Below are 56312 nucleotides of genomic sequence, written 5' to 3'. Positions count from 1 at the left end.
CGGCTGGCCGGAGGCCGAGGGCATGTCGGGCGTCGACGGTTTCATCGACCCGATCGCGCAGTGGGCGCCATCGGACGCCAGTCCGAGCGGAATCGCGGTGGCGGGCGGCTCACTGATCCTCGCCAATCTCCGCGGCTCGTCCCTCCGCGCGGTGCCGATCGCGGACCCGGGCGCGGAGCGCGTCTACCTCGACGGCGCGCTGGGGCGGATCCGCACAGCCCTCCTCGCCCCGGACGGCACGCTCTGGATCCTCACCAACAACACCGACGGCCGCGGCTCGCCCGCCGAGGGCGACGACCGGCTGCTGTCGATCCCCCTGAGCCCGACGCCCTGACGGACCCGACCGGCTGCAATCGGCGCTCGGCCCAGGAGAATTCCTCACCCAGGAGCGGAGAAGCGCCTCACCCCCGCAGGAGCGCCTCCGCGTCCTTGCCCGGGGCGGCCGCCTCCGCCTGATCCAGCGCTCGTCGGAGGTCGTCGAGAAGGTCGTCGACCTCCTCGAGCCCGATCGACAGACGCAGGATGTCGGCGCCGGGCCGTGCTTCCGCGGCGACGGGACGGTGCGTGAGCGCGGCGGGATGCTGGATGAGGGAATCGACTCCGCCGAGCGAGACCGCGTGGGTGAAGAGCCGCACGGCGCTGGTCGCCGCCGAGGCCGCTGCGTACCCGCCACGGAGCCGGAAGGCGACCATGGCGCCGGGCCCGCGCATCTGGCGACCGATGAGCCCCCGCTCGTCGTGCGACCCCGGATAGAACACCTCGGTGACCGCGTCCTGGGCGCCCAGCCATTCCGCGACCCGTCTGGCGCTCTCCTGCTGCGCGCGCAGACGGACAGGCAGGGTCGCCAGCCCGCGGTGCAGCAGATAGGCGCCGAGCGGATGCAGCACGGCTCCGGTGATCGCGCGGACGCCGCGGAGGGCGACAGCCGTCTCCTCGGAGCAGGCGATGACCCCGGCGATGACGTCACCGTGGCCGCCGATGTACTTCGTCGCGCTGTGCAACGACATCGCGGCGCCGAGGTCCAACGGGTTCTGCAGGAGAGGGGTCGCGAAGGTGTTGTCCACCAGCACCGGGACTCCTCCGGCCTGCCGGACGACCCCGGCGATGTCCACGAGATCAAGCGTCGGGTTGGCCGGCGTCTCCAGCACGACGAGACCGGTGTCGGGACGGATGCTCCGGGCGACCTCGCCCTCGTGGCAGAAGGTCGTCTCGGTCCCGAGCAGCCCGGAGTCCAGCAGATGATCGGTGCCGCCGTAGAGCGGGCGCACCGCGACGACGTGCTTCTTCCCCGCGCCGTTCGCGTGCGAGAGGAGAGCGGCGGTCATCGCCGCCATGCCGGAGCCGAAGGCCACGGCGGTCTCGGCGTGTTCGAGCAGCGCCAGCGCCTCCTCGAAGCGGGCAACGGTCGGGTTCCAGAGCCGGGCGTAGACGTGCCCGCCCTCCGGGAGCGGACGACCGCCCGTCGCCATCGACTCGTAGGAGTCCCCGCCGTGCTCGATGTCGGGCAGCGGATTGGTCGAGGAGAGGTCGATGGGCGCGGCGTGCACGCCGAGCGCGGCGAAGTCCGTGCGTCCCGCATGCACCGCGAGCGTGTCGCCGTGCAGCCCGGCCAGCGGCGAGCCGCGATCGTCGAAGACGGGGATGTCGTAGTCGCTCATCCCGACACTCTCCCTCGTCACGCAAAGGACTTCCAGATCTTCTGCTGTCAACGCAGGAAACGGGCGATATTCTGTGATTTCGGCAGTAATGATCCGCAGGGAGATGGTCGCGTTGATTCCCGCACAAGAGCGCCCGCCCGCCGTCGCCGCGCTCGACGATCTCGATCTGCGCGTCCTCGGGGCATTCGCCGAGCGCCCCGAGGCCACGATCAAGGAGCTGGCGAGGGCCACGGGGACGGCGGAGTCCACCTTCGCCTACCGACTGCGCCTCCTCCGCGAGCGTGGCGTCATCGCAGGGCTCCGGGTCCAGCTGGATCCCGCAGCCCTCGGGCGCCCGGTGCAGGCGATGATCCGCGTCCGGCTCGCGAACCACAGCAGGGACGGCGTCGAGTCGCTCTTCGCGATGCTCCAGCGCACACCGGACGTGATCCAGGTCTTCCACATCGCCGGGGCCGACGACTTCCTCGTGCACGTCGCGGTCGCCGACGCCACGGCTCTGCGCGACATCGTCCTGGAGCACATCACCGTTCACGACGTGGTCAGGGCGACCGAGACGCAGCTCGTCTTCGAGCTGCGCGAAGGGGTGGGAATCCTCCCGAGGTCGCCGCGCCCATAGCCGTCACCCGGGCGCGCCCGATTCAGCCCCGGAGTCGGCGCCGGAGGACCCCCAGCCTGCGGCGCAGGCGCACCAGGAAGCTCTTCCCCCGCACGGCGATCATCCGCTTGGAGTCCAGTGCCGCGGAGAGCTCGCGCCCCCACGTCCTCGTCACCGCCTCGTCGGAGAAGTCCTGCGCCCGTTCCCGTGCCGCGACCCTCATCTCCTCAACGCGGGCCTCCGGCAGCCGTTGCAGGTCGACGATCCGCGCCGCCATCGCCGAGACGTCACCGTCCGGAACGAGGTAGCCGTCGACGCCGTCGCTGATGAGATCGGCCGGACCGTACCGGATGTCGTAGGCGATCGGCAGGCATCCTGCCGCCATCGCCTCGGCGAGGACCAGCGGCAGCCCCTCCGACGTCGAGGTGAGCAGGCTGAAGTCCGCGCCCTCGAACCGGCGCCGGGCGTCGGGGGCGAAGCCCCGCAGCACGATCCGCTCCTCGGCGCCCTTCTCACGGATGGTCTCGCGGACGCTCTGCTCCCGCTCACCCTCCCCGTAGACGTCGAGACGGATCCGCTCGTCGGCCACGAGCGCCTCGGCGGCGGCGAGCGCCGCGTGCTCGACCCGCTTGCGATCGGTCAGGGACGCCAGCATGACGCCTGCTCCCCGCTCGCGCGCGCCGCTCCTCCCGACGTCGAGCGCGACGCCGTTCGGGATCACCTTCACGTTCGCCCCGGTCGCGAGGCCGTCGGCGATGAACTCGTCCCGCTGCCGGTTCGTGAGCAGCACGACCGCGTCGAAGTCCGCCGCGCGCCGCAGCGCGAACTCGCGGGACGCGCGGAGCGTGCCCGTTCGGTCGCCGTTGCGATGACCGCCGTGCACGAGATGCACGGTCACCACGTTCTCTCGCCGGTATCCGGCGATGAAGCGCGCCGCGGTCTTGGAGTCCGCGATGAGGAAGCTCGCCGACCGTCCGGTGACACGGTCGAGCCACCAGCGGAACAGCTTCCAGCTCGACGCCCAGTCGCGCACTGGGGCTCCGTCCTCGTCGTATGCGACGATGCGCCGCTTGCCCTGCACGACACGATCGGTCGCCAGCAGCGACCCGTCGCGGCGGAAGCGGTCGGCCGCGATCAGCGCGCCGTCGGCGGACCGGCGCTCACGAAGGAGCACCGTCCCGCCGTCCCGCGCGAGTACGTCGCCCTCCTCCGGATCGAGCGGGGCGTCGGCCTGGACCGGACGGCCCGCCGCCGCAGGCGCCTGCTCGCGGAGGTCGTCCCAGACGTTGCGGATCGCCATGCCGTCGATGAGTTCGCCGGACTCCCGCATACGGGCCTCGAGCCCCGGATAGTCCGGACGGTCATCGACGGTCAGCACGTCGACCGTCACACCGCCCAGCCGCACGAACGCGCGGCTCCGGTGGAGCATCGCAGCCGTCATCCCGCCATAGTTCTCGGGGATGCCCCAGGTCAGCGCGAGATGCCGCCCTGGGGGCAGCGGGGAGGAGGCCTGTCGCATTGAACCGAGCGTACGGGATCGCCCTGAACCGGGGCGGACAGGTGTCAGGGGTTCCCCTCAGGCGGACGGGGGCTCAGGCGGTCGAGGGCTCAGTCGCGCAGGGGCTCAGTCGCCCGGGGCGCTTCACGAGGGCGCAGCACGCCGTCGTGGAGCTCGAGGATGCGATCGGCGCGGGCGAGCATCGCCGCGTCGTGGGTCGCGACGACCGCGGCCGTCCCCCGCTCGTGCACCAGGCGGGCCAGGAGGTCCATAATCTGCGCGCCCGTCTCGCTGTCCAGCTGGGCCGTGGGTTCGTCGGCGAGCAGCAGGCCGGGATCCATGACCACCGCCCGCGCGATCCCGACGCGCTGCTGCTGTCCTCCGGAAAGCTCGCCGGGTCGCTGCATCGCCTGCTCCTCCAGCCCTACCGCCGCCAACGCGTCCCGGACGCGGCGCATGCGCTCGCCGGGATCCACGCGCCGGATCCGCAGCGGGACCTCCACGTTCTCCGCGGCGGACAGGATCGGCAGGAGGCCGGCGGTCTGGAAGATCGACGCCACCCGCTCCCCGAGCATCGCCGTCACGTCGGTCGCGGGGTCGGCGAGGTCCGCGCCGTCGACCAGGACCCGCCCGGCGGTCGGCCGGTCGAGCCCGCCGAGCATGGTCAGCAGCGTCGTCTTCCCCGACCCGGAGCGGCCGGTGACCACGACCAGCTCCCCGGCGGACACCTCCAGACTCGCGTGACGCACGGCCACGACGTCACCGCCGGCCGCGGGATACGTCCGCGAGAGGTCCTCGGCCCGAAGGATCACCGTCATCGCCCGCCCTCCCCATCATCAGAATCGCCAGAATCACCAGGGCCACCAGAATCACCAGAATCACCGGAGTCACCAGGATCACCAGAACCACCGTGAACGGGCGTCGCAGCGCGTCCGTTGCCCGGCTCGACCCGGACGTGGTCCGGCTCCAGCGCGAGACGGACCCGGTCGCGCAGGTCCAGCGTCGCGACGAACTCCGCAGGGAGCTGCATGCGGCCGGCGCGGTCGAGCACGGCGTACTCCTCGGCGATCCGCACCGCCCGTCCCTCCCCGTCCGTGTGCGTGCTGCGCAGCGTCTCTGCGGAGGTCCGACCGTCCCGGATGCGGATCGTGCGGCCGACGTGCTCCGAGACGCTCACATCGTGCGTCACGATCAGCGTGGTCACCCCTCGCTCCCGGTTCACGGTCTCCATCGCACCGAGCACCTCGGCGCTGGTCTGCTCGTCGAGCTCCCCCGTCGGCTCGTCGGCGAGCAGCACGCGCGGCCTGTTCGCGAGGGCGACGGCGATCGCGACGCGCTGCTTCTGCCCGCCGGAGAGCTCGGCCGGGCGGAGGCGGGCGACGTCGGCGACGTCGAGGAGCTCCAGGAGCGCATCGCCGACCGGACCGCGTTCGGCCCGGGGCACGACGCCCGCGACCGAGTGCGCCATCGCGATGTTCTCGCGCGCCGACAGATACGGGAGCAGGTTGCGGCCCGACTGCTGCCAGACGAACCCGACGCTGCGCCGTCGATAGCCGACCCGCTCCGGGCCCTTCATCGCGGCCAGGTCGTGTCCCGCGACGCGCGCCGTGCCCGCGGTCGGCGCATCGAGGCCTGCGAGGATCCCCAGCAGCGTCGACTTCCCGGATCCCGAAGCGCCGACGAGCGCCACCATCTCCCCCGCCGTCATCCGGAGGTCCAGGCCTTGGAGCGCCTGGACCTCCACTCCCTGCGCTGTGAAGATCCGCACGACCCCCTCACAGAAGATGTCCGCGTCGGTCATGCCGTCATCCTTCCTCGTCCACGTCCCGAACCGCCCCCGACGCCCCGAACCGGGCAGCGAACACCGTCGCCACCACGATCGCGACGAGCACGACGAGGACGAACCCGACCACCACGGCAGGCTGCCACCAGCCGCCCCAGGCGACCGTCGGCTGAGACGTCCCTCCCGTGAAACCCCGCAGATCGATCCCGCCGATCACGAGGAGTGACATCGCCGCGCCGGCGAGCGCGCCGAAGGGGAGCGCGATGAGCAGCGCCGGCCCCACCTCCCACGCCACCATCGGCAGCTCGCCGCGCCGCGGGTATCCCGCCGTCCTCAGGAGCGCCAGCAGTCGCCCCCGCGCCGGAGCCCCCAGCACCAGCGTCGCACCGACCGCGAAGGCGAGGAGCAGCGCGACGATCGTGCTCGCCGCGATCAGCGCCGCCTGCACGAGCGCATAGGCGGGGTCATCGGCGAGAGCGGCCGATGCATCCCTCGGAACGCTCGTCGCGACCTCCGCACCGAGCAGGTCGTGCACCGCCGCCGCGACCGATGCCGAATCGGTCCCCGGTGTCAGCGCGAGGTAGAGCTGCGAGGTCGCGGTCAGCCGGACGCCCAACCGCTCGGCGTTCGCCCGGTCGAGGATCACCCATCGTTCCGCGCTGCCGAAGGGGTTCTGGGCCGGCGCCACTCCGACGGTCCGCACCGGCTCCCCGTCGACCTCGAAGGCCGCCGCGCCGCCGAGGGCGTCGTGCAGCGTGTCCGACACCAGGACCGGCACATCATCGCCGTCGTCGTCCAGGGCCTCGGACAGCGGCAGCGCCCCGTCCATCCCCTCTTGGACCTGCGCGAACGCGGATGCGTCGATCACATAGACCCGGATCCGCTCGGATCGCGCGCCGCCGACCTTCACCTCGGCGGTCGTGTCGGCGGCGAGCGCCGCGACGGCACGCACTCCGGGGATCTCCGCGATGCGCTCCTCCTGCTCCGTGGCGACGTACCCGACATCGACGCGCAGGTCGGCACCGGTCGAGGCGTTCGCGCTCCGCACGATCCCGGTGGCGACCGTGGCCGCGAACGCGACGGAGAAGACGGCCACGCCGATCCCCGCCACGACCGCCAGCACCGGCGCGGTGCGGACCACGGGATCGCGACGGGCGCGGGCGGGGCCGAGCAGGGGCAGCAGCCCGGGGCTCCGCGCGCCACGCTGCTCGACGAGCCGGAGGATCGGCGGGAGCACGCGGAGAGCGAGCACTCCGCAGCTCGCGGCCAGCAGGATCGGCAGTGCCATCAGGAGCGGGTCCGGACCGCCCGCTCCTCCGCCGCGGGCGAGCAGCGCCGCAACGAGAGCAGCGGTCACGACGAGCACCGCCCCCTCGACGGCGACTCTGCGCCAGCGCGCGCCCGCGCTCATGCCGCCGAGATCGCGCCGTTCCCTGCTCCGCGCATCGCTCAGGGCGCTCACCGGCAGCACCGTGGCGGGGACCAGCGCGAGGAGCGCGGGGACGAGGAGCGACAGGAGCCCGTCCCCGCCGGGCACGATCGCGGCGGCACCCGTTCCGAGCGCTGCCCCCAACGCCCCGAGGACGAGCCCCTCGCCGCCGAGGAGAGCCGTGAGCCGACGGGTCGACGCGCCCCTGGCCTGCATGAGCCGTGCCGTGCCGACGCGGCGCAGGGCGAGCATCCGTGCCGCGAGCGCGAGGGCGACCGCGGCGACGGCGATCGGCCCGACCGCGACGACCGTCACCACCGCCGTCATCGCAAGCCCTCGGGAGACCCCCTCGTCGATCGCGTCGGGGACGGCCGTCCCGTAGACCAGCTCCTGCTGGTGGTAGAGATGATCCGTATCGGTGCTCAGCGACACCGGCGTCGCGGCGAACAGGCGCAGCTGCTGCGCCACGGTGGCCGCCTCATCGGCGTCGAGTCCGGCATGGTCGAACGGCATCCACGCCTCGGTCCCCACCTGATCCGCGAACCCCGCGAACGCGGGCGCCTCGTCCCTCGCCGTGAAGGCCGCCCCGAGCAGGATGAGCTCGCCGTCCTTGGTGACCTCGGTCTGCGGCGCGAGGGATCCGCCGATGAACGCCCAATCGGCGGCCCCCTCACCGTTCATCGCGCCGTTCGCCGCGCCGTTCACCGCGCCGTTCGCCGTGAAGAGTCCCGTGACGCGCACCTCGACGTCGCCGAGGCGTCTCGCCTCTCCGACCCGCCACCGCAGCGCCTCAGCTACGGGCTCGGCGAGGAGAACCTCGACCCCGTCCTGGAGCGGGGTGGGGCGCGGCGGTCGCCCCTGCGTGACGGTCGAGCGGGCTTCGAACCCCGGATCGGCGATCAGCGCCACGCGGTTCTTCGGCGCCGCGGTCTCGGAGATACTCGGCACATACGCGGTGGTCGCGATCATCCGAGGCTCGGCGAGCCGGCCCCGCAACGGCTCGGGCAGCGCGCGGCGAGCGTCCTCGGCCTCCGCGAGCGCCGACGCCCAGACGCCGCTCCCGGCGTCGGACGGCTCATCGAAACGAGGAAGCGCATCGACGGAGGCCAGCGGCGAGCGCAGCTGCTCCGGGAGCCGATCGATCTCATGCCGCACGGTCGCGGTGCGTCCCTCGTGCAGGAGCGTCGGGGCCGCCGCGCCGAGGAAGGACAGCACCGCGGCGACGAGCACGAGCATGGCTGAGAGCCACGGCGCGGTGGAGACCGCGCGGAGCACGACCGTCGCGGTCCCCGGCGCACGGCCCGCGACGGGACTCGGATGCCCCTGCCGTCCCTGGTGTCCCAGCCGTCCCTGTCCGCTCATGTCGACGCTCCCAGGAGCGGAGGGAGGACGAGGGGCGCGACGGCGAGCCCAGCGACGGTCCCGATCACGACGGCGAGCACCGCGATGGTCACGATCTCCGCGACGCGGGCCGATCGCTGCCGCGCCCTGTCCATGCCCAGGGAACGCAGCGGGATCGCCTCGGAACGCCGCCGCGCCGATGCCTCGGTGACGGCCGCAGCGAAGCCGAGCACCGCGAGCAGGGCGGCGGCTCCTGCGCCGGCCCAGAGGAGGAGACCCGCCGTCCCGGTGATCGGGAGCGTGCTCACCGCGCCCGGGGTCAGCACGCGAGCGGGGGTCTTCAGGACCCCTCGCACCGCGTCCGCGGTCTGCGCCGGCGACGCCGTGCGGATCCAGAGCTCGTCGGCGGGGAGCTTCTTGCCCGCGAGAGCCGCGAGTGCCTCGTCCGAGACGGCGACACCGGGAGCGGTCCCGATCCCGGGGAGCGCAGGGACGATGTCGACGACCCGGATCGACAGGGTGAGCGACGAGGTGCGAAGGAGGGCGGTGGCGACCGTCCCCGCCCTCGCGCCCAGGCGGTCGGCGAGCGCGGAGGTCACCACCGCCGCGACCTCGCCGTCCTCGACCGGCGCCTCCAGCGCGCGCCGGCCGTGCTCGTCGAGGCCGAGGGCGTCCGGTGCCGCCGCGACGAGATCGACGTTCTCGGATCCGATGGCGAGCGGGCGATGCACCGCCTCCGACGCGCCGGACGCCCCGGCGAGCGCGGCGGCCCTCGCCGGATCGATGCGTTCCCCACTCGTCCCCGCGTACACCACCCTGACGTCCGCGCCGAGGGCGCCGCGGAGCTGTTCCCTTTCGACCGCGGCTGTGATCCCCGGCGCCGCGGCCGCGAGGCTCGCGACCCCCGCGGCGAGGGCGAGGCAGAGGACGGCGGTCGTCGCCGATCCGACCCGCCGGGCGATCTGTCGCAGCGGAAGGACCGGGATGATGCCCCGCCCGCGCCGGGCGAGGCGCTCGCCGCCCGCGGCCAGGGGCCCGACGAGGAGGGGCGCTAGCGCGCAGGCCGCGATCAGGGTCAGTGCGGGCGCCGAGGCCGCGAGCGGATCCGCGGTTCCGTCCGGACGGATGAAGGAACCCGTCGCCCGCAGCTGCCACACGCTGAACGCCGCAGCGATGACGAGGAGCAGGAAGGGCAGGAGGAGCGCTGCGGTGGCACGCCGCCCGGCATCGCCGCGCCGCCGCTCCCCCGTCGTCGACGCACGGCGGGTGGCGATCCCCGCGATCCCGGCCGCGATCACCACCGCGCCGGCGCCCGCGAGCAGGGCGGCCGAGCCGATCCCGGTCGAGAGGAGGAGCACCGTGAACGCGATCGCCGTGCCCGCGGCCGCGGCGACGGCGGACTCGACGGCGGCATGGCCCGCGAGACGGACGGGCGACGCGCCACGGGAGCTCAGCAGGAAGAGCTCCTCACGCCGTGCCGTGACGAGGGAGCCGAGCACGACGCCGAGGGCGATCACCCCGAGGGTGCCGATGAAGACGATCGGGACGACGAGCAGTCCTCGAGTCCCCTGCACCGCTCGTGCCGCACGATCGACGGTCTCGGCGAGACCTCCCGCGATCCGGGTGCTGCGCTGGTTTTGCGGATCCACGGCCTCCGGCAGCGCGGCGAGCGAGACGAGCGCATCGCGGAGGACGGGGAGATCGTCCGCGGCGACCGTGCGCGGGGTGACCGTCCAGGTCACCGTGGGCGTCGACCGGAGCTCCGCCATCCCCGCCGCCGAGACCACGACGGGCCCCGCCGCACCGTCCGTCTCGCCGGATGCCGCACCGGGGTCGCCGTTCCAGGCCGGGTCCGCGGGGTCGAGCGGAGCCCACACCCCCACCACCGTCGCCGGCGTCGCGCCCGTTCCGAGCGGGACGGATCCGTCGATCCGCCATCCCCGGATCGTCGCGGCCGCCTCCGGGACGGCCACCTCCCCCGGCCGCTCGGGCCACCGTCCCTCGGTGAGCCGGGCGAGCTCGGGGATCCGATCGTCGCTGAGGAGTCGCACCGCATCCGGGTTGCCGGCGGAGATCTCGTTGGTGACCTGCCTCGCGATGTCGACGTCCGCTCCTCCGAACGCCTCGTCGATCGCCGCGAGGACGCTCCGCTCCTGGTCCTCATCGTCGGGGGCACGCGCCGCGACCACGGAGACGGTGCGCGCAGACGGCTCCGCCTCGCGATACACCTCCCGGACGCCGTCATCGATGAGGCGTCCCGCCATCGCGTCGACGCCGCCGATCCCCATGACCGCGATCGCGCACAGCAGTGCGACGAGCACGAGACGACCGGCCTGCACGGCCCCGCGCCTCATCGCAAACGTCATCGTCCTCATCCGTCGATGCGCCACGGGAGCCGGCCGTTCCGACCCGGCCGCCGCGTCGCGCACTGCTGAACATCCTGAACCGTCGGCGCCGTTCCCGCAACGCGGCGACGCGTCAGGACCTGCGGCGACTCCGGCGGGTGTGCGTTCCCACGTTGACCACGCGACCGGATCCGTCTCGGTAGAAGAAGCGCGTCACACCCCAGTCCTCGTCACAGAGCGGATGGACGATCTCCACGCCTTCCGTGTCCTGCGCCCTGGCGTAGGCGGCGCGGACGTCGTCGACGAACACGGACACGTCGGGGTTCACCGGTCCGGTCGCATCCGAGGTCATCAGGCTCAGCTGATGCCCCTCCGTGTCGGCGAGCGTCACGATCCACCCGTGATCCATCACCACCCGCATCCCGAGGAGGCTGGAGTGGACGCTCACGGCTTCCTGCAGGTCGGCGACGGTGAGATTCGGGACCACGCGTTCGACTCGCATCCTCCCAGCCAAGCAAGCCTGACGTCCCACGTCCACCGACGCGCGGCAGACGGCGTCCGAAAGCCGCGCTACACCTCGTCCCGCACGATGCCCGATGCCCGCCGCGGCGCCCCGCCGACACTGAACCGGGTCTTCCGGAGGACGAGGGGCGCGGCGACACCGTGCAGCAGGATGCTCCCGACGACCGTCAGCACCATGACGGTGAGGACCTGATAGCTGAGCCCGTTCTCGTTGGGCAGCTTGTTGAACGCCATCAGCCCGAAGACGATCGTCGCCGTCCCCCTCGGCCCGATGAACCCGATGAGCATCCGGTCCGGCACCGACACGGAGGAGCCGAGCATCGCGAGGAGCACCGGCAGGACCCGGAACAGCGTGAGCGCGAGAGCAGCGATCAGCAGCAGCCTCAGATCGACTCCCCGCGCGATCACCGACGTCGCCGCCCCGCCGAGGATGAACCAGACGAAGTTCGCCGAGAGCGTCCCCGCCTCCTCGACGAGCATGAGCTCCTCATGGGCGATCGAGCGCTCCTCGCTCCCCCGTGTCCGGGCGAAGCGGAACACCACCCCGGCGACGAACGCGGCGACGAAACCGTTCGCGGTGAAGCCGGGGATCGTCATCGCGGGAAGCCCCGTCGCAAGACCGAAGGCGAGGAGCGGCGTGAGGAGCATGACGTAGCGGATGCCAGACGCCCTCGTGTACCCGCGTTCGGCCGCCCACCGCGTGAGCAGGCCCAGCACACCGCCGAGAGCCGCGCCGACGCCGATCGCCAGCACGGTCGCGGGGACCGCGCCGAGGAAGGCGATGAGGAAGTCGGCGATGTTCCTCATCAGCCCGTCCTCCTCGGCCTCGGTCGCGGTGGAGCCGTACTCGAGGACCTCCGCGAGAGCGGGGAGGGCGACGACGACCGCGAGCGACATGCCGAAGAGCGGCGAGATCAGACCGTCGTTGTACCCGCTCTCGACGTTGAGGATCTGCCGCACCCTGGGCGGGATCCGCGGGGAGCGCAGCAGCGCCACCGCTGGCGCGAAATCGGTCGGCATGATGACGCAGGCGACGACGAACAGGACGGCGGCGTTGAGCTCGGGGAGCAGCAGGAGCCCCGACAGCACGACGAGGATCAGCGAGAGCGGGAGCGCGATCAGCACGAGCCGGGAGAGCATGCGCCCCTCCCCGCCGAACACGCCGCCCTTCACCTCGCACGCGTCGACGAACAGCAGCACGGCGAGGACCAGCTCGACGACGTGGAGGGCGACGCTGCTGTCGATGGCCTCCTCGAACCCGGGCACGTCGACGAGGACGATCAGCGCGCCCACTGCGGCGAGCGCCGCGGGACCTGCCACCCCGCTGCGCTCGAAACGATGGGCGACCAGCGACCACAGGGTGATCGCCGCGAACCCCACGAGGATGATGATCGACATCCGTTGCCCCTTACGCCGAGGCCGCGCCCCACGACGCGCGACGGGTCAAGTCTGCACGGTCCGCCCCTCAGGTCCAATGCGGGCCCGCCCGCGCGCGACAGCACCGCGCGGGCACAGGCACGGCACAGCACGCCACGGGAACAGCCCTGCCCGGCGGAGACGAGGCTCCTCCGGGCAGGGCTGCGGGATCAGCGGGTCGACCTGATCGGCCAGACGGCGAAGGCCCCCAGGACCGACAGCGCGATCCCGACGGGGAAGAGCCCCTGAAAGCCGACGACCTGCACGATCACACCCGCGACTGCTGGGGCCAGGGTCTGCGGCAGGGTGGCCGCGATGTTCACCACGCCCAGATCCTTCGCGAACGACTTCGCCGAGGGCAGGACCTCGCTCATGAGGGCGGTGTCGACGGCCTGGAACATGCCGAAGCCGAGTCCCGCGACGAAGGTCATGACCATCCACGCCTCGAACGTGGGTGCGACCCAGGGCACGATGAACGCGAGGCCGGTGACCACCGAGGACGCGAACACGAAGGGCTTGCGTCGTCCGAGACGATCGGAGAGCGGGCCGGAGACGATCGTGGAGATCAGGATCCCCGCGATGCTGACGAGCCCGAGCAGCGGGATCACCGTCTCCGGATGGGCGACGTGGAAGTAGTCGGTCAGCAGGAACAGCTGGTACCCGGTCACCACGAAGAACCCGGTGAAGAGCAGCAGACGCCCGAGGAAGGCCCAGAAGAAGTCGGGGTGGGCGATCGGGTTGACCCAGAACGTGCGCAGGAACGCCCCCAACGAGAACGGCTCCACCGGGATGCGCTCGCTGGAGTGGTCCGGGTTGAACACGATGAAGAGGGTGGTGATGACGAGAGCGAACGCGGCGAACACCATGTAGCCGGCGGTGATGCTGTTGAAGAAGAGCGAGCCGATGATCTGGCCGCCGAGGGAGCCCACCATGAGCCCGATCCCGGAGAGAGCCGCAAACGTCCCCCGCCGGCTGAGCGGGACACGGTCGGGCATGACGGCCGACAGCGGGCCCTGGGCGAAGTTGTAGGCGATCTGGACCAGGGTCCAGGCCAGCACGATCCCGATCAGGGTGTCGGCGAAGGCCAGCCCGATGAGGGCGAGACCGCCCGCGAGGACGCCGACGATCATCCAGGGCGCCCGTCGCCCGAACCGGGAGCGGGTGCGGTCGGAGATCTGGCCGGCGAGGGGCTGGGCGATCATCGCGGCGAAGGCGCCGATCGTGGCCACGATCGTGAGGTTCGGTACCTTGTCCTGCTCCCCCAGGGCGAGGGTCACCTGCTGCGGGAGCAGGATCCCGGGAACCGCGCCCCAGATGAGGAAGATGCCCAGGTTGGCGGGGATGATCCAGCCGAGCAGTCGGCCGAGCCCCTTGACGGGCGGGGGCGGATCGTCGTTGCCGGAGGCGGTGCGCACGAAGGTGGTCTCGGTGATCGGCGCATCCGCGGGAACGAGCGGTTCCGCGGGGATCGGGGGCGTTCCGGACATCGTTGTCAGGTCCTCTCAGAAGGTTGTCGGGTAGGAGAGTGCGGTCGGGTGAGGGGTCGGGTTCTCGGGCAGCTCCTCGACCGTGGTCGGTGCCGGATCCGGCCGGGTCGACGGGGCCCAGGCCTCGTAGCGCAGGCCGTGTCCGAAGACGAAGGTCGGATCGGCCGTGTCCGACGGCACATCCGGCCGGCTCGCGCGGACCGCGTCCATCGACGACGGGATCTCGAACGGAAGACGCCCCTCCGGCTCGGCCTCGCCGAAGAGCACGCTCACCAGGGCCGCATCCGATGCGCCGTAGTTCGCGATGACCGATGAGGCGACATCCAGGAGCGGGGCGAGGATCGCCGGCCGATCCAGGTAGACGTCGAGGACGAGCGGGGCATAGGCGGCGAGCGCCCGCAGCCGCGCGATCTCGTCCTCGGAGAACTCGAGGGAGCCGGCGCGGAAGAAGGACTCGAGGTCGGCGCCGTTGCCGCGGGGCTCCCAGGGCGCGTCCGTTCGCACGATGATCACGTCGGCGCGCTCAGGTGCGCCGACGACGTCGGCCCACCCGGCGAGGGCAGCCGCATCCAGTCCCTCGACGTAGACCGCGGGGCGCCCGCTCAACGGCAGACGGGCGCGATCGTCTCCGTTCGCGAGCAGCGTGAGCGAGCGGACCTGGGCCTCGAGTCCCTCGACGCGGGCTTCGGGGGCACCGACGAGGACGTCCGCGGCGTCGACGTCCACGAAGCGGGCCTGGTCGAAGAGCCCGAGACGGAACTTCTCGCGCAGGAGACGCCGCACGGAGACGTCCAGTCGGGACTCCGGGATGGTGCCTGCCTGGACGAGCCCGGTGAGGACGGCGGGCTGGAACTCGCCGCCGAACTGGTCGACGCCGGAATCGAGGGACTTGATCATCCGCTCCTCGTAGCTGAGCGACTCCACGCCCCAGAACGTGCGGGAGAGGATCGCCCAGTCGGTGCAGACGATGCCGTCGAACCCGAGCTCGTCGCGCAGCAGGCCCTGGATGATCTGCTTGTTGAAGCCGAAGCCGACCTCCTCGTACTCGGTGCCGATCGGCATGCCGTAGTAGGGCATCAGCTGCGACACTCCCGCGTCGATCAGCTCGCGGAAGGGCTGGAGGTGCAGGTCGAACCGGTCTCCGGGGTAGACCTGCTCGCGTCCGTAGGAGAAGTGCGGGTCCTCGCCGTCCAGCTGCGGGCCTCCGCCGGGGAAGTGCTTCGCCATCGCCGAGACCGACTCCGCGCCGACCGCATCGCCCTGCAGACCCCGGACGTAGGCCGATCCGAGCCGGCCGGCGACCTCCGCGCTCTGCCCGAACGTCCCCGATGCCCTGGCCCACCGAGGCTCGGTGGCGAGGTCGATCTGGGGGTGCAGCGCGACGCGGATGCCGACGGCGAGATACTCACGACGGACGGCCTCCGCGAAGCGACGGGTCAGCTCGGGGTCATCGATCGCGCCGAAGCCGAGGAACTCCGGCCACTGCGAGAAGGGCCCGGCGATCAGCGCCGCGGCGGGGTTGTTCGAGAAGGCGTGGCGAGGGTCGCTGGAGATCGTGAACGGGATGCCGAGCCCGCGTTCGGCGGCCTCTGTCTGAAGCGCGTTGTGCCAGGCCGCGATCTCCCGCGCGGACGGCGCCTGCAGGATGTTCGCGTGGGAGATCCCCCGGTCGATGATCGATCGCATCGACGGCGTGCCGAACAGACCCGGCGCGGCGAAGTCGCCCAGCGTCGCCATCGGCTGGAACATCTGGCCGGCCTTGTCCTGGACCGTCATCCGCGAGAGCAGGTCGTCGACACGCTGGTCGATCGACAGAGCCGGATCCTGATACGGGTACGTGATCTCGCTCACGGAGAACTCCTTTGTTCGGCAGGGGGTTGCCTCTTCGACTCAATATCTACACTTGTGTCGGTTTTGTCAAGCACGATGCTAGCGTTGCCCCATGGCCGGCACAAAGGAGTCCAAGGAGCGCGGGTATGCGAACGGCCGCGCCCGTCGCGAGGAGATCATCCGCATCGCATCGGAGTACTTCGCCGACCGCGGATTCCTCTCCGCGACCGTCCTGGACATCGCTGCCGTCTGCAAGATCTCCCGCCCCGGCCTCCTGCACCACTTCTCGGACAAGGAGGCGCTGCTGGAGGCCGTCCTGGAGGCGCGGGACATCGAGGATCGCGAGCGCTTCCGCCCGTACGTCCGTGGACACGGCGGGATGGGGGTCCTCCGCGGCATGGTCGATCTCGCCGCGCACAACCGCCTGGTCCCTGGAATGATCGAGCTCTTCGTGCGGCTCTCCTCGGAGGCCTCGGCGCCGGACCATCCCGCGCATGTCTACTTCCGCCGCCGGTATGCACGCATCCGGACGAGCACGAGCGAGACCATCGCCACGGCGATCGGCCACGGCCACCTCCGCGCCGACCTCGATCCGGATGATGCGGCCCTGCGCCTGACCGCAGCGATGGACGGGCTCCAGACGCTCTGGCTCTATGACCGCTCGATCGACATGGCAGGCCGGATCCGCACCCTGCTCCACGAGTGGATGACCCCCGCCGGCGCGCTCGCCTTCGCTGCGGCCGAGCCCGACGACACGCCAGACGATCGGCCGGATGACGGGCCTGGCTCGTCGGTTACGTCGGTCGCGTCGGTCGACTCGCCGGGCGTGCCCGTCGCCTCCTCCTGACCCCGCCTCCTCCGCTCCGTCGGCTCAGCCCAGTCCGTCGGCCCGATCTGTCGGCCCGATCCACTCCTGTCGGCCCGATCCACTCCTGTCGGCCCGATTCAGCCCAACCGGCCGACAGGAGTGCATCTGGCCGACAAAGGTGATCCACGCAAACCGGCTACCACCGGCACGGATCCAGCCCCACCCGCAGCCGAGCGCACGATCCGTCGACTCAACCCGTCAGCCCATTCCGTCGGCCCAATCCACTCCCGTCGGACCAATCCAGCCCATCCGGCCGACGAAAGTGCATCTGGCCGACAAAGTGCATCCGCCCGGCACTCTGGATCGCCCCGCACGGACTGGCCGACCTTCGCCGCACAGCACCGCTCTTCCTCTGGCCCGACGGTATCGCCGACACACTGTTCGATCGTGTGCTCCCCCTCGAGCACGTGTCGGACCGGAGAGACTGAGGGCCGTCAGGACGCCGGCGGCTCCCACAGCTCGATCGGCAGCCCCTCGGGATCATGGATGCGCGCGAAGCACCCGTACTCCTCCGTGTCCCACTCCGGACGACGCTCGACCGGGATCCCCGCCTGCTCCAGCGCCACCGCCAGCTCGTCGAGGCCCGTGACTCGGAGGTTCAGCATGAAGGACTGGTCCGCGGCGAAATAGTCCGAGTCGACGGGGAAGGGGGCGAAGACCGTCATCCCGGCCTGCTGCCCCCAGATCGCCCCGTGCCCCGCGTCGATGCCGAGATGCTCGCGGTACCACTCCGCGCGGGCCTCCGGATCCCTGCTCCGGAAGAAAAGCCCACCGATTCCCTCGACTCCCATGCCCCTCCCCTTTCGCGTCGTCGCCGATTCGTCGTCACCGAGTCGTCATCAAAGATCCGTCATCGCAGCTCACGAAGGGGCGAGGTCCTCTCGCCCCCGGCATCTCCGGTGTTCACGGTGCCTTTGGGCTCGAAGAGGATCGCCTGCACCTCGGCGGCGGCTCTCGGTCGGTGCTCGACGCCTTTCGGCACCACGAAGACGTCGTTCGGGCCGAGGACGACGTCACGATCGCGCAGCTGGATGGTGAGCTCGCCGCTGACGACCAGGAACAGCTCATCGGTGTCGGGATGCGTGTGCCAGACGAACTCGCCGAGCATCGTGACGACCTTCATGTCGTAGTCGTTGATGCTCGCCAGTCGATGCGGCTGCCAGTGACCACCGATCGCTGAGAGCGCGTCCTGCACGTTCCGCACGTCCTCGCTCATGAACCGGCGCCTCGCTCCACCGAGCCCCCCAGCCGCTCCACCGGGAGGAGGCCCGCCGGGAGGAGGTCGGCAGTGCCGGCCAGGACCACGTCGGTGCGCCCGCCGACCCAGATCGACCCTTCGTTCCCGGACAGATGGATCCTGCCGTTCCGCCCCATCGCGCCACCCTGCGACGCCGTGTAGGGAAGGGTCGCACGCTCCGTCTCGACCAGCCACTGGGCGGCCGCGGCGTTCAGGCTCCCGGTGACCGGGTCCTCTCGCAGCGCGCTGTCACCGTCGGTGAAGAACGCCCGCAGCTCGAAGTCCGTCTCCGACTCCTGCCCATGCGCTCCGATGACCCCGATGTCCCACCGCCCGGGATGCCGAGACGAGTCGGGGCGGAGTCCGAGAACGGTCTCCGCCCGATCGAGCAGGACGCCGATCCACCCCGGCCCGTTGTCCAGCCATTCGGCATCGACGACGGCTCCGGGATCGGCCCCCAGGATCGAGACGACGGCGGCGAGGAGCTCGGGATCCACCGCACCCGAGCGGATCCGCTGCGGCGCGCGGAAGGACAGCAGCTCGCCGTCGATGCGGACGGGGATCAGACCGGCCGCGCACTCCTGGACGATCGTCCCGGGAGTCGCGGGGACTCCCCCGGCGTCGAGCCAGGCGCGCGCCGTCCCCAGGGTCGGATGCCCCGCGAACGGCAGCTCGACGCTGAGGCTGAAGATGCGGACCCGGTAGTCGGCGCCGGGCTCGGACGGCGGGAGGACGAAGGTGCACTCCGACAGGTTCGACCAGACGGAGAACTTCCGCATCTCCTCGTCGCCGATGCCCTCCGCGTCCAGCACCACCGCGACCGGGTTGCCCGCCATCGCCTGCTCGCCGAACACGTCCACCTGCCGGAATCGCCGCGTCATAGCCCGACCCTATCGAGGGGGAGGGACATCGCATGATCGGCGTGAGGATCGGATCGCTTCCGCGCATGAGGATCGTGAGCGGCCCTCCGCACCCGCATCCGCTGCCGTAGACCGGTGGGACCCGGTTCTCCGAGCCGGCTCCCCGCCCACGACTCCCCCGAGGAAAGAGATGTCCCTCATGCACACCATGGCCGCCTCCCGGCACCTCCTGGTCACCGACCTCTTCGAGCCGCCCCACTGGCCGCTGCAGACCACGGTCCTGCCCGCCGATGTGCTCTTCCATCGGGACTCCCTCGCCGCCGAGGGGCGACAGGCGACACCGCTCGTCCGGATCGGCGCCGCGGCCCCCGCGGACACCGAGCGTTCACACCAGCAGCGATACATCTCGATCGTCGTCGCCGCCGTCACGGCCGTCGACACCGAGGCCGACGGGCACGGGCACGGGCCTCGGAGCATCGCGATCGACGCGGATCTTCACGGGCTCCAGGGCCAGATCCTCGACGCACGGGTGATCGGACGTCGCTTCCCCCATCGGACCGTCCGGGCCCGCCTCCACGACGCGACCGGGAACTGGGGGATGGCGATCAGGCTCCCCCGCGACATCGCGGTCGGCGACCTCCTCGCCATCCCCTGCGAGGGCATCGTCTCGCTCGGATCGATCCGCCCGCCGCACCGCGATGAGCGGGATCAGAGCGCAGACGACGCACCGCACTGCGCTCGGCACATCAGGTCGCGCTGAGGGCGGATGCCTTCTGCGCGAAGGACCCCGGCCGGGCCCGCCCGCTCCTCGCGGAGACGGGCACGGACCCGGCCGGGCCGGCGCGCGATCTAGACGGACCGACGGCGCAGGATCATCAGGACTCCGCCGGCCAGCAGCACGGCGACGCCGATCAGAATCGCGCCGAGCGGCACCTCGGCACCGGTCACCCCGAGCTCGCCGGATCCGGGGCCGCCCGCTCCGGGACCGCCCTCGCCCGGGCCACCCGGACCGCCTTCACCGGGCTCGCCGGGTCCACCGGGCTCACCAGGCCCGCCGGAGAGCGAGTCCACCCGGTAGTCGACGAGCAGCGCCGAGTGGTCGGAGTAGAACTGCCCGCCGCCGTGCGCGTCGAGACGGTCGTCGAGGATCTCCGCTACGACGACCGTGGCACCGGAGCCGCGCACGTACGCGAGGTCGATCCGATCCGGCGTGTCCATCGCGAGCCGCGGGCTCCACGTCACGCCGGGGTCCGCACAGGCGTCCGGGTTAGCCAGCCGGAAGGCGTCCGCGAAGCCGGCCGTAGCGAACTGGCGCGTGGACGCGAGGTCGTAGGAGAGGCCGAAGTGGCTGGGGCATTGCGCCCAGCGGACGTCCCAGTCCTCGCTGGAGACGGTGTTCAGGTCGCCCCCGATGATCGCCACATCGTCCTCGCCCGGGCTGTGCTCGCCCGCATAGGAGAGGAAATCGGCGATCGACGCGGTCTGGATCCGGTCGGCGTCGATGATCGCCGAGTCCGGGTGCCTCGGGGCGACGCCCGCCTGCACGTCCTTGGCGTTCTCCTCGATCAGGTCGCCGATCCACGGGTCGGTGTAGGTGCTCCAGACGTCGTAGATCGTCGCCTCCCGGTTGTTGTCCAGACGGACCCTGATCGCCCCGAGGTTGAAGTCGTCGACGCCGAGCCCGGTGGGCGCGTCGATCACCTCCACGATCGGCAGGCGGCTGAAGATCCACAGGTTGTCGTCCGCGCGCTGAGTGATCCGCGTGCCGGTGTACACCCGCCCGTCGGTGTTGTCGTTGAGCGCGGCGAGGATGGTGTCCGCTGCTCCGTACGTCTCGATCGATGCGAACACGTCCGGCGCGAGAGATGCGATGTACTCCGCCGTCTGCTGACGGTTGACGAGGTCGTCGCTCCCCTCGTCACGTCCGCCGTGGAAGATGTTCCAGGTCAGCACACGCAGATCCGCCGACTCCCCCGTCTGCGGAAGCGGCTCAGGCACCGGGGCCTTGGCGATCGAGAGCGAGACGGGACCGGCGAGGACCGTGTAGCCGTCGTCCTCGAACAGGTACACCTCGTACTCGCCGGGGAGCGCGGTGCCCTGGGCGACCCAGCCGTCCGTGGCCGTCCCGTTCCAGCGCAGCGCGCCCTCGACGTCGGGGACGTACCGGTAGGCCCGGGCGTTCGCGGAGCCGGGGACCGCCCCCTTTGCGTAGATGCCCACCCAGTTGCGCGGCTTCGCCTCGGCCACCCGGTAGTCGATCGTGAGCTCCTCGCCCTGCCGGATGCTCGTCGCGCTCAGCGCCAGGGAGGACGGCTGGGGCGACACGTCACCGGACCAGCGGAAGTCGGTCGCGAACGCGCCGTGGTCGGAGGCCCACTCGTCCATGCCCGTACCGTGGAGATAGCGCGAGTCGGCGACCGCGAGCGCGTTGCCCTTGGCGTAGATGAAGTCGATGCGGTCCTGCGGCTCCTCCGGGAAGCGGGGCGTCCATGAGGTCGCGGGATCCGCGACCGGATCGGGGTGGACCGCACGGAACGTGTCGGTGAAGCCCGCCTCCTCCAGGGCGGTGGAGACCGGCCACGGTACGACGAGCCCGCTGTGCTGCGGGGCCGTTGCCGCGGTCCAGTCCCGGTGCGAGGGGGTGTTGAGGTCGCCGGCGTAGACCACGGGGACGCCGGGGAAGCGCGTCTCCAGATCGGCCATGGTCGCGATGTTCGCGCGCGCCTGCGGGCCGCGCTGGACGTTCTCCTCGGAGACGATGTACTCGGCGCTGCGGCCCTCCTGGGCGTAGTACGGCCCGTAGCGGGTGTAGTCCAGATGGGCCGAGAGCACCCACACCGAGCGGTCTTCCCGCTCGTCCAGGATGACCCGGACTCCACCTGCGGCCGAGGAGGCGACCTCGTCGGCGAGCGGGTAACGGCTGATGATCGTGCAGTCACCGCCGTTGCTGTACCAGTGCCAGCCCAGCGCCTCGGCCAACGCCGCCGCATGGGCGCTGCTGGACTCCTGCAGCGCCACGACGTCGGCTCCCTGCTCCAGGAACGCGCGGAGCTCCTTCCTGCGCCCGTCGGCGACCTGGCCTCCCTCGTGCCAGGCGTTGTACGTGAGGACCGTGAGGTCGTCACCGAGCGCCGCGTCCTCCGCGACGATCGGCAGGGTGAGCACGATCTCGGCCGTCAGCGTCCCGAGCGTCGCCGTCACCGTCGCGGTCGCCGTCACCGGCTCGCTCGGCGTGCCGACGAGCCTCCCGTCGGCGAGCGAGAGCCATGCGGGCGCTTCAGTGAGGCTCAGCGCGGGCTTCTCCCCGCCCGTGACGGCGAAGAGTCCCTCCACCGTCACCGCGTAGGGCTCGCCGGCCTTCCCGTCGATCGCGGTGTAGGTCGGCACGAGGGCGGCGATGCTCGCCGCGGCCGGGCTCACCGTGAAGGCCTGCGGGGCCGCGAGCGGGGTGTACCCGTCATCGGCCAGGAGGTAGGCGACGTAGTCCCCGGGGGCGAAGGCGCTCGCGCCGAGGACGAAGTCCAGGGTCCCGCTCGTCGCCGGCGCATAGGCCCAGGCCCGCGATCCGGGGTCTCCGTCCGGCTGCCCGTCGGAGGCGCGATAGAGGCCGACCCAGTTCTTGGGCCCGGCCGTCGGCGTCGTGTAGGAGGCGCTCAGCGTGCCGCCCTGGACGACCTCCGTGGCCGACAGGGTGAGAGAGGCGGGCGCGTCCGCACCCGGAGCGAGGTCCGGGGCGGCGGCGACGGCGGCGGCGGACGGCACCAGGATCGTCGCGATGAAGGCGAGGGCTATCAGGATCGCGCCGAACGCGGGCGGCAGCCCGGTCCCGCGACGACCATTTCGATGAGTCGTCATGATGTGCTTTCTCGAAGGACGGCCAGAGGTCGGTCGGGGTCGTACGCATCGATTCGAGCGGGCGCACGAGAGCGAGCCGGGTCCGCTCGATGAACACCGGGTGAATCATCCCCGCCCGGGGCGGTTCCGCCTGGTCCTCTGCGCACAGTTGACCAGCCCGACGGCCCACGGCCGACGTGTACAGTCATCCGCGGAGGCCACCGTGACGAACCAGCGGAGGATCGCCGGAGACCTGTCACGGCGCATCATCGACGGTGAGTTCGCCCTCGGCGGGACGCTGCCGTCGGAGCAGGAGCTCGTCGCCCACTACGGCCATGCCAGGGGAACCGTCCGCGGCGCCCTCGCGCTGCTGTCCGCGCAGGGGATGATCGTCCCGAGACAGGGGTCGGGATGGCTGATCTCCGCGACCGTGCAGCAGCAGAGCTTCACCCGGCTGCGCTCCTTCGCCCAGTGGGCGCGCAGCAGGGGGTTGCGCCCCGACGGACGGGTGGTCGCGAGCCGGAGGGCGAAAGCCACGCCCGCGCAGGCGCGGGCGTTCCGGCTCGGCACCGCCGAGGAGGTGCTCCACATCGTCCGGGTCCGGTCCCTCGATGGCCGGGAGATCATGCTCGAGCGCACGGTGTACGCACCCTGGCTCATCGGGCCGATCGAGTCCCTCGACGCCGGCGAGCCCTCCGTGGTCCAGGCGCTCGAGGAGCGCTGGGGGATCGTGACGGCGCATGCCGAGCACGGCATCGACGCGGTGGCCGCATCGAGCGAGGACGCGAGGCTGCTCCCGATCCGGCGGACCAGTCCCCTGCTGCGCGTGCGGCGGGCGAGCTTCGCGAAGGACGGAAGGCCGATGGAGCTGGGCGATGACCGGTACCTGCCGGGGACCATCGCCTTCCAGGTCCAGTCCTCCCTCGCGAGCAGTCCGCTCTCACGAACCCTCTCCTGACCCGCCTCCCTGATCCGCCTCCCTGATCCGCCGCCCGGTCCTCCGTGCAGCGGCGGCCGGTCAGATCGGCACGCCGGCCCCCACCGTGACGGTGAGACCCGTCGGCGGTCGCGGAGCCCGGCGAGACGCGCTCCAGGAGTCCACGCCGAGATCGGGGCGCACGCGCTCGAGCGTGGTGAGGAACCGATCGACATCGTCGTCGCCCATGGCCGCGTTGAGCGTGAGCCGGATGAGCGCGCGATTGGTCGCGGTGGCGGGCGCGCAGAACACCGATCCGAAGATCCCGTTCGCCTCGAGGACGTCCCGCACGACGATGGTGTCCGCCTCCGTGCCGACCTCGAGAGCGACGATCGGCTCATCGTCGTCGTTGATCGGGTAGCCGAGCCGCCGGAGCCCCGACCGCACTCTTCTGGTGGTCCCCCTCAGCCGCGCCCGACGCCAGGACTCGTCCCGCACCACTCCGTGAGCGGCGCCGATGCCTGCGAGGTCATGGGGCAGCAGCGCCGAGCTGAAGATCGCGGGCAGCGCCTCCATGCCGAAGTACTCCCGGAACCGGGCCGTGCACGCGATGAACCCGGCACGCGCGCAGTACGCCTTGGCGAGACTCGCCGTGAGGAAGTGCACCGAGTCGGTCAGCCCGAGGGCGGCGACGAGGCCTTCGCCGTGGTCGCCGTGGACGCCGAGGGAGTGCGACTCGTCGACGACGAGGACGCAGCCGTGCCGACGTGCCAGATCAGCCGTCTCCCGGAGCGGCGAGACGCTGCCGTCCGTGCTGTAGATCGCGTCGACGACGATCACCCCGGGGCCGTTCTGCGCGAGCTGGCGTTCCAGATGGCTCAGATTGTTGTGCAGGACCGAGATCGCCGGGGCGCCGGCGCTCCGGCCCCCCTCCCTCAGCGACGCGTGCGCGAGCAGGTCGATGTAGACCGGCACGCCGGGACCGGCGATCGCCTGGAGGAGGCCGACATTGGCCGCGAAGCCGGACTGCGTCAGGATCCCTGCCTCGAAACCGACCGCATCCGCCAGCAGCGCCTCCAGCCGCCGCAACGGCTCGTCCTCGTCCTGGAGGAACTGCGCGGACATCATCATCCCCAGCCCGGACGTGCCGAGGGACGATCGTTGCGCACCGATGATCTCGGCGTGGTCGGCGATCGACAGGTAGTCATTGCTCTGCATGAGCAGATCGCCGTCGCCCGGCCGCCGGCCGCGCAGGATATGGCGACCGCCCCACCCCAAGGCGAGCCTCCGATGGAAGCCCTCGACACGCGCGCCGACGAAATCGGGGAGCTCCGCCCTCAGCGCCCTCGATGCGACGGCTGTCGCGGGCGGGGCGACCGCCATCGGTGCCACGGGGTCAACGGACGTGCTTCGGCCTGCAGGTGCCATCGGACAGCTCGATTCGATCGCTCACGACGAATCCCCCGGAGCCAATCTACGCAGAAGTCGGACCAGGGTCTGTAGACCGTTCGGAGGACAGCGGAGCCGTCGCGTCGAGACCGGCGCGGTCAGGCGATCCAGGGCCGAGTGAGCCCGAGAACCCGTTCCCCGTCGGGGTCTGCGAGCGAGACGCTGATGAACGAGGCGGCGGCCTCGGAGGTCTGCCACCGGAACCGGTGCTTCTCCGCGGTCACCGCGTCGGCGATCGCAGCGCCGGCACTCTCGGACGACTGGGCGTTCGCGAACGCCCCGCTCGTGCGGGCGATATAGGCGTCCAGCAGCGGTCCGTAAGCACCGGCGTCGGTCGGACGCTCCACGTTCGCGACGAAATCGCTGGAGACCGCGGCCGGCTCGATGACGCCGACCTGGATGCCGAAGCGCTCGGCGACGACGGCGAGCGACTGCATGAAGCCCTCGACGGCGAACTTCGCGCCGCAGTACGCGTCGGCGAAGGGCTGTCCCACGACGCCGCCCACACTCGTCACGGTGAGGATGCGCCCGGCGCCGCGCTCGCGCATGCCGGGGAGCACGGCCTTGGCGAGGTTCACCGGGGCGAGGTAGTTCACGTCCAGCTGCTCCTGGATCTGCGCCATCGAGAGCTGCTCGGCCGTCGCCACGGCACCACGACCGGCGTTGTTCACGAGGACGTCGATGCGCCCGTGATCGGCGACGACCTCGCCCACGAGCCGGTTCGCCGCCTCGTGATCGACCACGTCGAGCGCCCGGACGTCGAGCTCGACACCGGCGGCCTCGGCCGCTGCGCGCAGGGCGACGGACCTCGAGAGGTCCCGCAGGGTCGCGACGACCTCGTGCCCGCGGCGTGCGAGCTCGACGGCGGCATGCAGCCCCATTCCCGAGGAGGTTCCGGTGATCAATACGACGTCAGACATGAGCGCAACCCTACGCCCGATCCCGCATCGCCGGATCCGCACCCCCGTCACGAGCACAGACGGTCTCACAGATCCGCGTCATCGGTCGTGCGGAGCCGTGCCATCGATCGCCCGGAGCGCGAGCCTGGTCTGGGTCTGCGCGGCGCCCGCCTCCGCTTTCAGCGCCCTGAGCAGCCGGTTCAGCGCCGCGGTGTCCTTCACCCGCACGTGCAGCAGATAGTCGTAGGGGCCGGTGACGTGGACCGCGTCCCTGATCTGGGGAACGGTCGCCGACCAGGTGAGGAAGGCCTCCGAGTCGCGATCCTGCGAGAGCCGGACGTCGATGAAGGCCTCCAGGCCGTTCGGGGTTTCGGCGATATCCGCATCCAGCACCGCCTGATAGCCGAGGATCACGCCGTCATTCTCCAGTCTGCGCACGCGCGCAGCGGTGGCGGCGGTGCTCAGGCCGACCTGTCGACCGACCGCACTGAACGAAGCACGGCCGTCCGTGCGAAGAATGCCGATGATCTGTTCGTCGATGCCGTCCATACAGTGAATCCTCTCGCGGCGACGGGCCGATCGGTCACCGCCCGTCCACCCTGTCGCGACACTGTCGTCATGCATGACCTCCTCGCGCTCGGCGCCGGTCTGATCGCCGGCCTCGCACTCGTCGTCCCGCTCGGCGCGATCGGCGTGCTACTGATCCAGGAGGGCGCGTCCCGAGGCTGGACCGGGGGCGTCCCCGCAGCCGTCGCCGTGGCGAGCGTGGACATCCTCTACTGCGCCGCCGCCGTGACCACCGGCTCGGCGGTCGCCCCGGTGATCGCCCTGTGGGCGCCATGGCCTCCGCTGGTCGGCGGGATCGCGCTGATCGCCATCGCCGTCCGCAGTCTGATCCGGGGGCGGCGCCCCTCACCCGACGAGGCATCCGGCGGGGCAACCGACACCAGCGACGACACCGGCACCGGCGTTCGCGACGCGCGGTCGTGGCGACGCTTCGCGGCCTTCTTCGCCCTGACCGCTGCCAACCCGGCCACGGTCGTCTACTTCGCCGCCGTCATCACCGGGCTCTCCTCGATCGGCGCCTCCCCCGCGTCCGCCGCCCTCTTCGTCGCCGGAGTCGGGATCGCCTCCGTCGGCTGGCAGGCCGCGCTCGTCGCCGTCGGTGCCCTGCTCCTCCGGCGGACCGGCGCCGGAGGCCATCGCCTGACTGCGCTGATCGGCAACGGCCTCATCGTCGCCTTCGGCCTGCTGATGATCGCCGAGGCCGTCCTCTGATCAGTCCGCTACGGTTCATATGCTCTCGCCATCCGCGCATCATAAGGAACCCATGGACCTCTTCACCCCGTTCGCGATCGGCCCGCTCCTGCTGAGGAACCGGATCGTGATGGCGCCGATGACGCGGAGACGCGCCGACCCCGACGGGACGCCGACGCCGCTCCAGGCGGAGTACTACGCCCAGCGCGCCGACCTCGGCCTGATCGTCACGGAGGGCGCCTATCCCGTCCCCGAGTCGCGCGGCTACACCGGTCAGCCCGGCATCGTCGATGACCGTCACGCGGCCGGATGGAGCCGCGTCGCCGACGCCGTCCACGACGCGGGCGGGAAGATCGCGCTGCAGCTCATGCACGCGGGCCGCGTCAGCCATCCGGACGTCACGGGCACCGATCGCATCGTCGCGCCCAGCGCGATCCCGATCGCCGGCGACGTGCACACGCCGCACGGCGCTCTTCCCTACCCGGAACCGCACGCTCTCACGATTCCGGAGCTCGCCGACGTCGGCGCGGAGTTCGCCGCCGCCGCCCGCCGGGCGATCGACGCGGGCATGGACGCGGTGGAGCTCCATGGCGCCAACGGCTACCTCCTGCACCAGTTCCTCGCTCCGTCCTCCAACCGCCGCACCGACGGATACGGCGGAACCCCCGAGCGACGAGCACGCTTCGTGATCGAGGTCGTCGCGGCGGTGGCGGAGGCGATCGGAGCGGAACGGCTCGGAATCCGCTTCTCCCCTGGCGCGAACATCCAGGATGTCCTGGAGCCCGACCCCGCCGACCTCCGTGCGACCTACCTGGCCGTGGCCGACGGCATCGCTCCCCTCGGCCTCGGCTACCTGAGCGTCGTCCACCCCCATCCCGAGAGCACGCCGATCCAAGAGCTGCGCGCCCGCGTCGGCGCACCGCTCATCGCCAACACCGGGTTCTCGACGACCACGACCCGCGAGCGCGTCAGAGCCCTCATCGCGGACGGCGCAGCCGATGCGGTCGCTGTCGGACGCCCCGTGATCGCCAATCCCGACCTCGCCGAGCGGTGGCGGCGCGATCTCCCCGAGAATGCCCCGGATCCCCAGACCTTCTACACCGGAGGGGCCACAGGATTCGCCGACTATCCCCGATCCGCAGCGCTCCGGACGCCCGGGACAGGACAGACATGACCGGAGAGAGGCGACGTCGCAGAACCCCTCTCAGGTATGACGCGGTCGATACCTGAGAGTGATGCCTCAGCCGGGGTCGCGACCGTACCGTACCCGTGTGGACGCCATCAACGACTTCATCCTGACCGCAGCCTCCTCGCCGTGGATGCTGCTGGTGATGTTCGCCGTGGCCGCGATCGACGCCGTCTTCCCGCCCGTCCCCAGCGAGACGGTGCTCGTGGCGGGAGCGGCGGCGGCCATGGCGTCCGGGGACGTGGCGATCGTCCCCGCCCTGTGCCTCGTCGCCGCGCTCGGCGCCGCGCTCGGCGACAACCTCGCCTATGCGCTCGGGCGGAAGCTCGGATCCCGGCGGTTCGCGTGGATGGAGCGCCCCAAGGTCGCCGCCGCGTTCGCCCACGCCCGCACTGCTCTGAACCGCAACGGCGCCGCGCTCATCATCGGCGCCCGCTACATCCCGGTCGGCCGGGTCGCCGTGAACATGTCCGCCGGTGCGCTGGGCTACCCCTGGCGGCGCTTCCTCCCGGTGAGCATCGTCGCAGGCATCACCTGGGCGGCCTATGGCGCCGCGATCGGCCTGATCGCGGGCAGCTGGGTCAAGGACCAGCCCCTCGTCGCCGCCGTCCTCGGCGTCGTGATCGCGATGATCGTCGGCATCGCCGTCGACCGGCTCGCAGCCCACCGCCGTCGGCGCGCCGAGCGGAGCGCGCTCCCGGTGCTCAGCCCGCCCGCCGAGCCCGCCCTGTCCTCCACCGCCGCGGACTCGTGACCCCTCACGCCGAGACTGCATCTGCGTCCCGAGACAGCGGAAAAATCGCGCAGTTTCGGATCGCAGATGCAGTCTCACGGCCTTTGGGAGGGCCAGGGCGGTCAGGAACGAGCGCTCCTGCGACGGCCGAACAGGAGCAGCGCACCCGCGACGAGCGCCAGCACGCCGAACGGCAGCAGGGCGAGCATCGCCGAGGCGTCCGCGCCGGTGACGGCCAGGCCGCTGCCGGCGGGCTTCCCCTGCCCCGAACCCTGACCCGGCGCCGTCCCGCCGGTCCCTCCGGGGCCCGGCTCGCCACCGGGGATGCCCGGCCCGTCGATCACGGCACCGGGCACTGTTCCCGCCCGCAGCGCCGCCGGCTGCTCGCCGTCGGCGAACCACCAGGCAGGGCGGGCAGACGCCGTCGCGGAACCCGTGCTGAACGACGCGGGCGCCGTGGCGAAGCCCTCGTTGTTGAGGTTCGGCATGCCCGCGGGACGGGCGAAGTGCCGGATGACCGGCTCGCCCCCGGTGAAGACGATACGTGCCGCGGCGCCGTCGCAGCCGTTGTCGCACACGGCCCACAGCTCGCCGATCACGGTGTCGTAGTCGAGCGCCATGACGCCACCGAGCCCGGGATCGATCGCCGCGACCTGGTCGATCGACCCGTCGACGCCGAGCGCATAAGCGTAGACGAAGCCGTTGTCCTCCAGCGCGACGAAGAACAGCCCATCGCCGTGCGCGGGGTAGCCGGCGGGGTCGTAGCCCGCCCCGGTGCGCTGGTCGACGAGCCTGCCGGCGAGCGCGGCGTCCGGCACCCATTCGACCGCCTCGATGCCGGTGTTCGCCGCGACCTGGGGCAGTGATGCGGTGAGATCCCACTCCTGCTCGGCGACCACGTCCGGCCCCGGCGCCTCGGGGTCGAGCGCGAGCACCGTGTTCTGGTTCACGCCCTTGTTCGCGTTGTCCCGCTCGGAGGCGATGTAGACGCGCCCGTCCCCGCCGATGCTGATGCCCTCGGCGTCTGGACCCTTCGCGGCGGGGTCGCCCGCATCCCGTTGGAATCGGGCGCGCTTGCCCTGCTCCCACCCGTCCGCGAAGGAGACCGAGCCGTCGGCGCGGGCGTCGAGCTTCCAGAAGGTGCCCGTGCCGTTGTCGACCGCCCAGAGGAAGGTCCCGTCCGCGGTCTCCTGCACGTCGAGGCCCGAAGAGTCCTTCAGGAACATGGCCGCAGGATCGGCCACGACGACCTCGGGACTCCCCGGCCAGACGTCCTCCGGCGCCTCGCCGGGGCCGCCCGGGTTGCCGGGGTTCTCGCCGCCGCAGCTATTCGGTGCGCCCTTCGTCCCGACGGCGACGTCGGCGAACTCGCCGGTGCCGTCGCCGCAGCGCGCCCAGGTGCCCGACGCATGCGTGGCCCATGCGTATTCGTCGACCGTGAGGCCTCCCGCATCGCGGACGGTCGCCAGATCGTCGGCGCCGAGGCCGAAGCCGAAGTGCGTCGCGCCGTCGAAGACGAAGAAGCCGCCCGGCGCGAGGACGGTGCCCGCGGCGACCGGCGTCACGTCTTTCGCGTGGCCGATCGGATCGTTGTCCAGCAGCGTCCAGCCGGACAGGTCGACCGGCTCGGTGCCGGTGTTCACGATCTCGACCCAGTCCGTCGCGTCCCCGTTCGACTCGACCTCGTTGATCGCGACGGTCGGCGGCACGCAGTCGTTCGCCGCGCCCGGGGTCGTCCTCGCCAGTCCCCACGGGCCGACGGCATCGGGGCAGCGTGCATAGCTGGCCGCCGCCTCGTCGCCGTCGATGGCGGGGTGCTGGGTCCACGTGTGCTGATCGAGCAGGACCCCATCGGGATCGAGGAGGCGGATCGCGTCGGAGCCGCCGATGCCGATGGCCGCCTGGAACTCCTGCGCGGTCCCCGCCGCGTCGACGCCAACCGTCGACGCATCGACCACGATCCGCTCGCCGGCGTCGATCGACGCGCCAGCCGCGAAGAACCACCGGTGGTCGTCGGAGTTGTCCCGGATCTCGTACCCGGAGAGGTCGAACGCCTCGTCGCCGGGGTTGATCAGTTCGATCCAGTCGGCAGGACCGGAGTCGATCTCGTTGAGCAGCACGCTGCCCGGCTCCGTCGGCGTCACGATCGGATCGCAGACGTTGGCCGCGCCCAGGGTCACCGCCGTGGCGTGTGCCCACTCGCCGCCGTCGGCACAGCGGGACCAGTCCCCGAGCGGCGCGGTCGCCGCGTACGCGAAGGCGTCGACGACGCCTCCCGCGGTGTCCAGGAGCACGACCTCGTCTCCCTTGCCCAGGCCGAAGGGGAAGCCGAGCGGGGTCCCCTCCTTCTCCAGCACCAGGAACGCCCCGGATGCGAGCACCGTGCCCGAGGGGAGGACGCCTGCCTGCGCCGGATCGCGCTTGTCGTCCTGCACCGACCAGCCCGACAGGTCCACCGGCGACGAGGACGCGTTGTAGAGCTCGATCGCATCGGCGCCGCCCTGGGCATCGTCGTAGACGATCTCGTTCACGACGACGTCCGGCACGGCCGTCGCCTCCGCGGCATAGGACGGATTCGCGCCGACGACGGCCCCGGACAGGGCGACGGCGGCGACGACGATCGCGGCGACGCGACGCGTTTCGGGGACGGGCATGCGGGCGCTCCTGACGACGGGGACTCGGGTCGTCGCACACTCAATCGGGTGCCGGTGACGTCCTCGCCACCGGCACATGAACGGGAGATGTCCACGGCGCAGGGCGGATCGTCAGCGCGGGACGACCGCGCCCAGCCCGAGGAGCGCCGGGCGGGCCTCCTCGATGCGAGCGCGCAACGCCGCGATGTAGGCGAGCACGACCGGCTGCCGAAGCGCCTCGGGATGCGTGACGAGCCAGTACGGCAGTCGCACGTCGACCTCGGCCCGGAGTATCCGCCGGAGGTCGTCATGGGGGTCGGCGAGGAAGGCGGGGAGGAGCCCGATGCCCGCACCCGCGCGCGTCGCCTCGATGTGGACGTAGACGTTCGTGCTCGAGACCGCGTCGCTCATCCCCGGCACCGCCCTTCTGGCCTCGTCCAGCGCGTCGACCTGCAGCATCGACTCGATGAAGTAGATCAGCGGGCGGCCGGAGAGGTCGGCCTTCGACGCCGGCGTCCCGTGCCGCTCCAGATAGGACGCGCTCGCATAGAGGCCGAGCGCGTAGTCGGCGAGGTGGGTGGCCTCCGCCCTGTGGACGTGCGGGCGGCCCACGACCACTTCCAGATCCACCCCGATCCGCTGCTGCGCCGCCCTCCTGGTCGCCGCGATCATCTCGAGCGAGACGTTCGGATGCTCGCCCCGCAACGCGACGATCGCCGGCGAGGCGATGAACCCGCTGAACCCGTCCGTCGAGGAGAGCCGGACGACGCCGGAGAGCGTCGCCGTCCCCGGGTCGAGGGCGCGCAGGGCGTTCTCGACCCCCTCGGCGGCGACCATCGCCTGCTCCCCCAGCGCGGTGAGCATCCAGCCCGCGGTCCCCCTCACGAGGACCCGTCCGCCCAGTGCCGTCTCCAGCGACTCGATCCGGCGGGCGACCGTCGTATGGTTGACGCCGAGCACGGCCGCCGCGCCGGTGTACCGACCCGACCTCGCCACGGCGAGGAAGGTCAGCAGGTCATCGGGGCTGGGGGGCGTCCTCACCGGCATGCTCACCCTTCGAATGCTCGCACGGCGGGCCGGTCCCGTCCACGCTCATCGGCCTCGACGACGCTCAGGAGGACTCCCGTGCGTCGTCGGCCGCGCCGAGCAGCAGGCGGAGTGCCCCGAGGAACTCGTCCGGGCGTTCCAGGTGCGGACTGTGCCCGCACCCCGGGAGCGCGACCTCGGTGACGCTCCCCCCGCGCGTGGCGTACTCGTCGAGGATCGCGCGCGTCTGAGCGAGCATGGGCTGCGGCGGCGCCTCGTCCTCGCCCGGCCACCCCTCGATGATCCCCGCCTTGCCGAGCTGGTTCAGATCGAAGAAGGACGCATCGTTGACGATGGCGTCCGCGGTCCCGCGGATCCACAGCACGGGCGGCTTCGGCTCCACGGCCACGATCGCGGTCGTGTCGAAGTGGGTCGGCGCCATCGTGTTCAGCACTCCACGGCTTCCGGCGGCGAACCCCGGCCAGTTCTCGGAGGGAACGCTGTCGCCGGGGTAGTTGTCCACACCGGTGACGGTCGTGAGCATGGCCTCGAGCCAGATCGGCTCGTCTCCGCTCTCGTACCCGGGGGCCACGTAGCTCGAGCGGAAGACGGCGAGCGGGGACGTCGCGGCGTCCTCCGTCCGATCCCCCGCCGCCAGCCGGGCGACGAAGTCGGGGTTGGCGCCGCCTCCCCCTGTCCCGGCGCCGTCCGCGGTGCACGGCTCCCCGCGCGTCGCGGTGCCCCCGAAGCCGTACGGCGAGACCGTCGACTCCAGCGTCAGGGAGCGCACGAGCTCCGGGCGGTCGATGAGGAGCTGCATCGCGACGCCGCCTCCCATGCTCCAACCGACGACGTGCACGGGGCCGAGGCCGAGGCCGTCGATGACCGACGCGACGTCGTCGGAGAAGTCCCGCACGCCGCGCCGGGCGTCCACCGGAAGTGGCTCGCTGGCCCCGAAGCCGCGGAGGTCCACGGCGAAGGCGTCGACATCCACGGGGAGGGCCAGCATGACGGGCTGCCAGAACGCGGCGGAGGACACGTTGCCGTGGATGAAGAGGATCCGATGCACCGGGTCCTCGGCGGGACGCCTGAGCACCCCGGCGGCGAGCCGGGGCGTCCGCACGATCTGCTCCACGATTCCGGGGAGCGTCAGCTCGACCATGGTGTCTTCCTCTCGGTTGCCGTCCGGCGAGCGATCATGACGTCGCCGTCCAGCGCTCGAGTACTGCCTCCGCCGTCGCCCGTGCGCCGTCCGGCGTCATGAGGATCGTGTAGTGGTTCGTGTCGGGGATCTCCCGGACGTCCAGCTGCGGAACGCGCGCGGCCCAGCCGCCGGCCTGCGACGCGGTGTAGAGCGGCTCTCCGTCGAGCAGTCCCCGAGGGGCGCGCAGAAGGAGGACGGTGCCCGGAAGCCCGGCCAGCGCCTCCTCGTAGCGGTCGCTGCCGTCGAGTCCCCTGGCGTCCTCCGCGACCGCGGCGGCGCGGGCGGAGCTGCGCAGGACCGGGGCCGCGCCGTCGAGGTCGTAGCGCGCGTAGTCCGCGATCGACTCGTTCCAGTACGGTCCCAGCGCGGGATGGCCCCGCCAGAAGTCCACGTACTCCTCGGCCGTGCCGAAGGTCATCGCCAGCCGCTCCAGCGCCGGTCCCAGAAGGTGCGCGGGCACCTCCTCCGGCGCGATCGTGTCGGGAAGGGCGATCGGAAGACCGCCGTCGACCAGCACGAGACCGGCGACGCGGTCGGGGTGGCGCTCCGCGAACCGGACCGAGACGAACGCGCCCATCGAATGGCCGACGACGAGCGCCCGATCGATCCCCCGCGCGTCCAGGAGCGCGGCGAGGTCGTCCGCGTGCGCAGCGAACCCGAAGGGGGCGGGCAGCGCGTTGCTCCGCCCCCGTCCCCGCAGATCGGGCGCGATCACCCGGTGCGCGGGCAGCCTCCCGGCGACGAGGTCCCAGACCCGGTGCGTCGCCGTGATGCCGTGGACCGCGAGGATCGGCAGGCCGGGGGCGTCGCCGTTCCACTCGCCGCCGCCGAGCTCGCCCCCGCGAACGCGCACGCGCAGATCGGTTCGGCTCATCGCGCGCTCCATCCGCCGTCCATGGTGTAGCTGGCCCCGGTGACCATACCCGCATCCGGGCCCGCGAGCCACAGGGCGAGCGAGGCGACCTCGGACGGCTCCACGAGGCGCTTGATCGCAGACTCGGTCAGCATCACCTGCGGGAGCACGTCCTGTTCCGCGATTCCGTGCGCCTTGGCCTGATCGGCGATCTGCCTCTCGACCAGGGGTGTGCGCACGTAGCCGGGGTTGATGCAGTTCGAGGTGACTCCGTGCGCGCCGCCTTCGAGGGCGGTCACCTTGGAGAGCCCCTCCAGACCGTGCTTGGCGGCGACGTAGGCGGACTTGTAGGGCGAGGCGCGCAGCCCGTGCACGCTGGAGAGATTGATGATCCGCCCGAAGCCGCGCGCGTACATCCCCGGGAGCGCGGCCCGGATCAGGAGGAAGGGCGACTCCAGCATGAGGCGCAGGATGACGGCGAAGCGCTCCGGCTCGAAGTCCTCGATCGGACGCACGTGCTGGACGCCCGCGTTGTTCACCAGGATGTCGGCCTCGAGGGAGAGATCGGCCAGCGCCGCCGTCTCGCTGAGGTCGACCTCCCACGCCGTCCCCCCGATCGCTGCGGCGACCGCCGCTGCCCGGACGCCGTCCCGGTCCGCGACGACGACATGCGCGCCGGCGGCGGCGAACACTCTGGCGCACGCCTCGCCGATGCCGCTGGCGCCGCCGGTGACGACGGCTCGTCGTCCGCTGAGGTCGATCATGCTGTCTCCGATCCGGCCGAGCGACGACGCTGACCGTCGTCGCGTCCACGGCGTCGTTCCCGGACGCGATGCACGGTCCCCGCGATCCCGCCGGGGAGGAACAGCACGACGAGGATGAACAGGGTGCCGAGGATGAACAGGGGCTCCGAGAGCGGGATCCGCAGCACGGCGGGGAGCCCCGCGACGAGCTCGGAGCCCGCCAGCGCCGTGAGCCGCTGATCCAGGACGGCGTAGACGATGCCGCCGATGACGGCGCCCCATCGGAAGCCGACCCCGCCGAGGACGACGATGACCAGCAGGGTGAGGGTGAAGTCGGCGGTGGCGATGCGTGGCGAGACGCCGGACTGCAGCAGCAGGTACACCATGCCGACGACCACCGCCAGCACCGAGGCGACCACGAAGATGAGCAGCTTCACCCCGAACGGGCGGATGCCGAGCACGCGGACGCGCAGCTCGTTCTCGCGGACAGCCTCGGCGACGCGACCGGCCCGGCTCCGCTCGACCCAGAACACGGCCAGGTAGACGAGCACGAGCACGGCGAGGGCGAGCCAGTACAGGTTCCGCGTGTTGACCACCCCGACCAGGAAGTCCGGCACGTGGGCGATGTCGAGGGACAGCCCCTCGTCGCCGCCCGTGGCGCGTTCGGGATTGCGGCGGATCAGGACGGATCCCGCCTGGGCGAAGGCGAGGGTGACCATCGCGAACGAGATCCCGCTCACCCGCAGGGCGAGTGCTCCGACGGTGGCGGCGAGCACCGTCCCGAGCACGAAGGTCACGGCGAGGGACACCAGGAAGATGACCGTGCTCGGCCACTCGACCGGGGCGAACGCGTCCAGGACGATCCCGAGCCCGTAGGCGCCGGCGGCGAAGAACAGCGCGTGCCCGAACGAGAGGAGGCCGGCGAGCCCGAACATCATCCGATAGGTGAGGGCGAGCGCGGCGATCAGCATCGCGTAGGCGAGCAGCTGCAGCGTGCCTGGCGTGTAGGTCGGACCCGGCAGGATGCCGGGGACGTCCAGCGCGAGCAGCGGCAGGATCGCCAGCAGCACGATCAGCCCGAGCCCGGCCGCGACGGCAAGGACTCCGCGCCGACGAGCCGTGGCGATCGGCGGCTGGGCGTTCTCCGTCGTGCGGGTGGTGGTCTCCTCGGGAACCGTCGCCTCGATGCTCATGCTGCCTTCCCCATCAGTCCACGCGGTCGCACGAGCAGGACGCCGGCGAGCGCGATCACGACCACGAGGTCGCCCGTCCCGCCCAGGTAGAAGTTCGCGAACTGCTGGAGGAGCGCGACCAGCACCGAGGCGAGCGCCGCCCCCGCGAGGGAGCCGAGGCCGCCGATCACCGTCACGATGAAGGCGAAGATGAGCAGCACCGAGCCGAGATGCGCGGAGACGTATCCGTAGTAGATCGATGCCAGGACGCCGCCGAGGCCGGCCGCGGCACCGCCGATGGCGAAGACGAGCGTGAAGGATCGCCGCACGTCGATCCCGAGCGCGGTGACCATGGCGCGGTTCTCGACACCGGCGCGGATGATCAGCCCGTATCGCGTCCTCCGGAGGAAGAGCACGATCCCGAGGAGGACGAGCACGGCGCATCCGATCAGCAGGAACCGGTCGTTCGGGATCTTCGCACCGAGGATCGTCGTGGTCTCGGTGAGCCACGCCGGCTTGGCGATGTAGATCGGATCGGTGCCCCAGATGCCCTCGAAGAGGGCGACGGCCGCGAGCGAGAGGCCGACCGTGACCAGCGCCTGCTCGATGTGCCGCTCGTAGAGCCGGCGGATCAGGAGGTACTCGGTTGCGGCGGCGACCGCGGCGCCGACGATCACGCCGACCAGCGCGGAGAGCCCCAGCCCCAGCCAGGTGCCGTCGGCGAGCCGTCGTCCTGCCTCCCAGCCGAGGAAGGCGGCGATGGTGAGGAAGGCGCCGTGGGCGAAGTTCAGCACGCCCATGAGCCCGTAGATGAGCGAGAGGCCGCTGGCGACGAGGAAGTAGAGGGCCCCCAGACCGAGTCCGGTGATGAGGAGGAGCAGAACGGTGCTCATCGGCGTGCCCCTTCCGATGCGGGGAGGTCGTGTGCGGCGTCGTGGACCCCCAGGTGTCGATGCACGAGCTCCTCGTCGTCGAGGAACTCGGCGGCGAGACCCGTGTGGACGACCCGCCCGGCGGAGAGCACGACGACGCGATGAGCGAGCGCGCGGATCACGTGGAGGTTCTGCTCGACGAGGAGGACCGGCACCTCGGCGGCGGCGACGCGCAGCGCCTCGATGACCTCGGTGACGATCTTCGGCGCAAGCCCCTTGGTGGGCTCGTCGATCAGGAGCAGCCGGTTGTCGTTCAGCAGCGCCCTCGCCAGCGACACCATCTGCTGCTGGCCGCCCGAGAGGGTGCCCGCCCGCTGCGCCCGACGCTGCACGAGGTCGGGGAAGAGCCGATCCACCAGCGCACGGCGGGGGCTCGCCCCGCGTTCGGCGAGGCGGAGGTTCTCCTCGACGGTGAGGCCGCCGAACACGTCCCGGTCCTCGGGGACGTAGCCGACGCCGAGCTGCACGATGCGATGCGTCGGCAGCCGACCGATGCCGGTCCCGCCCAGGCGGACGTCGCCGGAGCGGTCGATGAGGCCGAGGATCGCGCGGAGGGTGGAGGTCTTCCCCACCCCGTTGCGGCCGAGGAGCGCCGTCACGCCGGAGGACGGGACCTGGAGGGACACGTCCTCGATCACCTGCTGGCCGCCGATGCGGGCCGACAGGCCGTCGACGACGAGGATGGGCTCGCTCATGCCGCCTCCCCGAGATAGGCCGACTGGACGACGGGGTTCTTCATGACGTCCTCGGGGGTGCCGATGGCCAGGAGCTCCCCGTGGTGCATCACGGCGACCCTGTCGACCAGCCCGAGCACCACCTCCATGTGGTGCTCGACCATGACGACCGTGCGTCCCCCTCGATGCAGCTGACGGATCACGTCCGTGAGCGCGGCGACGTCGCCGGAGGCGACGCCGGCCATCGGCTCGTCGAGGAGCACGACCTTCGGGTCCGTGGTGAGGAGCATCGCGATCTCCAGCTTGCGCTTCTCGCCGTGCGCGAGGTTCGCGGCCACGGCGTCGACGCGATCGTCGAGGCCGACCTCGGCGAGGGCAGCCCTGGCGGCGTCCGACGCCTCGTCGGATGCCCGCGGCACGCGCAGCGGACTGGTCGCGCGACCGAGACGGACCTGGGCCGCCAGCCGGACGTTCTCCAGCACGGTGAGGGCAGGGAACAGGCTGGAGGTCTGGAAGGTGCGACCGAGCCCGGCGGTCGCCCTCCGGTGGATCGCGAGCCCTGTCACGTCGTGCCCGGCGAGGGAGACCGTTCCCTCCGTGGGCATGACGACTCCGGAGATGACGTTGAACAGCGTGGTCTTCCCGGCGCCGTTGGGACCGATCACCCCGACCATCTCGCCCTGCCGGATGTCGACGGTGACGTCGTTGAGGATCCGGGCGCCTCCGATGCGGAGGCCGATGCCGTCCAGACGGAGCGCGGGTTCGGCGGACATCGACATCACTTGCCCGCGACCGGCGGCGCCACGGTCTCGGCGTCGATGGTGTCGACCAGCTCGGGGACCCAGGCCGCGCCGTCCTGGACGAGCTTGGCCTGGTACATCGGCTGGATCAGCGCGTGATCCTCGGCCCGGACCGTGAGGCCGCCCTTGACCGAGTCGAAGGTCCAGCCCTCCAGGGAGCTCACCATGCCGTCGACGGTGCCGCCGCCCTCCTTGATGGCGTGGACGATCATCTGCGCCGCGACGAACCCGTCCGGCGAGAACAGGTCGGCGGTCTTCCCCTCCTTCTTCAGGTACGCGATCATCGCCTTCTCCGCCTCCGTGCCGGCGGCGCCGGCGAAGTAGTGGTTGAGGAAGGAGATGTTCGCCGAGGCCTCCCCATAGGCGCCGTAGGTGGCCGCATCCCCCAGCCCGGTGACGACCGGCGCCTTGTCGAAGACGCCCTGCTGCGACAACGCGGTCCACATCGCGCCCGACGACGCACCCGCCCAGGCGACGAAGACCAGATCGGGCGACGCGCCCAGCAGCTGCTGGGCGAAGGGGGTGAACTCGGTGGCGTCCTCGGCCACCATCACGCCCTCGACGACGGCGCCCTTGCCGCCGAGAACGGCCTTCACGCCGGCGAGGTTGCCCTGGCCGAAGGCGTTGTCCTGGGCGAACACGACGACCTTCTTCCCCTTCGGGTCACCGATGAAGGTTCCCGCCGAGGCGACGTCCTGGAAGGTCTGGCGCCCGGAGCGGAACGTGTACCCGTTGACCCCGGTGATCGCGTCGGCGGCGGCGGGACCGGAGATGTAGAGGATCTTGTTCTGCGCGGCCTGCTCGGACAGCGCCGTCGCGATGCCGGAGGACGCGGTGCCGGCGAGGATCTGATATCCCTGCCCGATGAAGTCCTTGCCCTTCGACACGGCGGTGTCGGGGTTGCCCTGATCGTCCGCCCACTCGATGGCGATCTCCCGGCCGTCGACCGCGCCGGTCCCGTCCGTCGCATAGTCCAGCCCCGCCTCGAAGCCTGCCGTGTACGCGGCTCCGTACGCGGCGAGCGGGCCGGTCTGGCTCGTGAGCATCGCCACCTTCACCGGCGCTCCACCCTCGGACCCTCCGGTGGCGCCGGGTTCCCCTCCCACCGTCGGTGCGCATCCGGCCAGGACGATGGCGGCGGCGGCGATGGCCGCAGTGACGAGGTACCTCTTCGTAGCCCGCATGAATCTGCCTCTCAACGATGAACGGCGTACGGAACGAGAGCTCCGTCGGTCTCCCCAGTATCAATGCATGCTCGTCAGCATTCGATGGCCAAGTTCGCAGGCTGAATGTGCATGAACGCACATGACCTTCGCGGGAACTTGCTTTAGGTGCACCGAAACTTCTAGATTTTTAGGCATGCCTAAAAATTTGCTGCTCCCCCTCTCCCTCTCGATAGCCGCGGCCTCCGCGGTCGCGCTGGCCGGATGCGCGTCGCCGTCGGCCGACGACTCCCTGGACGCTCGTCCGGTCGTGCTGACGACGTTCACGGTGCTGGCCGACATCGCGGAGAACGTGGCCGGGGAGCACCTGCGAGTGGAGTCGATCACGAAGGTCGGCGCGGAGATCCACGGCTACGAGCCGTCGCCGGGCGACGTGCGCAAGGCGACGGATGCCGCCCTAATCCTCGACAACGGCCTGAATCTGGAGGTGTGGTTCCAGCAGTTCGTGGACAGCGTGGACGTGCCGCATGCCGTCGTCTCCGACGGGGTCGAGGTCATCGACATCACCGAGGACGCCTATGCCGGCAAGCCGAACCCGCACGCGTGGATGAGCCCGTTGAACGTCCAGCAGTACGTCGACAACATGGTGCAGGCGTTCTCCGAGCTGGACCCCGGGCACGCGGCCGCCTTCGCAGAGAACGGCGCGGCCTACAAGGCGGAGGTCCAGGCTGTGCAGGACGAGCTCGTCTCGGAGCTGTCCGCGCTGCCGGAGAGTCAGCGGGCGCTGGTGAGCTGCGAGGGCGCGTTCTCCTACCTGGCCCGCGATGCCGGCCTGACCGAGCACTACATCTGGCCGGTCAACGCCGAGCAGCAGGCCACCCCGCAGCAGATCGCCTCGACGATCGAGTTCGTCGAGGCGAACGACGTGCCGGCGGTGTTCTGCGAGTCCACGGTCTCCGACAAGCCGATGCAGCAGGTCGTCGAGGCCACGGACGCGGTGTTCGGCGGCGTGCTGTACGTCGACTCCCTCTCCGAGGCGGACGGTCCGGTGCCGACGTACCTGGACCTGATCCGCTACGACGCGAAGACGATCATCGACGCCCTCACCGGACGGTCCTCATGACCGCCGCGATCGAGGTCGAGGATGTCACGGTGCGCTACGGGGACACTCTCGCGCTGAACCGCGTGTCCCTGCGGATCGAACGGGGCCGGGTGTGCGCGCTGATCGGGATGAACGGCTCCGGCAAGTCGACGCTCTTCAAATCGATCATGGGAATGATCCGACCCGATCGCGGGCGGGTCCTCGTCGACGGGGTGCAACCGGCCGTCGCCCGCAGACGTGGCCGGCTGGGCTACGTGCCGCAGAGCGAGGAGGTCGACTGGACCTTCCCGGTATCCGTCCACGACGTGGTGATGATGGGGCGCTACGGCCATCAGGGGCTCACCCGGCGGCCGCGCCCGGTGGACCGCGCGGCGGTGGCGACCGCGTTGGAGCGGGTGGAGCTGCTCGACCACGCGGACCGGCAGATCGGACAGCTCTCCGGCGGGCAGAGGAAGCGCGCGTTCGTGGCGCGCGGCATCGCGCAGGGCGCGGAGATCCTGCTGCTGGACGAGCCGTTCGCCGGCGTCGACAAGCGCTCCGAGGCCACCATCGTGCGACTGTTGCGGGAGCTCGCCGCCACCGGCCGCACGGTGCTGGTCTCCACCCACGATCTGCACGCATTGCCCGGCCTCGCCGACGAGGCCGTGCTCCTCATGCGTCGCGTGCTGCTGCACGCGGGCGTGGACGAGGTGATGCGCCCCGAGAACCTGGCGATGGCGTTCGGAGTGGACGTTCTCGGACGGGACGAGGACGCCTCATGAGCCCGATCGACTTCCTGCTCGAGCCGCTGGGCTACGACTTCATGGTCCGTGCGCTCGTCACCACGGTGCTCGCCGCGATCGTGTGCGCGGTGCTGTCGTGCTGGCTGGTGCTGGTCGGATGGTCGCTGATGGGCGACGCGGTCTCCCACGCCGTGCTTCCGGGCGTCGTCATCGCGTACATCGTCGGTGCCCCCTTCGCCCTCGGCGCGCTCGTGTTCGGATTCCTCGCCGTCGTCCTCATCGGTGCGATCCGCGGCACCAGCCGGGTGAAGGAGGACGCCGCGATCGGGATCGTGTTCACCACCCTGTTCGCCCTCGGGCTGGTCCTGATCTCGATCACGCCCTCGCAGACCGATCTGAACCACATCGTCTTCGGCAACATCCTCGGCGTCTCGACCGGCGACCTGATCCAGATCGCCGTGCTCGGCGCCGTCGCGTTCGTCGTCCTCGTCGTCAAGCGCCGCGATCTGACGCTCTACGCCTTCGACCCCGTTCACGCCCACGCCATCGGTGTGAGCCCGAGGATGCTCGGAGCGCTGCTCCTGGGCGTGCTCGCCCTCACCGCCGTCGTCGCCCTCCAGGTCGTCGGCGTGATCCTGGTGGTCGCGATGCTCATCATTCCCGGTGCGACCGCCTACCTGCTCACCGACCGCTTCGGACGGATGCTCGTCATCGCCCCCGCGATCTCGGCGCTCTGCTCGATCGTCGGCATCTACTTGAGCTACTGGCTCGACACGGCGTCCGGCGGCATGGTCGTGCTCGCCCAGGGCGCGTTCTTCGCACTGGTCTACCTGTTCAGCCCTCACCACGGGCTGGTGCGCCGACGGATCAATCGGAACCGACGGCGGCGTGTCGCCGTAGGATCGACCGGTGTCGCCGGAGCGTGAGCCCGTGTCCCCGTATCCCGGGTGCCGCACCGGAAGGAGACCAGATGCCCGTGCCTTCCTCGAAGACCGAGCTTCTCGGAACCATCGACCGCTCGTTCGGACAGCTGAGCGCCGATCTGGATCGAGTCCCTCTCGACGCGGTCCGCGAACCGGTGCTGGACGGCCACGCCGCCGGAACGCGGATGAGCCCGGCCGATCTGGTGGCCTACCTCGTGGGCTGGAACGAGCAGGTCCTCACCTGGCATCGCCGCCGCGCGGCCGGACTCCCCGACGAGTTCCCCGCACAAGGGGTCTCCTGGAACGAGCTGGGCTCCCTCGCGCATCGTTACTATGCCGAGCACGAGGACGACACGTGGCCTCAGCTCCGCACTCGGCTGACCGACGCAAACGCCCGGATCGTCGCCCTCATCGAGGAGCGCACGGACCAGGAGCTCTACGGCGCGCCCTGGTACGGCAGATGGACCATGGGACGGATGATCTCGCTCAACACCTCGTCGCCCTACACCAACGCGCGACGACGTCTCCGGACCTGGCTGCGCACCCGATGACCGAGAGCCGGATCGACAAGCAGGTCACCGAGTCGGGGGCTGAGGCTTCCCCGGCGCAGGCGCCTGCGCACCGCGGACGAGCTTCTCGGCCTCGCGCCGCTTCAGCCGTCGGTCGACGACCAGGCCCATGAGGATCCATCCTCCGAGCGCCGTGATGATCCACACGATGAGAGGGGCGAGGATCCACGACTCGGCTCCGCCGATCCGGAGGCCGCCGGGGAACAGCGTCGCCACTGCGCGAGCAGCTGGAACAGGAAGCGGATCATCGGCGTCTCTCTCGCAGGTCAGGATCAGGTGAGGAGGCGCCGGAGCCCGTCGATGTCCGACGCGGTCAGGCCGAGCCCGTCCGCGGCGTATCCGGCGATCGTGCCGAACTGCTCACGCACCTGGGCGAAGGCTGCCCGGAGGTAGCTCTCGCGGACGCCCAGCACGGGCATGAGCGTCTCGCGGTCGACGCCGAGCGACTCCGCGTGCCGGAGCACCGGCTCGAGGGCGGGCAGCAGATCCGTGTTGGTCTGCAGGTAGTCCTGGTACACGCTCCCCTCGTCCACCCCGAGCAGCGTCAGGATGGACGCCGCGGCCCATCCGGTGCGGTCCTTGCCGGTGGTGCAGTGGAACAGCGCAGCCCCCGTCCGACTCTCATCGAGCAGCCCGAGGAGGAGCGCTCGGTACGCCGCGAGGGCCGAGGGGAGACGGACGATGTCGCGGTAGGTCTCCTCGAAGAGCCGTTCCGCCTTCCCGTCGCCAAGGCTCTCGGCGAACGCCTGCGGGTTCGCCGAGAGATCGTCCAGCCGTGCCGCGACGCTGAGCGAGCTGTCGGCGAGGACATCGAGCCCGACACCGCGGATCCCCTCCGGCAGCCGGTCCGGCGAGGCGGCGACCTCACCGGCGGTCCGCAGGTCGTACACCGTCTCGACGCCGAGCGCGGCGAACCGCGGGCCGTCGGCATCGGTGAGCGATGCGAGGGTGGCCGAGCGATACAGGACACCCTGTCTGATCCGGCCGACCGTCGCCGGCAGGCCACCGAGGTCGCGGAGGTTCGGCGCGCTCGGGATCGATATCTTCCGGTCCTGCAGATCGCTCATGCGATTCCCCTCTCCGTGCTTCTCCCGGCTAGGACGTGCTCCGCGTTCTCAGATCGCCTCGGGACGCGGGGCGACCCAGGTGCCGTCGAGGACGGACGGGTGCGGCCGGTAGAGCCGGAGGGTGTAGTTCCAGCCCGGCATGATCGGCAGGGCGTTCGGCACGTCGCCCGGATGCTCGCCGAAGCGGACGGTGACGCCGCCGTCCTCATCGTGGACGGCCGTGAGGCTGTTGATGCTGTTCACCCCGAGCTCGTTGGGCTCGAAGTAGCCGTCCGCGTTGTAGAGCGACACAGACCAGAACGCATCGACGGGGACGTCCGTCAGGTGAAGCCGGTAGTCAGCGACGGGCAGCCCCTCGTCGACGCTGATGTAGGTGGCCTCGTACTCGGGCAGACCACCCCAGCCGCCGGCGGCGCCGAGCAGATGCATAACGGGATCGACCTCCGCCTCCGCGCCGAAGGCATGGTCGTAGGTCGAGACCCCGCGCCCGAGCGCGAGGAGCGCATCGTGGGTCTCCGCCTGCGATGACCCGTCGTACTCGGGAAGGGGGAAGTCTCCCGCTCCCCCACCGGCGAGGACGAGGGCGTCCTGCAGCCCGTTCACCTCTGCGACGTCGGCGGGATCGTTCGGGTCGACGAGGATGCGCACCAGGAGCGCTGCGTAGTCGGTGCCGACCAGGTCGCGGGTGAGCAGATGCTCGCCGGGCTCCCGCAGGATGAGCGGGCCGTAGTGATCCTGGCTGATGACGTAGGCGGAGATGTAGCGTGCGCCGACATCCGGCAGCGTGACGGTGACGCCATCGCGCACGTCGATGATCGCGCTGCTGTAGAGCGTGTCGCGGTTCTGGCGGATGATCGGCTGATCATCGAGCGGCTTGAGCCCGCGGGTGTGGTTCCACCGCCCGAGCCCCGTGTCGGCGGCCAACCGGGAGAACATGAGGTCGGACTCGGCGCGCGCGAAGTTGCGGACGTTGACCTTCGTGGCCGGCCCCTGACCGGCGATGTTCATCGGGCTGGTGTTCATGCGGTTGGTGTTCATGCGGTTGGTGTTCATGAGAGTGCCTTCACCTTCAGCTGTCCGCGGCGGACCCGGCCTCACACGCAGCCGTCGGTTCCAGTGTCCTCAGTGACGGACGACGGGGTCCCCGGTCTCATCCTCGACGGATGAGACCGGGGGTAGACATCGTCCTCGGCCGACGCCGCGCCCGCTATCGTGGGAGCCATGCTCGAAGCGGTGCGTCGGGAACTCTCATCCAGCACGCCCGAGCACGCTCGCGCCGTCCTGCGGAGGAACTGGCTTCAGCTCATCCTGGAGTCCCATACCCGCGAGCTCGAGCAGCTCTGCCTCGACTCCCCCGATCCGCACGATCCGCACGTCCTCCTGATCAGGGCGTGCTGCCGCGACCTCCTCGGCGACTCCCACGGGGCGGCCTTCCTTCGCGGTCAGGGGCTGCGGGCGGCCTCCGACGACTTCGTGGTCTGCTTCGCCGACCTCCTGCTCGCGACCGATCCCGCCGCCAAGGCCACGGTCGCCGATCGCGCGCACCAGGCGCTCACCGAGTGCGGACCCGACGACGACTATCCGTCGGCGCTGTTCCTCCTCGGGTGGACGGAGGTACGGCTGCGCCGCGACCTCACGGGCGCGATCGCCCTGCTCCGCTCCGCGGCCGACGAGGCGCGCCTGCAGGGTCGCGCGGAGACGTTCCGTCTCGCGCAGTCCAACCTGGCCTTCGCCCTCACCCAAGCAGGGCTCTTCACCGAGGCCGAGCAGATCCTCGACGCGCTCCCCTCCACCCCGTCGCCGTCCGACTGGGACCGCTTCGAGAGCGGCCTCCCGCAGAGCAACCGCGGATGCATCGCGTACTGGCGAGGCGACTTCGAAGAGGCGGTCGCACACCTCGACTCGGTCATCGTCGAGGGGAGCCCCGGAAACAACTTCGAGGCGCTCGCCCGCCTGTACCTCGGGATGACCCTGGTCGCCCTGAAGCGGGAGGACCGCTACTACGCCGCATCGGTCCTGCTCCAGGGGGTGAGCAGGGCCGACAAGCACGGCATCCCCTGGGACACGCTGCGACGGGTCACCTCGGCATGGCTCGCCCACGCCGAGGGACAGGACGAACGGGCTCGGAGCATCGCCGCACCCGCGCTCGCCCGCACGGGGACTCCGGTGGCGCACGCGCTCCTCGCCGAGCTCTACCGCACGCTGGGCGAGCCTGCCCTCGCCGCCCAGGCGTTCCGGCTCGCGTCCTCGACGGCGATGCCCCGCTATGCGCTGGTCAGCACGCTCGTCACCTCGGCGGCCCTCCGCTCGGCCGCCGGACACGGCCCGCAGGCCCACGAACAGCTCGGTCGGGCGCTGGAGGCGGCGAGCCCGGAGCGGATCCTCGCACCGTTCCTGTCCGACGACCCGGTGGTCGGCGACCTCCTCGACGCCCACGCCCATCGGGGCTCACGACACCATGAGTTCCTGCACACCGTCCTCGAACGACGCGGCCAGCTCTCGCAGCTCCTCACCGGCGTGCTCACCCGACGGGAGAACGAGGTGCTCAGCTGCCTGCGCACGACGATGACCGCCGAGGAGATCTCCGCGCACCTGGGCATCGCCTACCCCACCGTGAAGACGCATATCCGCTCCATCTACCGGAAGCTCGGCGTCACGACCCGACGAGCCGCCGTTCACACGGCGAGCACGCGATAGGTTCGGGACATGACCGCACTCGACGGAACAGTCGCCCTCGTCACCGGAGCCTCCAGCGGGATCGGCGAGGCCACCGCCCGCGCGCTCGCCGCCGAGGGCGCGACGGTCGCGCTCGTCGCCCGCCGCGAGGACCGTCTCGAAGCGCTCGCGACCGAGCTCGGTGACGCCGCCCTCGTCGTGGTCGCCGACATCACCGATCGCGAGCAGGCGCGCACGGCCGTGCAGCGGACCGTCGACGCCTTCGGCCGTCTCGACATCGTCGTGAACAACGCGGGCGTGATGCTGCTCGGCCCGATCGAGAACGCGCCGGTCGACGAGTGGGACCGCATGATCGACCTCAACCTCACCGCTCTGCTCTCGGTGACCGAGGCGGCCCTCCCCCACCTCCTGCGGGCGGCGGAGACGGAACCGCGCATGGTGGCCGACATCGTCAACATCTCCTCCACCGCCGGACGCCAGGTCAAGCGTGGTTCCGCCGTGTACAACCTCACCAAGCACGGGGTCGGCGCGTTCAGCGAGTCGTTCCGCCAGGAGTTCAGCCGTCGGCACGTGCGGGTCGGCGTCGTCGAGCCGGGTGCCGTGGCCACCGAGCTGCGCGACCACCTCCGCCCCGACATCCGCGAGGCGAACCTGCGCCGACTCGAGCAGATGGAGCCGCTCCAGGCCGCGGACGTCGCCGACGCGGTGCGCTACATCGTGACGCGCCCTCGGCACCAGATGATCAACGAGCTCCTCCTCCGCCCCACTGAGCAGGACGACTGAGGCCACCGCCTCCCCCGATCAGATTCCCCGGAGGAACCGTCTGCGGGTGCTGGTCGTGGTCGGCGGGACGAGGACGCAGTCGGGACGTGCGCGGAGCGTGGCGATCAGCGCGTCCAGCGGGCCGAGGTCGAGGATGGAGCCCGCGTAGATCGCCCAGACGCGCCCCTCGGGGATGCACAGCACCTGTTGCACGCCCGTCTCCGGCCCGAGGATCCCGTGGGGCAGGCGCAGCCATTCGTCGGTCTTCCGATTCCACAGCTGGAGGAGGTCGTTCGTCCTGCTGAGGTGGCCACGGGTCAGGACAGCCGCCCATTCGTCGCCCAACGCGGAGATCCTCGTGCTGAAGATGCCGGCAAGGGGTCTGACCCGCTCGTTCCCCGTCGTGGTGTCCAGCTCGATGAGGGCGTCAGCGGTGACGTAGGCGAAGCCGTTCGTCACCGGGAGGGTTGACGAGGACTCGCAGGGACGCATCCTCAGCCGTGCGCGCCTGAGCCTCTTCCCGTCCCACTCACGGACCTTGCCGCCGAGGAGCAGCCAGCAGCGTCCATCGCCGCTGTGCGCGAGCCCGGGCGGCGCCGTCCCGTGCCGCGGCGCGGCGGCATGGGCCAATGGCACGACGTCCCGTCCGCCATGAACGGCGCTCGGCACCCGCCATGCGGATCCGCCATGGAGAACGAACAGATCGTCCCCGTGGAACCCGAGGCGGGCGCCTTGCGGGACCTCCGGGAGAGCGTCGACGGTGTCCCACTCCTGGACGGGCCTGCTCGGATCGCCGATCACCAGGACGCGGGCGGGTGATGTGACGACCGCGGCGATGGTCGTCGCGCCCTGATCCGCCGCGACGCTCTCGAAGTCGTGCGAGGTCTGTGTGACCGGCGGGGGCCAAGCGCCGGAGAGGTCGACCCAGCTGTCCGGATGCTGATGGCGTGGGAGCATCAGCATCCGGTGCCCGACGACGACCTCATCGGCGCCGAGGTACCCGGCGGCGCGACGGTAAGGAATCCTGTCCGCGAGCGCCAATCGCTTGGCGGGCGCGCCGACCCGCCGACGCGCCTGACGCAGCGGCCTCCTATCTCCGGCGGCCGACGCCGCCGTGTCCCCGGCCGTCGTGATGAGGAGGAGGAAGCTGTCGGAGGGCGAGGGGATCCGCCACAGGACCGTTCCGAGGGACTCCAGCTCCTGTCCGATCGCAAGCAGCGACGTGTCGGGCAACTCGGTGGCGTAGTTCGCCGCGAGCTCGTCCAACGCCGGCGAGGCCAGCGCCGGGAGCTCCTTCCCGAATCTCCCCCGCAGCGCCGCGAGGATCTCAGCCGACTCCGCGTTCCAGTCGACCTCGACGAACGCGGCGTCATCAGTGACAGACACAGGATCTTCGACAGACACAGGATCTTCCTTACTTCTTCGGCGGGAAGATGCGGTCTTTCATGCGCTTGAGCGCGTCGTACCGCGGCATCGGGTTCTTGTCGGTCTGCGGGAGGACCGCGGTGCCTTGACGGCGCTCGCGCCGGGTCCGGGCCGCTTCATCGGCGAAGTACGGATAGCGGATCCAGAGCTTCAGGAGCCACAGCCGGCTGATCTGCCGTTCCCGGAACAGGGTCAGCGGCCGCACGTCCCGGGTATAGGGAAGCTCCAACGTGAACTCCTCGTTCACGATCCGCGGATCCGCACGCAGCCCGCGGATGGAGTTGGCGAGGTTGCTGCCATGCACCACCTGCATCCACCGCGGGGCGGTCACCACATTGAGCACGGGCGCGTGACGCTGGCTCTGCGCGTGGCGGAAGTCCTGGAACACGGTGCGCATCGGCGTTCCGGTCGTGAGCTTCTCGACGTAGGAGATGAAGGGGTTCAGCGGCTCGTCGTAGCGGAACACCTGACCCGAGCGCGCCACCTGAACGCCGCGCAGGAGGTTGATGTACATGCTCTCCTGCCCGTCGAAATGGCTCTGCACCTCCTCGATGAACCGGATCCCGACAGCATCGTCGCTGTCGATGCGGGTCGTGATGAGGTAGTCGTCCTGGCTGAGCACGCCCGTCACCGCGTCGCGGATGACCGAGTGCGACCACGGCTCATCGAGCCACACGGGTGTGAAGAGCCCGGGCGCGAGCGCCTCCATCTCCTCGCGCAGCCATTCGGGAGAGCTCGCATCGCAAAACACCAGCCAGCGGAAGTCCCGCACCGTCTGGTGCGACAGCGACGAGGCCAGGGCATCGCGGAAGAACCCCCACCGATACACCAGCCAGTCATCGTCCGGCGGGGGCTGCTCGGCGAGAAAGCGAACGCTGAAGCGCGTCAGGAGGACGTGATCGAACGTGGGCACGACCTCATCGTAGGGGTGGGACGGTCCATGCACGTGGCTCGACGTCGATGGAGCGTGCTCCGGCGACTCGGCTACGACGCGGCGACGGGGATGAAAGCGCGAAGATGCTCACGAAGAGGCTCGTCGCACACGTACACGTAGGTTCCCCGGATGCCGCGGGTGAGAAGCACCGCATAGATGTTCTTCACGTAGCGTTCGATATCCGCGTCTGAGTAGACGAGACCCCGTTTGCGGTTGTTCTCGAGTCCTTTCTTGTCTCGATACTGGGTTCGATCGAATCGGATCTCGCCGCTCTCCGGATCGAGACGCAGATCGGGGCCGATGATGACACCTGCATAGTTGAGGTCGTACCCCTGCACGGTGTGGATCGACCCGACTTCGTCGAGAGCATCCGGCGAGTTGATCCAGTCCTTCTCGGCCGAGTTCCAGCGCCAGCGATATCCGTCGATCTCGATGTCGTAAGGCCGCTCAGCGAGCGGTATCCGCTTCATCCCCTTCTTCTTCGGGTCTGATTGCCACGTCCACGCGTACCCGGCGGCGAGCCGCGAGAGCCCGTACTCCTGATCGCGCTCACGAATCAGGTCGTCCATCGCTCCGATGTCATCGAACAGGGCGAACTCGTACTCGCCGAGGTCCGGCAGCGACGGTCTCGAACCGGCCAGCATCTCGCGAACGAATCCGACGTAGTCGGCCCCGGCTTTCACCCGCATCTGCGTCTTCAGCGGGAAGAAGTGATGACCGGCCTTCGCCTCACCGACGACTTCCCCGACCACCTCCGGTGGGAGGTCTGCCGGACGTACGCTCTGAGCCGGGTCCATCAGAAGGATGCTGTGGGTGCTCTGCGCACGTATCCAGTCGAGCTGGGTGTACTCGGTGGAGTCCGCCCCGAAAAGCCGTTCATTGATATCGGCGAAGGCGGCGTTGAGCGAACCGGAAGACTGATTCGCACGCTGGTTCAGGCGATGGGCCTCGTCTACGACAAGAACGTCGTACGGTTCGGTGGCTTTTCCCACGTCGTATGCCGTGAGCACCATCGATCCGTCGAGTCCCGGTGCGCGGTCGAAGACTCTCGCGATGGACGTGCGGAGCGATTGCTGCGGCACCACGATGCCGATCCGCAGCCCTTCGAGCAGCTCGGGATATCCTCGTGCGAAGAAATCGGAGATCGGGCTTCCCTGCTCCGCATCGTCTACGCCCCGTGACGCCTCGATGTCTCGAAGCGTCTTGATCAGCGAGATACCGACGATGGTCTTTCCGGTGCCGGGGTTTCCAGAGACGACCATCGTGGTCGACCGGCCGGCCTCGAGGTCGTCGAACAGCGCCTTCAGTATCTCCAGGATCGCACTCTCCTGGTCAGGGACGAGCGATTTGAAGGGCGAGAGCTTGAAGAAGTCGCTGTTCTCGATCTCTCGCAGCGAATGCCGGAAGAGGCCTCGCTCGCGGAGCTCCTCGAAGATCTCACGAAAGCGGGGCTGGAAGGCGGCGCGACCGGCGTACTCCTCGTTGCGGTGTCCGTCATTCGCATTGATGACGGCATAGATGCCGTCAGAGTAGAACCACTGGATCAGCAGCGATTCCAGGTCGTAGCATGCGGATCGGTGGAAGGTGTCGTCGAGCAGGATCCGCGCGACGTCGAGGTGCCGCTTCTTCGGGTCGCGGCGGTGCTGCGTCATCCGGAGCAGCGCGTTCCCAGTCTCACCGACGTAGATGTCTCGCCGATCGTTGATCGCATAGACCGCAGGCCAGTTGCTCAGCTTCCCCGTGGGGTCCGGATAGTCACGGAGGCCGTCCGCGTCGAACGGGATCTCCGCGATCTCAAAGCCGGTCATATTTGGTGCTTCTGCCCCGGGAGATCTCGGCGGGGTACTTGCCTCGGCTGATCTCGAGCTTCTCGAGAATGATCGCTTCGGGATCGACCCCCAGCCGATCTGCGAGCTGGTAGCAGTAGGTCAGGACGTCAGCGAGTTCGAGACGAACCCGCTCCGCATCGAACTCGGGCGACCATTGGAACTCTTCGAGGAGCTCGCCCGCCTCGATCGCGATCGACTTCGCGAGGTTGTCCGGCGAGTGGAACTGCGCCCAGTCGCGCTCGGCGACGAATGCACGCAGCGCGGTCATCACGGTTTCACTGGTCACGCCGCCCAGCCTACTCAGCGCGTGTGCGCGATCCGGCGCCCCCGCGCTCGCGAGCCTCCGTCATCGCGATTTGCAAAATATATAGACCGGTCTATTCTTGGGGCATGACATCCAAAGGGGACCTGACGAAGGCACGGCTCGCAGGGTCCATGCTTGAGCTCATCCAGACCAGCGGCTTCAGCGGAACCGGCCTGAATGCCGTGATCGAGCATGCGGCGGCTCCGAAGGGATCGGTCTACTTCCACTTCCCCGACGGGAAGGAGGGCCTGGGCATCGCTGCTGTCGAACTCGCTGCGAAGCAGTTCGAGACGCTGATCGCCGAGGCGGCAGCCTCCACCAGAACGGCGGCAGATGCCGCCCGGGCCATGATCGCCGCCCTGTCGACCATCGTCAGCGAGAGCGACTTCCGGCTGGGTTGCCCGGTCTCTGTCGTCACACTGGAGATGGGCGCGGAGAGCGAGCCCCTGCGGCAGGCGTGCGTCACGGCCTTCGAGTCGTGGATCGCCGCGACGGCTGCACTCCTCGAGGCCAGCGGCATCGAGGCCGAGGAGACCCGGTCTCTCGCGACCGTCGTCGTGTCGACGATCGAGGGAGCGGTCATCGTCTCTCGCGCCATGCGGAGCGTTCAGCCGTTGGCCTCGGCCGCCGACGTCGTGGTGGGCCTCATCGAGCAGCGCTCCGGAGCCGCTGGAGGGAGGCGATGACGCCATACGAGGACTCCCGTCACGCCCTGGTCTTCGGCGCCTCGGGTCTGGTCGGCCGGCACCTCGTCCTTGCCCTCGCCGAGGCCGGTGCGGACGTCACGGCCGCAGTTCGGACCGCCGAGTCTGGAGCCCAGGTCGAGCGATGGGTCAAGGAGCACGGCCTGACACGGCGCATCAGCACGGTGATCGTCGACTTCGACGCTCCGGAGATCCTCGCAGGCGGCGCCGCGGCGTTCCCGTTCATTACCGAGATCCACAACTGCGCCGGATCGTACCGATTCGGGATGACCGCCCAGGAGGCACGCAGCGCGAACGTCGGCATCGTCGAGAAGCTGATCGACTTCGCCGCAGACCTCCCCCACGTGCAGCGCGTCGTCCACGTGTCGGGCTATCGCGTCGGCGGACAGGACCCCACAGCCATTCCGTGGTCCGAGGACGATCGCGCCGCGGTCTATCGGGAGCTCGGCGCCTACGAAGCGTCGAAGATGGAATCCGATGCGATCCTCCAGGCCCGAGCCCTGGAACGAGGAGTCTCGTGGACCATCGTCAATCCGTCCAGTGTGATCGGCGACAGCGTGACCGGGGAGTCCGACCAGCTCATCGGCCTGGCCACGACCATCGAGCAGATCTGGGACGGCACAGCCGCGGCGCTGCCGGGAGGCAGATCGACGTTTCTCCCGGTCGTCACGGTCGACTACCTGGCTGCCATCATGGCGGCAGCAGCGGTCGATCCGGCTTCTGCCGGCATGGCCTACTGGGTTCTCGACGACGACACCCCACCGCTGGCCGACCTCCTCACGCACGTCGGCCGGCATCTCGGCGCGAGAGTCCCGCGAGTGAGAGTGCCGACCAATGTCATCAAGCGGCTCCCGCAGCGGATCACCAAGGCGGATCCCGAGACGCTCACCTTCATGTCCACCGACCGCTATCCGACGAAGTCCGCCGTCGACCTCGCCGACAGACACGGGATTCGAATGCCCGACGTGCGGGTGTCCCTCGAACGGTGGGTCGACCACCTGGCCGCGCACCGGTTCGGTTCCGACATGGCGGGCAGTCGTCGATTCGTCGATGCCGGGGGTCTGAGGACATTCGAGCTCGGCGTCTCCGGATCCAACCGTCTGATCCTTCCCGGCCTGCCGGTCAACGCGGACACCTGGGCCGAAGTGGCGTCAGGCATCGGCGCACGAGCTGTCGACCTGCCCGGACTCGGTCTCAGCGGCGGGACGGGCATTCAGGACTGGGAACAGTGGCTGCCCGCTGTGCTCGGTGAGGAGCCCATCGATCTCATCGGCCACTCCCTCGGTGCTGCCGCGGCAACGATCGCCGCCGACCGGTTCCCGGCGAGAGTCGCGTCCCTCACGCTGATCGCGCCGTTCTTCCTCCAAGCCCCGTCCGGCGCCTCGACCAGACTGCGGCCGCTCGTCAGCACCTACCTGCGGCACACCGATGCAACTCGACTGTCACGCACGCTCACCGGATCAGAGACGAGCGCGGCTGCCCTCGCCTCCAGCCTCAGAGACCTCAAGCGAAGCACCGCCAAGAGGGCAGCCGCGCAGCTCGCTCATGCGGGTTCCACGCGGTGGCGTGCCGAGCTCCGAGAAGCACTGGGGCGATTTCGCGGCCGGGTCCGCATCATCACTGGAAGCGAAGACCCCATCGCCCCCGCCACGGTCGACCTGCTGGCGACGCTTCCGAACGTCGCGCTGATCTCAGTGCCGGGTGCCGGGCACCATCCGCAGCTCACCCATCGCGATGCTCTCGTCGATCTGCTCTAGAGGCCGGTCGCGACGAAGCCGGCCACCAATCTGGTCACCAGATCAAGTGCCTTCTGAGAGGCTGCCGTTCGGAGCCGGTGACGAAGCGATGATGTCGATGACCTGGCCCAGCCATTCACGTGCAAGGGCGATGTCCGGCAGCACCGGCGTCGCCCCGCCGACCTCAGTTTCGGCGCGTGCGTCAGAGTACGCGAATTCCCAGCCGCCCATCGGACGCAACGGGAGCGGCGGCCAGGCCTGCTGCCGTCGCCAGTCGAACGTGCGCACGCACAGCTCCCGCAAGACCGGCAGATCGGGGCCGGCGCTCCAGAGCAGTTGCAGGTCAACCAGGTCATGCGCTCGCACGTAGGCGAGGTCGGTGACGGCGTGGAGCTTCTGCGCGATCTGATACTCCAGATCGACGAGTTCGACGGCCTGCAGATCCCCAAAGCCGAAGTAGGCGCCGAACTGCACGAGCTCGCCGTCGATCTCCTTTCGCGTATGCGCATACGGATCGATCTCGGGATCGGAGACCTCGACATCGAGCGCGCCCCACGCTGCGCTAAGGAACGTGATCGATACCCGGTACGGGTGCATCACATACTCCGGTCGAGCGAGCCCCGGGTCATGGAGCTTCACCGCTCGGACGGTCGCAGTGAAGGCGACACGTTCCGGCGCATCCGGGTTGCGACGCAACTCGCCTTTCGACGCCGGCACTGTTCCCCATCCCTCGGCCAAACGCGCGCGGAACGCCTGCTCGAACTCGTCACCGCGGATGCGGGTGGAGACATCGAGGTCGGAGGTGGCGCGCGTGCCGCGCTCGCCGAAGCGCAGCTTCACGCCCATGCCGCCTTTGACGGCAACAGCGTCGGGAAGCATCTGCGACACGATCAGCGTGCAGAGCATCACCCGCGCACGCGCGACCGGGATGCCCAGCTCGGAGGCGACCTGCGCGAGCCGGGCATTGAGCTGCGTCACGTTCAGCGGTGGGGTCACTTCACTCACGCTGACACCGCCTTCCACACCGCCGCGTCCTGCTCGCCAATCACGTCTCGCCTGATCGCCTCATCGACCACGGCCCCCCATCGGTCCGGCGGCATCCGATCCCGCATGTCTTCCAGCGCCCGTCGAACGGTCGTCGCAGAGACGCCCTCGTAATGAGTGAGATCCTCATCGGGCACGTCCGGCCGGTTCTCCAGTTCCATCCACTCCGGCA

Annotated in this window: 52 protein-coding genes (2 of these 52 only partly in view); 16 read left to right on the top strand and 36 right to left on the bottom strand. The window is 70.5% G+C overall.

Going from position 1 to position 56312, the window contains the following annotated elements:
- On the top strand, positions 1-334 hold the final stretch of the coding sequence (locus J2Y69_RS02580) for a PQQ-dependent sugar dehydrogenase (protein WP_310017229.1). It extends 815 nt beyond the left edge of the window; only the last 334 of its 1149 coding nucleotides appear in the window; its start codon lies off the left edge, out of view; its stop codon occupies positions 332-334.
- 67 nt (positions 335-401) lie between these two features.
- Here the strand turns inward: J2Y69_RS02580 and J2Y69_RS02575 are convergent, their stop codons facing one another.
- Positions 402-1658 carry a trans-sulfuration enzyme family protein gene (locus tag J2Y69_RS02575; RefSeq protein ID WP_310017227.1) on the bottom strand — a complete coding sequence of 419 codons (1257 nt, stop codon included), beginning with the start codon at positions 1656-1658 and terminating at the stop codon, positions 402-404.
- Between the two features lie 88 nt (positions 1659-1746).
- On the opposite strand from J2Y69_RS02575, the gene J2Y69_RS02570 reads away from it, so the two are divergent.
- Positions 1747-2274 (top strand): Lrp/AsnC family transcriptional regulator, encoded by a 528-nt coding sequence (locus J2Y69_RS02570; protein ID WP_310017225.1) that lies wholly within the window; start codon positions 1747-1749, stop codon positions 2272-2274.
- Positions 2275-2296: 22 nt separating this feature from the next.
- On the opposite strand, the gene J2Y69_RS02565 is transcribed toward J2Y69_RS02570, so the two are convergent.
- The 9 genes from J2Y69_RS02565 to J2Y69_RS02525 all read right to left on the bottom strand — a co-directional run bounded on the left by J2Y69_RS02565 (position 2297) and on the right by J2Y69_RS02525 (position 15925).
- Complete coding sequence (locus tag J2Y69_RS02565; protein WP_310017224.1) at positions 2297-3772, bottom strand: glycosyltransferase; 1476 nt, start codon at positions 3770-3772, stop codon at positions 2297-2299.
- A gap of 89 nt (positions 3773-3861) precedes the next feature.
- Complete coding sequence (locus J2Y69_RS02560; protein ID WP_310017223.1) at positions 3862-4569, bottom strand: ABC transporter ATP-binding protein; 708 nt, start codon at positions 4567-4569, stop codon at positions 3862-3864.
- Positions 4566-5552 (bottom strand): ABC transporter ATP-binding protein, encoded by a 987-nt coding sequence (locus J2Y69_RS02555; protein WP_310017222.1) that lies wholly within the window; start codon positions 5550-5552, stop codon positions 4566-4568. The genes J2Y69_RS02560 and J2Y69_RS02555 overlap by 4 nt, the downstream gene beginning before the upstream one ends.
- A 4-nt stretch (positions 5553-5556) precedes the next feature.
- Positions 5557-8325 (bottom strand): ABC transporter permease, encoded by a 2769-nt coding sequence (locus J2Y69_RS02550; protein ID WP_310017220.1) that lies wholly within the window; start codon positions 8323-8325, stop codon positions 5557-5559.
- On the bottom strand, positions 8322-10670 hold the full coding sequence (locus J2Y69_RS02545) for an FtsX-like permease family protein (protein WP_310017218.1): 2349 nt from the start codon (positions 10668-10670) through the stop codon (positions 8322-8324). Before J2Y69_RS02545 ends, J2Y69_RS02550 begins: the two co-directional genes overlap by 4 nt.
- Positions 10671-10782: 112 nt before the next feature.
- Complete coding sequence (locus J2Y69_RS02540) at positions 10783-11151, bottom strand: VOC family protein (RefSeq protein WP_310017216.1); 369 nt, start codon at positions 11149-11151, stop codon at positions 10783-10785.
- 68 nt (positions 11152-11219) lie between these two features.
- Positions 11220-12569, bottom strand: a complete 1350-nt coding sequence (locus tag J2Y69_RS02535) for a cation:proton antiporter (protein ID WP_310017214.1) — start codon at positions 12567-12569, stop codon at positions 11220-11222.
- A gap of 188 nt (positions 12570-12757) precedes the next feature.
- Positions 12758-14074, bottom strand: coding sequence for an MFS transporter (locus J2Y69_RS02530; RefSeq protein WP_310017212.1), 1317 nt, complete (start codon positions 14072-14074; stop codon positions 12758-12760).
- A 15-nt stretch (positions 14075-14089) separates the two neighbouring features.
- The gene (locus J2Y69_RS02525; RefSeq protein ID WP_310017209.1) at positions 14090-15925 is read right to left on the bottom strand and encodes a glycoside hydrolase family 3 protein; all 1836 of its coding nucleotides are present in this window, start codon (positions 15923-15925) and stop codon (positions 14090-14092) included.
- 91 nt (positions 15926-16016) lie between these two features.
- Here J2Y69_RS02525 and J2Y69_RS02520 point away from each other — a divergent pair, with 91 nt between their 5' ends.
- A complete protein-coding gene (locus J2Y69_RS02520; RefSeq protein WP_310017208.1) occupies positions 16017-16751 on the top strand; it encodes a TetR/AcrR family transcriptional regulator in 735 nt (244 codons plus the stop codon).
- A 455-nt stretch (positions 16752-17206) separates the two neighbouring features.
- Here J2Y69_RS02520 and J2Y69_RS02515 read toward each other — a convergent pair whose 3' ends face one another.
- From J2Y69_RS02515 to J2Y69_RS02505, 3 genes are read right to left on the bottom strand one after another with little or no spacing between them, the layout of a single operon-like run.
- Positions 17207-17563 carry a VOC family protein gene (locus J2Y69_RS02515; protein WP_310017206.1) on the bottom strand — a complete coding sequence of 119 codons (357 nt, stop codon included), beginning with the start codon at positions 17561-17563 and terminating at the stop codon, positions 17207-17209.
- A gap of 59 nt (positions 17564-17622) precedes the next feature.
- Positions 17623-17988, bottom strand: a complete 366-nt coding sequence (locus J2Y69_RS02510; protein ID WP_310017204.1) for a cupin domain-containing protein — start codon at positions 17986-17988, stop codon at positions 17623-17625.
- Complete coding sequence (locus tag J2Y69_RS02505; RefSeq protein WP_310017202.1) at positions 17985-18890, bottom strand: PhzF family phenazine biosynthesis protein; 906 nt, start codon at positions 18888-18890, stop codon at positions 17985-17987. The genes J2Y69_RS02510 and J2Y69_RS02505 overlap by 4 nt, the downstream gene beginning before the upstream one ends.
- A 169-nt stretch (positions 18891-19059) precedes the next feature.
- On the opposite strand from J2Y69_RS02505, the gene J2Y69_RS02500 reads away from it, so the two are divergent.
- Positions 19060-19629 carry a hypothetical protein gene (locus J2Y69_RS02500; protein WP_310017200.1) on the top strand — a complete coding sequence of 190 codons (570 nt, stop codon included), beginning with the start codon at positions 19060-19062 and terminating at the stop codon, positions 19627-19629.
- 89 nt (positions 19630-19718) lie between these two features.
- Here the strand turns inward: J2Y69_RS02500 and J2Y69_RS02495 are convergent, their stop codons facing one another.
- Positions 19719-22724 carry an endonuclease/exonuclease/phosphatase family protein gene (locus J2Y69_RS02495; protein WP_310017198.1) on the bottom strand — a complete coding sequence of 1002 codons (3006 nt, stop codon included), beginning with the start codon at positions 22722-22724 and terminating at the stop codon, positions 19719-19721.
- A 202-nt stretch (positions 22725-22926) separates the two neighbouring features.
- Between J2Y69_RS02495 and J2Y69_RS02490 the strand changes: the two genes are divergently transcribed.
- Positions 22927-23661: a GntR family transcriptional regulator gene (locus J2Y69_RS02490; protein ID WP_310017196.1), complete on the top strand. Its 735-nt coding sequence runs from the start codon at positions 22927-22929 to the stop codon at positions 23659-23661.
- Positions 23662-23721: 60 nt separating this feature from the next.
- Here J2Y69_RS02490 and cqsA read toward each other — a convergent pair whose 3' ends face one another.
- The 3 genes from cqsA to J2Y69_RS02475 form a co-directional block, all read right to left on the bottom strand.
- A complete protein-coding gene (gene cqsA / locus J2Y69_RS02485) occupies positions 23722-25002 on the bottom strand; it encodes an alpha-hydroxyketone-type quorum-sensing autoinducer synthase (protein ID WP_310017760.1) in 1281 nt (426 codons plus the stop codon).
- Positions 25003-25166: 164 nt separating this feature from the next.
- A complete protein-coding gene (locus tag J2Y69_RS02480; RefSeq protein ID WP_310017192.1) occupies positions 25167-25988 on the bottom strand; it encodes an SDR family NAD(P)-dependent oxidoreductase in 822 nt (273 codons plus the stop codon).
- A 78-nt stretch (positions 25989-26066) separates the two neighbouring features.
- On the bottom strand, positions 26067-26516 hold the full coding sequence (locus J2Y69_RS02475; protein ID WP_310017190.1) for an Lrp/AsnC family transcriptional regulator: 450 nt from the start codon (positions 26514-26516) through the stop codon (positions 26067-26069).
- A 69-nt stretch (positions 26517-26585) separates the two neighbouring features.
- Between J2Y69_RS02475 and J2Y69_RS02470 the strand changes: the two genes are divergently transcribed.
- The 3 genes from J2Y69_RS02470 (at position 26586) to J2Y69_RS02460 (ending at position 29164) form a co-directional block, all read left to right on the top strand.
- Positions 26586-27245 carry a LysE family transporter gene (locus tag J2Y69_RS02470; RefSeq protein ID WP_310017188.1) on the top strand — a complete coding sequence of 220 codons (660 nt, stop codon included), beginning with the start codon at positions 26586-26588 and terminating at the stop codon, positions 27243-27245.
- 52 nt (positions 27246-27297) lie between these two features.
- A complete protein-coding gene (locus tag J2Y69_RS02465; RefSeq protein ID WP_310017186.1) occupies positions 27298-28398 on the top strand; it encodes an alkene reductase in 1101 nt (366 codons plus the stop codon).
- Between the two features lie 97 nt (positions 28399-28495).
- Positions 28496-29164 (top strand): DedA family protein, encoded by a 669-nt coding sequence (locus J2Y69_RS02460; RefSeq protein WP_310017184.1) that lies wholly within the window; start codon positions 28496-28498, stop codon positions 29162-29164.
- 101 nt (positions 29165-29265) lie between these two features.
- Here J2Y69_RS02460 and J2Y69_RS02455 read toward each other — a convergent pair whose 3' ends face one another.
- From J2Y69_RS02455 to J2Y69_RS02410, 10 genes are all read right to left on the bottom strand, one after another.
- On the bottom strand, positions 29266-31797 hold the full coding sequence (locus tag J2Y69_RS02455) for a lamin tail domain-containing protein (RefSeq protein ID WP_310017182.1): 2532 nt from the start codon (positions 31795-31797) through the stop codon (positions 29266-29268).
- Positions 31798-31908: 111 nt separating this feature from the next.
- On the bottom strand, positions 31909-32823 hold the full coding sequence (locus J2Y69_RS02450) for a LysR family transcriptional regulator (RefSeq protein WP_310017757.1): 915 nt from the start codon (positions 32821-32823) through the stop codon (positions 31909-31911).
- A gap of 64 nt (positions 32824-32887) precedes the next feature.
- The gene (locus J2Y69_RS02445; RefSeq protein WP_310017180.1) at positions 32888-33964 is read right to left on the bottom strand and encodes an alpha/beta hydrolase; all 1077 of its coding nucleotides are present in this window, start codon (positions 33962-33964) and stop codon (positions 32888-32890) included.
- A gap of 34 nt (positions 33965-33998) precedes the next feature.
- A complete protein-coding gene (locus J2Y69_RS02440; RefSeq protein WP_310017178.1) occupies positions 33999-34880 on the bottom strand; it encodes an alpha/beta hydrolase in 882 nt (293 codons plus the stop codon).
- Positions 34877-35623, bottom strand: a complete 747-nt coding sequence (locus J2Y69_RS02435) for a 3-hydroxybutyrate dehydrogenase (RefSeq protein ID WP_310017176.1) — start codon at positions 35621-35623, stop codon at positions 34877-34879. The genes J2Y69_RS02440 and J2Y69_RS02435 overlap by 4 nt, the downstream gene beginning before the upstream one ends.
- Positions 35620-36795, bottom strand: coding sequence for a branched-chain amino acid ABC transporter permease (locus tag J2Y69_RS02430; protein ID WP_310017174.1), 1176 nt, complete (start codon positions 36793-36795; stop codon positions 35620-35622). The genes J2Y69_RS02435 and J2Y69_RS02430 overlap by 4 nt, the downstream gene beginning before the upstream one ends.
- Entirely contained in the window at positions 36792-37667 is an 876-nt protein-coding gene (locus J2Y69_RS02425) for a branched-chain amino acid ABC transporter permease (protein WP_310017171.1), read from the bottom strand. The genes J2Y69_RS02430 and J2Y69_RS02425 overlap by 4 nt, the downstream gene beginning before the upstream one ends.
- Complete coding sequence (locus tag J2Y69_RS02420) at positions 37664-38401, bottom strand: ABC transporter ATP-binding protein (protein ID WP_310017169.1); 738 nt, start codon at positions 38399-38401, stop codon at positions 37664-37666. The genes J2Y69_RS02425 and J2Y69_RS02420 overlap by 4 nt, the downstream gene beginning before the upstream one ends.
- Positions 38398-39153 carry an ABC transporter ATP-binding protein gene (locus tag J2Y69_RS02415; protein WP_310017167.1) on the bottom strand — a complete coding sequence of 252 codons (756 nt, stop codon included), beginning with the start codon at positions 39151-39153 and terminating at the stop codon, positions 38398-38400. Before J2Y69_RS02415 ends, J2Y69_RS02420 begins: the two co-directional genes overlap by 4 nt.
- 5 nt (positions 39154-39158) lie before the next feature.
- Entirely contained in the window at positions 39159-40364 is a 1206-nt protein-coding gene (locus tag J2Y69_RS02410) for a substrate-binding domain-containing protein (protein ID WP_310017164.1), read from the bottom strand.
- 175 nt (positions 40365-40539) lie between these two features.
- Here J2Y69_RS02410 and J2Y69_RS02405 point away from each other — a divergent pair, with 175 nt between their 5' ends.
- The 4 genes from J2Y69_RS02405 to J2Y69_RS02390 are packed head-to-tail and all read left to right on the top strand — an operon-like array spanning position 40540 to position 43641.
- Positions 40540-41466 carry a metal ABC transporter substrate-binding protein gene (locus J2Y69_RS02405; RefSeq protein ID WP_310017162.1) on the top strand — a complete coding sequence of 309 codons (927 nt, stop codon included), beginning with the start codon at positions 40540-40542 and terminating at the stop codon, positions 41464-41466.
- Entirely contained in the window at positions 41463-42206 is a 744-nt protein-coding gene (locus tag J2Y69_RS02400) for a metal ABC transporter ATP-binding protein (protein WP_310017160.1), read from the top strand. Before J2Y69_RS02405 ends, J2Y69_RS02400 begins: the two co-directional genes overlap by 4 nt.
- Positions 42203-43093 (top strand): metal ABC transporter permease, encoded by an 891-nt coding sequence (locus J2Y69_RS02395; protein ID WP_310017158.1) that lies wholly within the window; start codon positions 42203-42205, stop codon positions 43091-43093. Before J2Y69_RS02400 ends, J2Y69_RS02395 begins: the two co-directional genes overlap by 4 nt.
- A 44-nt stretch (positions 43094-43137) precedes the next feature.
- On the top strand, positions 43138-43641 hold the full coding sequence (locus tag J2Y69_RS02390) for a ClbS/DfsB family four-helix bundle protein (protein ID WP_310017156.1): 504 nt from the start codon (positions 43138-43140) through the stop codon (positions 43639-43641).
- 24 nt (positions 43642-43665) lie between these two features.
- Here the strand turns inward: J2Y69_RS02390 and J2Y69_RS02385 are convergent, their stop codons facing one another.
- The 3 genes from J2Y69_RS02385 to J2Y69_RS02375 are packed head-to-tail and all read right to left on the bottom strand — an operon-like array spanning position 43666 to position 45779.
- Positions 43666-43875, bottom strand: coding sequence for a hypothetical protein (locus J2Y69_RS02385; protein ID WP_310017154.1), 210 nt, complete (start codon positions 43873-43875; stop codon positions 43666-43668).
- A 56-nt stretch (positions 43876-43931) separates the two neighbouring features.
- On the bottom strand, positions 43932-44726 hold the full coding sequence (locus J2Y69_RS02380; RefSeq protein WP_310017152.1) for a tyrosine-protein phosphatase: 795 nt from the start codon (positions 44724-44726) through the stop codon (positions 43932-43934).
- Positions 44727-44774: 48 nt separating this feature from the next.
- Complete coding sequence (locus tag J2Y69_RS02375) at positions 44775-45779, bottom strand: DUF1214 domain-containing protein (protein ID WP_310017150.1); 1005 nt, start codon at positions 45777-45779, stop codon at positions 44775-44777.
- A gap of 168 nt (positions 45780-45947) precedes the next feature.
- On the opposite strand from J2Y69_RS02375, the gene J2Y69_RS02370 reads away from it, so the two are divergent.
- Together J2Y69_RS02370 and J2Y69_RS02365 are read left to right on the top strand one after the other, a co-directional pair.
- Complete coding sequence (locus J2Y69_RS02370; RefSeq protein ID WP_310017149.1) at positions 45948-47423, top strand: LuxR C-terminal-related transcriptional regulator; 1476 nt, start codon at positions 45948-45950, stop codon at positions 47421-47423.
- 9 nt (positions 47424-47432) lie between these two features.
- Complete coding sequence (locus J2Y69_RS02365) at positions 47433-48185, top strand: SDR family NAD(P)-dependent oxidoreductase (protein ID WP_310017147.1); 753 nt, start codon at positions 47433-47435, stop codon at positions 48183-48185.
- An 18-nt stretch (positions 48186-48203) separates the two neighbouring features.
- Here the strand turns inward: J2Y69_RS02365 and J2Y69_RS02360 are convergent, their stop codons facing one another.
- The 4 genes from J2Y69_RS02360 to J2Y69_RS02345 form a co-directional block, all read right to left on the bottom strand.
- On the bottom strand, positions 48204-49550 hold the full coding sequence (locus J2Y69_RS02360; protein WP_310017145.1) for a hypothetical protein: 1347 nt from the start codon (positions 49548-49550) through the stop codon (positions 48204-48206).
- Positions 49551-49578: 28 nt separating this feature from the next.
- Entirely contained in the window at positions 49579-50502 is a 924-nt protein-coding gene (locus J2Y69_RS02355) for a glycosyltransferase (RefSeq protein WP_310017143.1), read from the bottom strand.
- Between the two features lie 71 nt (positions 50503-50573).
- Positions 50574-52331 carry a DNA/RNA helicase domain-containing protein gene (locus J2Y69_RS02350; protein ID WP_310017141.1) on the bottom strand — a complete coding sequence of 586 codons (1758 nt, stop codon included), beginning with the start codon at positions 52329-52331 and terminating at the stop codon, positions 50574-50576.
- Positions 52318-52638, bottom strand: a complete 321-nt coding sequence (locus J2Y69_RS02345; RefSeq protein ID WP_310017139.1) for a nucleotide pyrophosphohydrolase — start codon at positions 52636-52638, stop codon at positions 52318-52320. The genes J2Y69_RS02350 and J2Y69_RS02345 overlap by 14 nt, the downstream gene beginning before the upstream one ends.
- A 104-nt stretch (positions 52639-52742) precedes the next feature.
- On the opposite strand from J2Y69_RS02345, the gene J2Y69_RS02340 reads away from it, so the two are divergent.
- Positions 52743-53342: a TetR/AcrR family transcriptional regulator gene (locus J2Y69_RS02340; protein WP_310017137.1), complete on the top strand. Its 600-nt coding sequence runs from the start codon at positions 52743-52745 to the stop codon at positions 53340-53342.
- A complete protein-coding gene (locus tag J2Y69_RS02335) occupies positions 53339-55117 on the top strand; it encodes an alpha/beta fold hydrolase (RefSeq protein WP_310017135.1) in 1779 nt (592 codons plus the stop codon). The genes J2Y69_RS02340 and J2Y69_RS02335 overlap by 4 nt, the downstream gene beginning before the upstream one ends.
- Positions 55118-55159: 42 nt before the next feature.
- Here the strand turns inward: J2Y69_RS02335 and J2Y69_RS02330 are convergent, their stop codons facing one another.
- Positions 55160-56101: a nucleotidyl transferase AbiEii/AbiGii toxin family protein gene (locus J2Y69_RS02330; RefSeq protein WP_310017133.1), complete on the bottom strand. Its 942-nt coding sequence runs from the start codon at positions 56099-56101 to the stop codon at positions 55160-55162.
- A protein-coding gene (locus J2Y69_RS02325; RefSeq protein ID WP_310017131.1) for a type IV toxin-antitoxin system AbiEi family antitoxin domain-containing protein crosses the window boundary here: on the bottom strand, positions 56098-56312 show its 3' portion. 319 nt of this gene lie beyond the right edge of the window; 215 of the gene's 534 nt are visible here — the last part of the coding sequence; its start codon lies beyond the right edge, outside the window; its stop codon occupies positions 56098-56100. Before J2Y69_RS02325 ends, J2Y69_RS02330 begins: the two co-directional genes overlap by 4 nt.

It is taken from the genome of Microbacterium resistens, from assembly GCF_031456305.1.
Taxonomy (GTDB): Bacteria; Actinomycetota; Actinomycetes; order Actinomycetales; family Microbacteriaceae; genus Microbacterium; species Microbacterium resistens_A.
Note: the sequence above shows the minus strand (reverse complement) of the source record. Positions and strands in the feature narration are given on the sequence as shown.

Coding starts and splice junctions, on each gene's coding strand:
- J2Y69_RS02495 (WP_310017198.1), bottom strand. CDS start 22,724: ATGACGACTCATCGAAATGGTCGTCGCGGGACCGGGCTGCCGCCCGCG.
- J2Y69_RS02575 (WP_310017227.1), bottom strand. CDS start 1,658: ATGAGCGACTACGACATCCCCGTCTTCGACGATCGCGGCTCGCCGCTG.
- J2Y69_RS02560 (WP_310017223.1), bottom strand. CDS start 4,569: ATGACGGTGATCCTTCGGGCCGAGGACCTCTCGCGGACGTATCCCGCG.
- J2Y69_RS02425 (WP_310017171.1), bottom strand. CDS start 37,667: ATGAGCACCGTTCTGCTCCTCCTCATCACCGGACTCGGTCTGGGGGCC.
- J2Y69_RS02540 (WP_310017216.1), bottom strand. CDS start 11,151: ATGCGAGTCGAACGCGTGGTCCCGAATCTCACCGTCGCCGACCTGCAG.
- J2Y69_RS02550 (WP_310017220.1), bottom strand. CDS start 8,325: ATGAGCGGACAGGGACGGCTGGGACACCAGGGACGGCAGGGGCATCCG.
- J2Y69_RS02470 (WP_310017188.1), top strand. CDS start 26,586: ATGCATGACCTCCTCGCGCTCGGCGCCGGTCTGATCGCCGGCCTCGCA.
- J2Y69_RS02440 (WP_310017178.1), bottom strand. CDS start 34,880: ATGAGCCGAACCGATCTGCGCGTGCGCGTTCGCGGGGGCGAGCTCGGC.
- J2Y69_RS02400 (WP_310017160.1), top strand. CDS start 41,463: ATGACCGCCGCGATCGAGGTCGAGGATGTCACGGTGCGCTACGGGGAC.
- J2Y69_RS02410 (WP_310017164.1), bottom strand. CDS start 40,364: ATGCGGGCTACGAAGAGGTACCTCGTCACTGCGGCCATCGCCGCCGCC.
- J2Y69_RS02545 (WP_310017218.1), bottom strand. CDS start 10,670: ATGACGTTTGCGATGAGGCGCGGGGCCGTGCAGGCCGGTCGTCTCGTG.
- J2Y69_RS02505 (WP_310017202.1), bottom strand. CDS start 18,890: ATGACGCGGCGATTCCGGCAGGTGGACGTGTTCGGCGAGCAGGCGATG.
- J2Y69_RS02530 (WP_310017212.1), bottom strand. CDS start 14,074: ATGTCCGGAACGCCCCCGATCCCCGCGGAACCGCTCGTTCCCGCGGAT.
- J2Y69_RS02370 (WP_310017149.1), top strand. CDS start 45,948: ATGCTCGAAGCGGTGCGTCGGGAACTCTCATCCAGCACGCCCGAGCAC.
- J2Y69_RS02535 (WP_310017214.1), bottom strand. CDS start 12,569: ATGTCGATCATCATCCTCGTGGGGTTCGCGGCGATCACCCTGTGGTCG.
- J2Y69_RS02450 (WP_310017757.1), bottom strand. CDS start 32,823: ATGCCGGTGAGGACGCCCCCCAGCCCCGATGACCTGCTGACCTTCCTC.
- J2Y69_RS02405 (WP_310017162.1), top strand. CDS start 40,540: ATGCCTAAAAATTTGCTGCTCCCCCTCTCCCTCTCGATAGCCGCGGCC.
- J2Y69_RS02515 (WP_310017206.1), bottom strand. CDS start 17,563: ATGGGAGTCGAGGGAATCGGTGGGCTTTTCTTCCGGAGCAGGGATCCG.
- J2Y69_RS02365 (WP_310017147.1), top strand. CDS start 47,433: ATGACCGCACTCGACGGAACAGTCGCCCTCGTCACCGGAGCCTCCAGC.
- J2Y69_RS02420 (WP_310017169.1), bottom strand. CDS start 38,401: ATGAGCGAGCCCATCCTCGTCGTCGACGGCCTGTCGGCCCGCATCGGC.
- J2Y69_RS02475 (WP_310017190.1), bottom strand. CDS start 26,516: ATGGACGGCATCGACGAACAGATCATCGGCATTCTTCGCACGGACGGC.
- J2Y69_RS02335 (WP_310017135.1), top strand. CDS start 53,339: ATGACGCCATACGAGGACTCCCGTCACGCCCTGGTCTTCGGCGCCTCG.
- J2Y69_RS02500 (WP_310017200.1), top strand. CDS start 19,060: ATGTCCCTCATGCACACCATGGCCGCCTCCCGGCACCTCCTGGTCACC.
- J2Y69_RS02375 (WP_310017150.1), bottom strand. CDS start 45,779: ATGAACACCAACCGCATGAACACCAACCGCATGAACACCAGCCCGATG.
- J2Y69_RS02480 (WP_310017192.1), bottom strand. CDS start 25,988: ATGTCTGACGTCGTATTGATCACCGGAACCTCCTCGGGAATGGGGCTG.
- J2Y69_RS02350 (WP_310017141.1), bottom strand. CDS start 52,331: ATGACCGGCTTTGAGATCGCGGAGATCCCGTTCGACGCGGACGGCCTC.
- J2Y69_RS02520 (WP_310017208.1), top strand. CDS start 16,017: ATGGCCGGCACAAAGGAGTCCAAGGAGCGCGGGTATGCGAACGGCCGC.
- J2Y69_RS02445 (WP_310017180.1), bottom strand. CDS start 33,964: ATGGTCGAGCTGACGCTCCCCGGAATCGTGGAGCAGATCGTGCGGACG.
- J2Y69_RS02465 (WP_310017186.1), top strand. CDS start 27,298: ATGGACCTCTTCACCCCGTTCGCGATCGGCCCGCTCCTGCTGAGGAAC.
- J2Y69_RS02455 (WP_310017182.1), bottom strand. CDS start 31,797: ATGCCCGTCCCCGAAACGCGTCGCGTCGCCGCGATCGTCGTCGCCGCC.
- J2Y69_RS02380 (WP_310017152.1), bottom strand. CDS start 44,726: ATGAGCGATCTGCAGGACCGGAAGATATCGATCCCGAGCGCGCCGAAC.
- J2Y69_RS02555 (WP_310017222.1), bottom strand. CDS start 5,552: ATGACCGACGCGGACATCTTCTGTGAGGGGGTCGTGCGGATCTTCACA.
- J2Y69_RS02415 (WP_310017167.1), bottom strand. CDS start 39,153: ATGTCCGCCGAACCCGCGCTCCGTCTGGACGGCATCGGCCTCCGCATC.
- J2Y69_RS02430 (WP_310017174.1), bottom strand. CDS start 36,795: ATGAGCATCGAGGCGACGGTTCCCGAGGAGACCACCACCCGCACGACG.
- J2Y69_RS02390 (WP_310017156.1), top strand. CDS start 43,138: ATGCCCGTGCCTTCCTCGAAGACCGAGCTTCTCGGAACCATCGACCGC.
- J2Y69_RS02395 (WP_310017158.1), top strand. CDS start 42,203: ATGAGCCCGATCGACTTCCTGCTCGAGCCGCTGGGCTACGACTTCATG.
- J2Y69_RS02565 (WP_310017224.1), bottom strand. CDS start 3,772: ATGCGACAGGCCTCCTCCCCGCTGCCCCCAGGGCGGCATCTCGCGCTG.
- J2Y69_RS02570 (WP_310017225.1), top strand. CDS start 1,747: ATGATCCGCAGGGAGATGGTCGCGTTGATTCCCGCACAAGAGCGCCCG.
- J2Y69_RS02340 (WP_310017137.1), top strand. CDS start 52,743: ATGACATCCAAAGGGGACCTGACGAAGGCACGGCTCGCAGGGTCCATG.
- J2Y69_RS02510 (WP_310017204.1), bottom strand. CDS start 17,988: ATGAGCGAGGACGTGCGGAACGTGCAGGACGCGCTCTCAGCGATCGGT.
- J2Y69_RS02435 (WP_310017176.1), bottom strand. CDS start 35,623: ATGATCGACCTCAGCGGACGACGAGCCGTCGTCACCGGCGGCGCCAGC.
- cqsA (WP_310017760.1), bottom strand. CDS start 25,002: ATGGCGGTCGCCCCGCCCGCGACAGCCGTCGCATCGAGGGCGCTGAGG.